The organism is Maribacter sp. PR1, from assembly GCF_028464145.1.
Classification (GTDB): Bacteria; Bacteroidota; Bacteroidia; order Flavobacteriales; family Flavobacteriaceae; genus Maribacter.
In genome coordinates this window covers 1-57,671 of the sequence record NZ_JAQPCG010000012.1, presented here as the reverse complement: position 1 = coordinate 57,671, position 57,671 = coordinate 1, and the positions used below count along the sequence as shown (strand labels likewise).

43 protein-coding genes and 1 tRNA gene (1 of these 44 running past the window's edge) are annotated in these 57,671 nt (G+C 37.4%); 26 read left to right on the top strand and 18 right to left on the bottom strand.

Translation table 11 applies throughout. The features are described 5' to 3' along the window. The 9 genes from PP182_RS20020 to mobB all read left to right on the top strand — a co-directional run. Nucleotides 1-6, top strand: the end of a protein-coding gene (locus tag PP182_RS20020; RefSeq protein ID WP_272653027.1) for an energy transducer TonB. The gene continues 924 nt to the left of window position 1, outside the view; only the last 6 of its 930 coding nucleotides appear in the window; its start codon lies off the left edge, out of view; its stop codon occupies nt 4-6. Further along, nucleotides 3-1,214, top strand: coding sequence for a bifunctional folylpolyglutamate synthase/dihydrofolate synthase (locus tag PP182_RS20015; protein WP_272653026.1), 1,212 nt, complete (start codon nt 3-5; stop codon nt 1,212-1,214). The genes PP182_RS20020 and PP182_RS20015 overlap by 4 nt, the downstream gene beginning before the upstream one ends. Before the next feature lie 58 nt (nt 1,215-1,272). Next, nucleotides 1,273-1,347: transfer RNA gene (locus tag PP182_RS20010), tRNA-Val, on the top strand. A gap of 189 nt (nt 1,348-1,536) precedes the next feature. Beyond that, on the top strand, nt 1,537-2,229 hold the full coding sequence (locus PP182_RS20005) for a hypothetical protein (protein ID WP_272653025.1): 693 nt from the start codon (nt 1,537-1,539) through the stop codon (nt 2,227-2,229). Nucleotides 2,230-2,365: 136 nt separating this feature from the next. Further along, the gene (locus tag PP182_RS20000) at nt 2,366-2,674 is read left to right on the top strand and encodes a DNA-binding protein (protein WP_272653024.1); all 309 of its coding nucleotides are present in this window, start codon (nt 2,366-2,368) and stop codon (nt 2,672-2,674) included. Between the two features lie 6 nt (nt 2,675-2,680). Next, nucleotides 2,681-3,133 (top strand): helix-turn-helix domain-containing protein, encoded by a 453-nt coding sequence (locus tag PP182_RS19995; protein ID WP_272653023.1) that lies wholly within the window; start codon nt 2,681-2,683, stop codon nt 3,131-3,133. 5 nt (nt 3,134-3,138) lie between these two features. Next, complete coding sequence (locus PP182_RS19990) at nt 3,139-3,801, top strand: hypothetical protein (protein WP_272653022.1); 663 nt, start codon at nt 3,139-3,141, stop codon at nt 3,799-3,801. A 318-nt stretch (nt 3,802-4,119) separates the two neighbouring features. Then, nucleotides 4,120-4,704 carry a BfmA/BtgA family mobilization protein gene (locus PP182_RS19985; RefSeq protein WP_272653021.1) on the top strand — a complete coding sequence of 195 codons (585 nt, stop codon included), beginning with the start codon at nt 4,120-4,122 and terminating at the stop codon, nt 4,702-4,704. A 5-nt stretch (nt 4,705-4,709) separates the two neighbouring features. Then, complete coding sequence (gene mobB, locus PP182_RS19980) at nt 4,710-5,732, top strand: MobB family relaxase (protein ID WP_272653020.1); 1,023 nt, start codon at nt 4,710-4,712, stop codon at nt 5,730-5,732. A 13-nt stretch (nt 5,733-5,745) separates the two neighbouring features. Here mobB and PP182_RS19975 read toward each other — a convergent pair whose 3' ends face one another. The 3 genes from PP182_RS19975 to PP182_RS19965 all read right to left on the bottom strand — a co-directional run bounded on the left by PP182_RS19975 (nt 5,746) and on the right by PP182_RS19965 (nt 10,140). After that, nucleotides 5,746-8,400, bottom strand: a complete 2,655-nt coding sequence (locus tag PP182_RS19975) for a UvrD-helicase domain-containing protein (RefSeq protein ID WP_272653019.1) — start codon at nt 8,398-8,400, stop codon at nt 5,746-5,748. A gap of 407 nt (nt 8,401-8,807) precedes the next feature. After that, nucleotides 8,808-9,704, bottom strand: a complete 897-nt coding sequence (locus PP182_RS19970) for an AbiU2 domain-containing protein (RefSeq protein ID WP_272653018.1) — start codon at nt 9,702-9,704, stop codon at nt 8,808-8,810. 172 nt (nt 9,705-9,876) lie between these two features. Beyond that, a complete protein-coding gene (locus tag PP182_RS19965) occupies nt 9,877-10,140 on the bottom strand; it encodes a hypothetical protein (RefSeq protein ID WP_090294722.1) in 264 nt (87 codons plus the stop codon). 133 nt (nt 10,141-10,273) lie between these two features. On the opposite strand from PP182_RS19965, the gene PP182_RS19960 reads away from it, so the two are divergent. From PP182_RS19960 to PP182_RS19940, 5 genes are all read left to right on the top strand, one after another. After that, complete coding sequence (locus PP182_RS19960) at nt 10,274-11,065, top strand: RNA polymerase sigma factor (RefSeq protein WP_272653017.1); 792 nt, start codon at nt 10,274-10,276, stop codon at nt 11,063-11,065. A gap of 1 nt (nt 11,066) precedes the next feature. Next, a complete protein-coding gene (locus tag PP182_RS19955; protein WP_272653016.1) occupies nt 11,067-12,164 on the top strand; it encodes a hypothetical protein in 1,098 nt (365 codons plus the stop codon). Between the two features lie 407 nt (nt 12,165-12,571). Continuing rightward, nucleotides 12,572-13,762: an SIR2 family protein gene (locus tag PP182_RS19950; RefSeq protein WP_272653015.1), complete on the top strand. Its 1,191-nt coding sequence runs from the start codon at nt 12,572-12,574 to the stop codon at nt 13,760-13,762. Next, the gene (locus tag PP182_RS19945; protein WP_272653014.1) at nt 13,752-15,701 is read left to right on the top strand and encodes an ATP-binding protein; all 1,950 of its coding nucleotides are present in this window, start codon (nt 13,752-13,754) and stop codon (nt 15,699-15,701) included. Before PP182_RS19950 ends, PP182_RS19945 begins: the two co-directional genes overlap by 11 nt. 95 nt (nt 15,702-15,796) lie before the next feature. Then, a complete protein-coding gene (locus tag PP182_RS19940; RefSeq protein ID WP_272653013.1) occupies nt 15,797-16,645 on the top strand; it encodes an SIR2 family protein in 849 nt (282 codons plus the stop codon). Nucleotides 16,646-16,761: 116 nt separating this feature from the next. Here PP182_RS19940 and PP182_RS19935 read toward each other — a convergent pair whose 3' ends face one another. The 7 genes from PP182_RS19935 to PP182_RS19905 all read right to left on the bottom strand — a co-directional run bounded on the left by PP182_RS19935 (nt 16,762) and on the right by PP182_RS19905 (nt 22,628). Continuing rightward, the gene (locus PP182_RS19935) at nt 16,762-17,343 is read right to left on the bottom strand and encodes a hypothetical protein (protein WP_272653012.1); all 582 of its coding nucleotides are present in this window, start codon (nt 17,341-17,343) and stop codon (nt 16,762-16,764) included. 213 nt (nt 17,344-17,556) lie between these two features. Beyond that, complete coding sequence (locus PP182_RS19930) at nt 17,557-18,093, bottom strand: hypothetical protein (RefSeq protein WP_272653011.1); 537 nt, start codon at nt 18,091-18,093, stop codon at nt 17,557-17,559. Between the two features lie 125 nt (nt 18,094-18,218). Continuing rightward, nucleotides 18,219-18,428: a hypothetical protein gene (locus PP182_RS19925; protein ID WP_272653010.1), complete on the bottom strand. Its 210-nt coding sequence runs from the start codon at nt 18,426-18,428 to the stop codon at nt 18,219-18,221. 26 nt (nt 18,429-18,454) lie between these two features. Next, nucleotides 18,455-18,979, bottom strand: a complete 525-nt coding sequence (locus PP182_RS19920) for an MltR family transcriptional regulator (protein ID WP_272653009.1) — start codon at nt 18,977-18,979, stop codon at nt 18,455-18,457. 149 nt (nt 18,980-19,128) lie between these two features. Next, nucleotides 19,129-20,376 carry a hypothetical protein gene (locus PP182_RS19915; RefSeq protein WP_272653008.1) on the bottom strand — a complete coding sequence of 416 codons (1,248 nt, stop codon included), beginning with the start codon at nt 20,374-20,376 and terminating at the stop codon, nt 19,129-19,131. Between the two features lie 82 nt (nt 20,377-20,458). Next, a complete protein-coding gene (locus tag PP182_RS19910; RefSeq protein ID WP_272653007.1) occupies nt 20,459-21,397 on the bottom strand; it encodes an FRG domain-containing protein in 939 nt (312 codons plus the stop codon). Between the two features lie 289 nt (nt 21,398-21,686). After that, nucleotides 21,687-22,628 carry a hypothetical protein gene (locus tag PP182_RS19905; RefSeq protein ID WP_272653006.1) on the bottom strand — a complete coding sequence of 314 codons (942 nt, stop codon included), beginning with the start codon at nt 22,626-22,628 and terminating at the stop codon, nt 21,687-21,689. A gap of 526 nt (nt 22,629-23,154) precedes the next feature. On the opposite strand from PP182_RS19905, the gene PP182_RS19900 reads away from it, so the two are divergent. Next, nucleotides 23,155-27,396 carry an NACHT domain-containing protein gene (locus PP182_RS19900; RefSeq protein ID WP_272653005.1) on the top strand — a complete coding sequence of 1,414 codons (4,242 nt, stop codon included), beginning with the start codon at nt 23,155-23,157 and terminating at the stop codon, nt 27,394-27,396. Nucleotides 27,397-27,604: 208 nt separating this feature from the next. Here PP182_RS19900 and PP182_RS19895 read toward each other — a convergent pair whose 3' ends face one another. The 8 genes from PP182_RS19895 to PP182_RS19860 form a co-directional block, all read right to left on the bottom strand. After that, entirely contained in the window at nt 27,605-27,739 is a 135-nt protein-coding gene (locus PP182_RS19895) for a hypothetical protein (RefSeq protein ID WP_272653004.1), read from the bottom strand. Nucleotides 27,740-28,147: 408 nt separating this feature from the next. Then, on the bottom strand, nt 28,148-28,660 hold the full coding sequence (locus tag PP182_RS19890; protein ID WP_272653003.1) for a hypothetical protein: 513 nt from the start codon (nt 28,658-28,660) through the stop codon (nt 28,148-28,150). Then, nucleotides 28,647-29,843 carry a PilN domain-containing protein gene (locus PP182_RS19885; protein WP_272653002.1) on the bottom strand — a complete coding sequence of 399 codons (1,197 nt, stop codon included), beginning with the start codon at nt 29,841-29,843 and terminating at the stop codon, nt 28,647-28,649. Before PP182_RS19885 ends, PP182_RS19890 begins: the two co-directional genes overlap by 14 nt. An 11-nt stretch (nt 29,844-29,854) precedes the next feature. Then, a complete protein-coding gene (locus PP182_RS19880; RefSeq protein WP_272653001.1) occupies nt 29,855-32,047 on the bottom strand; it encodes a type II secretion system protein GspD in 2,193 nt (730 codons plus the stop codon). A gap of 3 nt (nt 32,048-32,050) precedes the next feature. Further along, entirely contained in the window at nt 32,051-33,460 is a 1,410-nt protein-coding gene (locus tag PP182_RS19875) for a GspE/PulE family protein (protein WP_272653000.1), read from the bottom strand. A 4-nt stretch (nt 33,461-33,464) separates the two neighbouring features. Continuing rightward, nucleotides 33,465-33,950, bottom strand: a complete 486-nt coding sequence (locus PP182_RS19870) for a general secretion pathway protein (RefSeq protein WP_272652999.1) — start codon at nt 33,948-33,950, stop codon at nt 33,465-33,467. Beyond that, nucleotides 33,947-34,360, bottom strand: coding sequence for a general secretion pathway protein GspG (locus PP182_RS19865; RefSeq protein ID WP_272652998.1), 414 nt, complete (start codon nt 34,358-34,360; stop codon nt 33,947-33,949). Before PP182_RS19865 ends, PP182_RS19870 begins: the two co-directional genes overlap by 4 nt. A 91-nt stretch (nt 34,361-34,451) precedes the next feature. Continuing rightward, complete coding sequence (locus PP182_RS19860; protein ID WP_272652997.1) at nt 34,452-35,114, bottom strand: response regulator; 663 nt, start codon at nt 35,112-35,114, stop codon at nt 34,452-34,454. 409 nt (nt 35,115-35,523) lie between these two features. Between PP182_RS19860 and PP182_RS19855 the strand changes: the two genes are divergently transcribed. The 11 genes from PP182_RS19855 to PP182_RS19805 all read left to right on the top strand — a co-directional run. Further along, nucleotides 35,524-36,699, top strand: coding sequence for a LamG domain-containing protein (locus PP182_RS19855; RefSeq protein WP_272652996.1), 1,176 nt, complete (start codon nt 35,524-35,526; stop codon nt 36,697-36,699). Next, nucleotides 36,692-37,657 carry a malectin gene (locus PP182_RS19850; protein WP_272652995.1) on the top strand — a complete coding sequence of 322 codons (966 nt, stop codon included), beginning with the start codon at nt 36,692-36,694 and terminating at the stop codon, nt 37,655-37,657. Before PP182_RS19855 ends, PP182_RS19850 begins: the two co-directional genes overlap by 8 nt. A gap of 41 nt (nt 37,658-37,698) precedes the next feature. Continuing rightward, the gene (locus tag PP182_RS19845; protein ID WP_272652994.1) at nt 37,699-38,880 is read left to right on the top strand and encodes a LamG-like jellyroll fold domain-containing protein; all 1,182 of its coding nucleotides are present in this window, start codon (nt 37,699-37,701) and stop codon (nt 38,878-38,880) included. A gap of 15 nt (nt 38,881-38,895) precedes the next feature. Next, nucleotides 38,896-39,963, top strand: coding sequence for a hypothetical protein (locus PP182_RS19840; RefSeq protein WP_272652993.1), 1,068 nt, complete (start codon nt 38,896-38,898; stop codon nt 39,961-39,963). 175 nt (nt 39,964-40,138) lie between these two features. Further along, entirely contained in the window at nt 40,139-40,675 is a 537-nt protein-coding gene (locus tag PP182_RS19835; protein WP_272652992.1) for an OmpH family outer membrane protein, read from the top strand. Continuing rightward, nucleotides 40,659-41,300 (top strand): hypothetical protein, encoded by a 642-nt coding sequence (locus PP182_RS19830; protein ID WP_272652991.1) that lies wholly within the window; start codon nt 40,659-40,661, stop codon nt 41,298-41,300. The genes PP182_RS19835 and PP182_RS19830 overlap by 17 nt, the downstream gene beginning before the upstream one ends. Nucleotides 41,301-41,344: 44 nt before the next feature. Next, nucleotides 41,345-46,675, top strand: a complete 5,331-nt coding sequence (locus tag PP182_RS19825; protein WP_272652990.1) for a hypothetical protein — start codon at nt 41,345-41,347, stop codon at nt 46,673-46,675. Nucleotides 46,676-46,680: 5 nt separating this feature from the next. Further along, nucleotides 46,681-53,211 (top strand): RHS repeat domain-containing protein, encoded by a 6,531-nt coding sequence (locus tag PP182_RS19820; RefSeq protein ID WP_272652989.1) that lies wholly within the window; start codon nt 46,681-46,683, stop codon nt 53,209-53,211. Beyond that, the gene (locus PP182_RS19815) at nt 53,208-53,741 is read left to right on the top strand and encodes a hypothetical protein (RefSeq protein ID WP_272652988.1); all 534 of its coding nucleotides are present in this window, start codon (nt 53,208-53,210) and stop codon (nt 53,739-53,741) included. The genes PP182_RS19820 and PP182_RS19815 overlap by 4 nt, the downstream gene beginning before the upstream one ends. A 206-nt stretch (nt 53,742-53,947) precedes the next feature. Then, on the top strand, nt 53,948-54,520 hold the full coding sequence (locus tag PP182_RS19810) for an outer membrane beta-barrel protein (protein WP_272652987.1): 573 nt from the start codon (nt 53,948-53,950) through the stop codon (nt 54,518-54,520). A gap of 43 nt (nt 54,521-54,563) precedes the next feature. Further along, a partial coding sequence (locus PP182_RS19805) for a PKD domain-containing protein (protein ID WP_272652986.1) occupies nt 54,564-57,671 on the top strand: 3,108 nt, incomplete at its 3' end.

The following is a 57,671-nucleotide window of genomic DNA, read 5'->3' as shown; positions in this document are numbered from 1 at the left end:
GAGTGACTTACCAACAGACCTTGGATTGGATGTTTGCCCAACTTCCAATGTATCAACAAAAAGGTAAAGAAGCGTTTAATCATAAGCTCAATGGAATTCTTGAGTTCGCGGAATATTTAGGAAACCCCCAGAATAATTTCAAAAGTATTCACGTTGCAGGAACCAATGGAAAAGGTTCTAGTAGTCATATGCTCGCTTCCATACTTCAAGAAGCTGGATACAAAGTGGGACTTTATACCTCTCCACACCTAAAGGATTTTAGGGAGCGAATTAGAATTGATGGGGTTCCGGTTTCTAAAACCTTTGTAATCAACTTTATTGAAAATAATAAAAAATTCCTTGAGCAAAAGAAACTTTCCTTTTTTGAGATGACGGTTGGCATGGCCTTTCAATATTTCTCCGAAAATGAAATAGACATTGCAATTATCGAAGTAGGGTTGGGGGGTAGGTTGGACTCCACCAATATAATATTGCCTGAGGTATCACTTATCACGAATATTGGCTATGACCATATTGATATGCTAGGGGATACATTGGAAAAAATCGCATCAGAAAAGGCAGGTGTAATTAAAAAACAGACACCAGTTGTTATAAGCGAATATCAAAATGAAACAGCAGATGTGTTTCGTAAGGTTGCAAAAGAAAAGCAATCCAAATTAATTTTTGCTGATAAAGAAAATTTTAAAAAATACACAACATCCCTTAAAGGTTTTTACCAAGAAAAAAACATCAAGGGTGTATTAGCGGTTTGTAAAGAGTTAACAGGGTTTTCCATAAGTTCGGATCACATTAAAGAAGGCTTGTTAAATGTTGTGGAAAATACAGGATTGTTGGGTAGGTGGCAACAATTGGGGGAAAACCCTAAAGTAATCTGTGACACGGCCCATAATAAAGAAGGGTTGGTCTTAGTTTTAGAACAGTTGAAGCAAGAGTCCTATGATTCCTTGCATATGGTTTTGGGCTTCGTAAAAGATAAGGATTTGGCTTTTATCTTACCTTTATTTCCGGTAAACGCCAGGTATTATTTTTGTAGACCTAATATGCCTAGGGGGCTATCTGCTACCGAACTTAGTGAAAAGGCATTAAATCATAATCTGAACGGTGTTGTTTTCGAGGATGTAAATAGTGCCTATATGGCTGCAAAACAAGCGGCTACAGCTTCTGATTTTATTTTTATTGGAGGGAGTAATTTTGTAGTGGCCGAAGTTCTATAATTTTTTTATTTTTTTCTTTTGGAGTAAACAAAACTATTCTATATTTGCACTCCTTTTAGGGCTCTTAGCTCAGTTGGTTCAGAGCACCTGCCTTACAAGCAGGGGGTCACTGGTTCGAATCCAGTAGGGCCCACTTAATAAAGACAAGGCTTCGCAGTAATGCGGGGCCTTTCTTTTTTGGCAGGGGTGAAACATAGGTGAAACAAATATTCTTTGCATATATCTTCTTATCTTCATAAACGGCTCTCATGCGGTTATGAATTCGTCCCTTAAAAATACGATAATTTGGCTTTTCCGGCGCATCGACAAAGCGATTTTCGATATGAATCGAACGGGCAGGGCATGGAAAACAGCGAAAGTTCCCCATTGGATCGTCCTGGTCCTGGGACTGGGATCGTACGTTCTTGTACTTTGGCAGCTGTGGCCGTTCCTGTCCGAGCAGGAAATGCCATACCTAAAATATTTCGGTTTTTTCCTGGTGTTGGTTTTAACCGTTCTGTTTTTGGTATTGTCAAAAATCTACGTTTCCCAGCTCCTGGATTATAGGACTCCCTATCCTATTCAAAAAGAAAAGACCACTGTAAAGGTCGGGGATAGCAATTTTAGGATTCCTTTCCGTTTCGCTAAGCAAGTAAAGAAGATAGATTATAATAATTCAAACCTTTTCCGGGATTACTTAAAAACAAGTCAGGAGGACTTCTTAAAACTGTTGTCGGGAAAACAAGTTCCCGAGAAAATAATCTGGCTACCGCTTACGGATAGAAAACTTCCCAACTTTCGGCTTTTTTTCGAGTTTCTCAACCATATCTCGGAAGAGAACCTGGAAGGGTACTATGGCGAAAATCTATTAAGCCTATGCAGGTATATCACCAAAAATTTTAAATCGAACGATAGCGAATGGTCCGTAAAACAACTCCAAAAGGCACACTCGGGTTGGAAAAACTGTAATCCCAAACGGCGTATGGACCTGAAAATCGATATCGAGAACCATCTTGTATTTCTTGGTCGACCATAAAATGAAAAGGAAAGTAAAGAAAAACGGCGGAAGCCATTCCTTTACTTGATTCCATTGGCAATCCTACTCAAATTGCTTTCAAATAGTTCCATGGGCTAGTCATGGAAAAAGAGTGAAAACTTAATTTGAAAGCATTATGAACAAACAAAATTCTTCCCTGGTACAATTACTCCTTGAAAAGATCGACCATCTCGATGAAGCCGCACTGGTCAAAAAAAAGGTCTTTAACGTTACAAATTTGCAAATGTATACGGGTTGGAGCCTTTCCAAAATCTATAAGCTCACATCGGCGAGGTTGATTCCCTTTTCAAAACCTACAAATGGGTCCCTGTTTTTCGAGCGTGAGAAAATAGAGGAATGGCTACTTCAAAATCCTTCCTATGCCGAAGCGGAACTCGAAGAAAAGGTAAACACCCATTTGAAAAAACACCATCGGGGCAATTAATGCACTATGAAAGCCACCGATAGAAATTTTCAGGGCATATGGATTCCCAAACAGATCTATTTGAATACCGAGGTCAATTGGTATGCCAAGATCCTGTTTCTGGAAATCCACAGCTTTACGGAGCATGGCAAAGAGTGTTATATGTCGAACAAATACATTTCCTCGTTCCTGAAAATCTCCGAAAGACAGGTCTCCCGATATATATCGGAACTAAAGGCATTGAGTTGGATTGAGGAAGCATCCTTTGATGGGAGAAAGAGATACCTAAGAAGTATGCTCCAATTCAGTTTCCATGCTGTCGATTCAGACTTGACAATTCTGTCCAGGCAGCATCGACAGTTTTATCCTAACAGCATTGACAAAAATGACCACCATAATAAACCAATTACAAAACAAGCTAAAAAATCAATTACTTCTTTAAAAGAAAACATTGAAAATAGAAGTCCAATATTGGAATAGGAATCATGAAAAAGGAACTATCAGGGCTGTTGAAAAAAGAAAAGGAAATAAAAGGGCCGCTATGCGAGCCTTATGTTTTCAAAAAGCTATTTTTCAAAATGGCCCAAGAAATTTATACCAGTACCGATCTGGATTTTGAAGTGGATGGTTCCAACAAAAGTTTCTTGCAACACTTCTGCAAATATTGGAACCGGGACAAGGCCTTTGAACTTTTGGAAAACATCTCCTTGAGAAAAGGATTATTGGTGTTTGGTTCGTACGGGACCGGGAAGACCTCAAGTTTTCACATCATCCAAAATATGGCCAAACACTATCAGGTGCCTGAATTATGGTTCCCTGCCATTTCGACCCAAGAAGTGGTAGCCAAGTTCAATCTGGAAAAGAACAAAGAGGATGTCATCCAATATTATTCCCGAGGGATTTTTCTATTTGATGATCTGGGAGCTGAAATGAAAGGAAATAACATTTTTCAATATGGGAAGGAAGAAGTGTTTGAACGTATTCTACTGAACCGTTATCGCAATTTTGAAAGTCTAGGTACCAAGACCCATATTACCACGAATCTAAGTTTAGGCCAAATTGAAGAACGGTACGGCAAGCAGCTGGCCGACCGGTTCATTAAAATGTTCAACTTGCTACGATTGGATGGACCGAGCAGGAGGAAATGATATTGGAAGGGAATACGGGATTCACTTCGGATTTCAGCCTTTTCTTATAGAATGGAACAAAAGGTATTCCTGATCGAAGTAGAACGAAGAAAAGGAATAGCAAGAGGGTGATGCGCAAATTGCGCCATCACGGTTGTTTTCGGGTCTTCAATAAGTTGAAAACCAGATGATTGAACACTTTTTGGAATACTGTGCAAAAACAGGGGCTACAGTAGACTTTTCCGAAATCTACAGTAAACCCTTTGGGAAGCCCTGTAAACACTGGAAATTTTTGACGAAAAAATTGACGCAATTTCACTAAAAAACAAAATCGCACCTATGGAAAAGCAAAAAATAAATGACAGAACAAAGAAAGGAAAAGGTGGTTATTCCAATATTACCGTAAAGAAGGAAACGACCACACGGTTTCGCAGCTATTCCAAAAGGTTCAACAAATCCCATAGCGAGGTGTTGGATGGAATGGTACAATACTTCAAGGAGAACGACCTTGACCCTTTTGGGGAGGGAACAAAGATCATCCTTGACAGTATCAAAAAGATGGAGCGTCAGATGATGAAAAAGTTCGATAGGCTCATCGCCATAATCAAGAACATGGAAAAGACCAGTATCCGGCCCACCTATGAAATGATGCTCATTCTTTATGAGGCCTATGTAAAGGATGGGAGGAAACCGAGACGGGACCCTGTCCAGATACAGAAAGAGCGAATGGATTTTTTGGAGCCTAGAAACACCGTCCCGAAAACAGAGCATGATAGAATGCTGCAAGAATTCAAAGAATATAAAAAGCATTGCCTTGAAATCATCAACAATGTGGAGAAAGTGGAGCCGATGATGGGAAAGCCATATCTAAAGATCAATATGGGCATCGGGGATTTTGAAAGCCTGAAACATCGATTAAAATAACGCTCATGTACCTTACCATCTCAGCACAGAAAATGGGCAGTACCTACAACTCCAGTGTAGGGAACTATGTGGACTATCTGGAAAAGGAAAACGAGGACAGATTGCCCGAACAGAGGGAGGAATTCTTTGACCAAGAGAACGACAGCGTAAGCCCTCAAACGGTCATCGATGAGATAGATGCCAATACCGCTAAACTGAGACAGAAGGATCCTAAATTCTATTCCATAGTGGTAAGTCCCAACCAAAGGGAACTAAAAGCGATTGGCAATGACCCCAACATGCTAAGGGAATACACAAGGAAGCTCATGGAGGACTACGCCAAGAGTTTCCATCGCAACCAAGAGGTCAAGGTGGAGAACCTAAAGTATTATGCCAAGATCGAGCATGAACGTACCTATAGGGGCTTTGACAAACAGGTTCAAGAGAATGCACCCTACCGGGGAGAAATAGCAAGGCTCAGGAACGAGATACGGAAAGTGGAACGGGGCGAATCCCTCGGAAATGTCAAGGAGCTTGAAAAGAGAATCAAAGAGCAAGAAAGGTTGGCCCCACACAAACAGAACGGGCAATTGGTGGCCGCAGGGATGCAAAAGGAGGGGCCACAGACCCATATACATATCATTGTCAGTAGAAGGGACGTGACAAACACCTATACACTTTCCCCGATGGCAAAACATAAGGCATCCGAGGTGGAACTGAACGGAAAGACGGTCAAGAGAGGGTTTGATAGGGACAGTTTTTACCAAGCAGCGGAGAAGACTTTTGACAGGACAACGGGGTTTAAAAGGAACTATGTGGAATCCTATGTTGGGAGAAAGGCCCATGCCAAAGAGCCGGGGAAGTTCTTTGCCAAGGTGATGGGACTGCCCACCAAGGAAAAGGACATGGCCTTTCAACTTCTTAAGACCATGGGGGTCAAAGCTCCAAGTATCCCGACCAATAAAGTACAGATGGCGGCCAAGATCATCAAAGCACTTGGGAGGGTTATCGATAAGGCTAGGGGCACGGGTGAGGACATGGGTTACTGAAATCCAATAAGCGTCATAATTTTATTGTACTTCTGCACTTGGGATAATTTGTACACCCTAAAAAGTTCCCATATGGCCCTGTTCTCTTTGTCATAAAACCACTTTTGCAATCGGGACAAAGGAATTTGTCCTCTAAAATCTCTATATCGCTAAACGTCTGGCTACAGCTAGGATAATGAGAACACCCTAAAAATTGATTACCGTTTCTCTGATTTTGTCTGATAACTAATTTTCCTGTTTTGCAATAAGGGCAATTTGTAGTATTTAATGTTCCTTCTGAATTGGATAATAAATAATTGTTATACATCATTAATTCTTCTACAAATAAGGAAGCCTCGGACGGAATTAATAATATAACCTCATTTTTAGTTCTTGTCAATGCAACATAGAATAATCTACGTTCTTCCGCAAATCTATATCCTTCATCCTCACTGAGCAAAAGCGATAAAATAGGGTCATCCGTCATTTTGTTGGGAAAACCGAGCAAATGATTTCTAAGGTTCAACACTATAACATTCTCTGCTTCCGTACCTTTTGATTTGTGTACGGTAAGGTACTTAATGTCAACATCCTCAAAGCCCTTTACTTCTAGTTTTCCAGATCTTGCAAAGTATTTTACTTTGCTGTTTGGAGTTAGTTTTATCAAGTCATTGATGTCAAAACCGTGTCTGCCCAAGACCAAGATCGATTTATTGCCATATCTGTTTACCAGTAATTGTATTTGGTCAATGAAAGCGTGCTCAATTTCTTCTGGTTTGTAATGAACAAATTTAATTGGGTCATCCAAAGCTTCCTTCCGGGACTTAGGTTTTTTGGAAATCTGTTTGGTGTTTTTCTGTATGTATTTTGAAGTGATATCAATAAGCGATTGTGAATTTCTATAGGTCTGTTCGATTACCAATTTCTCATACTTCCCGACATACTTCCCGAAATTGCTGAACAAGGACACATCGCTTCCTGCAAAACGGTAAATCGATTGCCAATCGTCTCCTACACAAACCAATTTTGCCCCTGATAAATCCCGAATTTCTCTGATCAAATTAAAACGTGAAAATGAAATATCCTGATATTCGTCAATGATAATGTACCGATACGCATATTGAGGTTTGTTACTTGTTATAACATCAGTAGCTTTATTTATCATATCGTTGAAATCAATCTCATTTCTTTCTCTTAGGACATTATCATATTTTTCAAGAATTGGAATCACGAATTTTAAGAACATGTCCTGCCGTTCAAGCATAAAATCACTTTTGATTTTAGTTTTATGAGAAAATAAATTCATCAGCGAATGCTGGTTCAATTGCCTTGATTTGCTCAGGTTTATAAAGCTTTCAATTAGCTTGTTTATTTCTTCGCCGAATTTTTTGCCATTATCAGATACTTTTTCATAAATGTCTTTAGCATCCCTTGGCTTTAAGGTAATGTTCTCCATTTCCAACATTTCCCTAAGCTTTTCCAACAAAATGTTGTCTCTATTGTAATAGGAATACGTTTCTAATAATTTGGTGTTATGTGCTATGTGGGTTTCCCTTTTTAAATGCATTTCCTCTACATACTTTTGCTCATTAAAAGAGGTAAGCCATTTTGCCCGATTATGCTCGTCCACACCGAAATGCTCTAAATATATATCATGGTCAATTAGGTAAAAGTCTGGACGGTACATTGTTTGTCCATGGGGATACGGTTTTTCATATACATACTCGATACCGTTGAGGTACAAAAAATTGGCTATGGTGAGTTCCTCCACACTTTTCACCCTTTCACCTTGTAGCGTATCCAGTGTGGGGTTTTCAACTATATTCAATGGTTCACATTTTGACTTCAGTGTATGGAAATCAATTCCTTTTTCTGTGTCTAATTTTTCACCGAATGAATCGAATGCGTCATGCTCTTCTGGAATGTTCATATAGCAGGCAACATATTGGATATATGATTGCAATGCTTCTGGATCATTAAAAATGTCCGATAGTAAGTACGTTCTGATTATTTCACTTAGAGTGTTTTCATTTGTTACAGCAGGAGTTTCAGGATGATATTTTCTGATTATGTCGTAACCCAATTTATGAAAGGTGGTTGCCTCAACTTTAAGTTCTATTTCTTTTAGTCTTTCATTTAATTCTTCAACTGTTTTTTTGGTAAATGACAGCAATAAGATGTCTTTGGGGTCAACCTTTTTCTTTTCAATAAGGTATTGGACTTTTCCAAGGATTGTCAGCGTTTTTCCAGAACCTGCACCTGCAATTATTAAATTTGAATATTCATCTGTAATCAATGCGTTGCGTTGTTGGTCATCCAACTTTTTTCCTTCAATATTGTCGAAATACTTTTTTAGTTTTTCTTTTTGTGTTGCGACATAGTTTCGGTTGTAGGTGGCTATGTAGTTATCAAAATTGCCAAAAACTTGATTAAAGCGTTTAACGGTTTCTTCTTTTTTGTAGAAGTTGGTTTTGTTTTCAAAGAACTGTCCTACGGCTGAATACTCTGATTTTATTTGGTCACGTTGTACCCAAGTTACGTAGTCGTTCAATGTTTGAATGTGGGCAAGAAATTTAGTGGCCAGCTGTAGATTTCTTAAATATTCATTGTCTTGGTATTTTTTCTTTTCTAACCATTGATGAAAAAATAACAACAGTCCTACAATCAAAATGATACTGGCTATCAACATCGTATTCACTGTTTAGGTCTTGGAATATTTAATGTGGACTAAAATATTATGTGCTTTAAAAAAACCTCTCCTGCTCTTAAATATAATTACTTTATTCTTTCAAGTGAAAAACAATATTATCAAGACACTTGGAAGGGGAGTGGAAACGGTCAGGGGAATTGTTAAGGGTATGGATAGTGCAATCCAAAAAGTAGGTTGCGCCCTTTCGGGTTTTTGCTTTTCGTTTATCTACCTGAACACTACAAAAACCCGACAGGATCCATGCGCAAAAGTTGGGGTAAGAATTTGGGACGCTTGCAGCACTTCACTGCGTTTCGTTCGCTTTTTATTTAGAAGAAGCAGTGTTATTGAGATTAACTTCTTTATATTAACCGAATTAGGGGTGGTTGGTTTTAAACACTTCCAAATTAGTAATGATCAAATATATCAAGTCTTATATCGTTCTTTGGCTCAGGTGGACAGACTTTTTGATATTGCTCAATACACAATTTACTTAGTATAGAGTGTGTCAGTTCTAGCAACGGCAAAAGATTATTAAAAATTTGTCTTGAAATAAGATGATTATTGGAATCATCATGTGCTACCACTTTATCTCTGATCGTTTTAATTTTCTCAATGATATCTTTATTGGTAAACAAAGACCTTTCAATTTCACTTAATGTTTCTGCTGAGATATTAATATTTCCAACAAATCTCTTTTTCTTCAACCTAACTACTAAGTTCCAAAAACTATAATGGTTATTTCGCCCTTTTGTTAGTAATTTGGATAACTCTAAAATACATGTTCTGGCACATACTACTCTCAGAAATTTTAAAGACTTCGAATTGGATATAATTCTCTTCTCTTCTTCACTCGCTTTAAGAAATAAGTAATCTGCATGATGGTAAGCATTCAATGCAAGTTCGTAGATTCGCCAGGAGAGTTCCAACTCATGTTCCAAAATACCATGTTCATCAAGAATTGATATCTTCTTAATCTGATGTCTCGCTAATTCCTTTTTTTCATAGTCTTCAATCTGAAGCAGATGCAATAGAGACCATACAGGGCTAGTAATATGAGTAATACCATAATCCCTCAATGCGGATGGACCCTGATTATATAATTCGGGTTTTAATTGAAATGCTTCTATTCCATCGATGATTTTTTCAAACGCGATAGGAGCTTCTTTTCCATTTTCCCGTTTTACATAAACAGTACTTCTGGTTTCATGTATATATTCAAATCCTTTATACCCATTGACCTTTGAAATCCCATTACCATAAAATCTCTCCAAAATCCTTCCTAATAGAATATAAGGGTTCATCTTTTTTAAATTTAATTTATAGTTAAATTATATAAGTGGGTTAGAGCTTTCAAGCCTCACAATTTTAGTAAGCTGGGTATTGATGATAGTGAGACATTTTATTGAGCTTTTGAAAATAACCTCTATAGAAATAGTCAGGAAAAAAATGGTACTCCGCAGCTAGTTTCAAATTTTACTTCAATTCAGCATATATGACCTTGGTTATCATATCAGGTTCAATATCGAGTAAGTCTGCAAGCCTTACAATTTCCCCCATAGTGAACTTATCAGGATGGTTCAACTTGACCATGTACCTGCCATAATTTATACCAAGTGATTTCGCTATTCTGGTCGGATATAATTCTGCAAGTGTGTACATCTTTCGAATTTTTCCCGTCTCGAACATTGAACCTATGGAAACCAGTGCAGGGTCTTTATGATCATCTTTTTTTGTCATGGGCGTATTTGTTAACCCTAAAATGACAAGTAATTCATTTATAGTACTGTAAAATATACTTATAATAAGTTAATAATTACGATTAATAAATAAATGATTACATTTGGTAAGTAGTTATTATAATTTATTCCTCATGATTTCAAATATCAACAACAGGCATCTTGAATTATTGAAGAAAGGTTGCTCTTCAACTTTTGCGGAAATCTATATCAAATATTACAAACCGATTTTCTGGTTGGGCAAGAGCTTTCTCGATGATGGTTTTGTTGTGGAAACATTGGTTCAGGATGTCTTCTTGAAGCTGTGGGTGAATAGAGATACATTGGAATCACCCAAGCACATTTATTTTTTCCTGCGGTTTGTGATGAAAAGGGAGTGCATTACATACTATACACGCCCAAGGAACAAGTTTTTCAGGAAAGTCCACTCGTTGGAGAGTTTTGAGAATTACCAAGACTATATGGTCGGGTATGACCCCGCTGAAGACAATAACAATTTTAAACTTCAGGAAGGGGAACAAGAGAAGTTTGAAAGTATCAAACGCGTCCTGCCCTTATTGGATGACAGCAAAAGGCATGTGATCAATCTTTGTTTGAAATATGGCTTTCAGTATAAGGTCATTTCCAAAGCAATGGGAAAAGGTATCAATGAAACCTGTAGAGAGATCAAGGAAGCCATTGAAGATATTAAAACCATTCTCCATCAAGGAAATAAGCTTGATTCCAGTAACAACAAGACAGATGAGATAAAGTTTACTGGTGAGATGACCGAAGAGCAAGCAAGGGTGCTTAAAATGCGTTGCGAGCTAAGTTATTCCTTTTCCGAAATAGCCAACGAACTTAATCTCTCCCAAAAGGAGGTGCATCAGGAATTCATGATAGCCTATAGGCTAATGGAAGCAAAACATCAATTGCAATCAGCCTAACATGGAAAAGTCAACGCTAAAACTCACTCGAAAGATCCAACTACTGATAGACCTCCCTACCAAAGAAGAAAAAAAAGAGGCCTTGGATAAACTGTATCAATGGCAGAACAGATGCTTTAGGGCTGCCAACCTTATAGTGACCCACCTTTATGTTCAGGAAATGATAAGGGAATTCTTCTATCTCTCAGAAGGGATAAAATATAAATTGGCAGATGAAAAGAAGGATGAGAAAGGAATCCTTAACCGTTCTAGGATCAATACCACCTATCGAGTGGTATCAGATCGTTTTAAAGGAGAAATCCCCACAAACATATTGTCCAATTTGAACCAGGCATTGATTTCATCATTTAAAAAGAACAGGCCAGAGTATTGGAACGGTGAACGATCTTTGAAAAACTTTAGGAGAGATATGGCCTTCCCTTTTGATTTGGAAGGTATGAGTGGATTACACTACAATGAAGAGAAAAAAGCCATTTGCTTTCGTTTGTTCAGGATTCCCTTTCACACCTACTTAGGCAAGGATTTTACAGATAAACGAAAATTGTTGGAACGGGTAGTCGAGGGAGAGACTAAACTGTGCACATCACACATCAAGCTACAAGATGGCAAGATTTTTTTGTTGGCAGTATTCGAGATTGAAAAAGAAAGCCATGACCTAAGGCCAGAGACTATTGCAGAGGCTTCTTTATCCCTTGAATATCCCATTGTTGTTAAGGTTGGTAAAACAAGGCTTACTATTGGCACAAAGGAAGAATTTTTATACAGAAGACTGGCGATACAATCGGCACTTAGACGGGCAAAGATCGGGGCGACCTATTCCAAATCGGGTAAAGGCATTAAAAGAAAACTAAAGGCAGTTGACAGACTTGGTCAAACGGAACGTAAATATGTCCATAACCGTTTGCATGTCTATAGCAGGAGGTTGATTGATTTTTGTGTTAAACATAGAGCAGGAACCCTCATACTTTTGAATCAGGAGGAAAAATCTGAGATTGCTAAGGGAGAGGGATTTGTATTAAGAAATTGGAGCTACAATGATTTGATGACCAAAATAAAATATAAGGCCAACAAAGCTGGTCTCGAAGTTATAATTGATTAACAAAACCGATTGAGGGTGCTTGTACACCCGTAAGGTGAGGTCATAGGCACTCACTAAATGTAAACAGCATGTACAACGCGTGGGCTCTCTTATTTCTTACAATAAACTAGAACTTAGGATAGGATTGTGCAAATTCAGAATTTTTACAATAGGAAGATAATATTATACAATCATTTAAATTACTTGTTTCTTACCTAGCTAGTAAGCTATTCCGTAAGTTGTAAACAAAAAAATCCCTATATTCGGAATCCTCTTACGAGGAACTCCCCCCACAATTATTGGTATCCAAAAGAATTGAAATTAGTTATTAAAAACAATCGCTGTATGAATTATGCAACACAGTGCCGGGAAAAATAAACATTGCTGGCAAATTCATGTAATTCAATAGTAACAATAAATAACCATAAATGAGGTATGAAGATATAAGGAAAGTAATTGAGAGTTGCCATTTAAATTTTTTGATTGGTTCCGGTGCTTCAAAAAACTTTTTAGAAACTCTTAAAGGAGTTGAAGTTGCTCTAGATGGATTGGATAAAAGAACAGATCTGTTAGGTACTCAAAAGGACGAAAATGTTCTAAAACTCATAGAGGTTTCAATAAAGTATTTTTACTTTAAAAAGTGTATTGAGAAAAATGTTGATTTACTCTCGATTACCGACGACTCCAACCAGACCTTAAATAACTACACGAATTTATTGGATTCTCTTAATACAATTTTAGTTAAGCGTTCATCAAATTTAGTTTCGAAACAGGTAAATCTATTTACAACGAACATGGATGTATTCCTTGATCTTGCCTTAGAAAAGTGTGGATATTCATATAATGATGGCTTTTCAGGAAGAATGAACACAAAGTTTGGTACCGAAAACTTCCATAATATCATTAATAAAGTCTCATCCTATTACGAATATCAATCTGCAATCCCTTTGTTCAATTTATTCAAACTACATGGAAGTTTGAATTGGAAATACAATAAGAAAAATGATGAAATTCAATATGATAATAAACTTTCAACCACTAAGGGATTATCAAAAATACAATTTACAGATAAAGAATTAATTGAATGTTTTGACGGTAATGGAAATTTTTTAAAGCTTTCAGGTATCTATAAGAAAGCTGAAACAAAGGATCTTTCAAAAATTCAAGATAGGATTGATAATTTTTTAAAGGAATATGATAATTTAATAATGGTAAATCCAAACAAGGAAAAGTTTGGCGAAACAACATTAAAACTATCTTATTATGAATTGTTAAGAATGTATTCAAATAACATCGAAAAGGAAAATTCAGTTCTGTTTGTAATAGGGTTTTCTTTTGCTGATGAACACATCAAAACAATGACACTTCGAGTAGCAAAATCAAATCCAACCTTGCTAATAATTATTTTTGCTTTTGATGACAAGGCAGAAAAGGAGATTCGCCATAATTTAGGAGATACTCAATACTCAAATATTATATTTCTTCCTAGAGATAATAAAAACTATTCTCTAAATGAGGTCAATAAATCTATTTTTGGTATGGTTGTGAAAGAGTTTTTTGTATCTCCAGCTAAGGAAGAAGGACCTAGTGAAATTGATAAAGATTCTAATGCTAAATGATGCCGTCTTACATATTGGTAATATTGAATCAGTACGAGGGAGGGTTGTAGAAGTCCGTGTTAATAAGTCAAAGAACTCGTCACACCTCTTATACGATGGTCAAATTGTCAAGGGAATTTCGGTCGGAAGTTATGTTAAAATACTTAAAGGATTCGAAGAACTAATCGGTAAAGTTGATGAGGAATTTATCACTGAAGATAAATTAGTATCTCAAAAGGATTACAAGCAAGAAAAAGCGCGAATTAAAAGGATTTTACGCCTAAGTCTGATTGGGTATTTTGAAAATAGAGTTTTTAAACAAGGTGTAAAGGAACTTCCACTAATTGAGAATGAAGCCTTTCTTTTAACCGCAGAAGAATTTAGTCGGGTACATAATTTCATTAAAACCATAAATGGAAAACCAGATGAGAGGTTGCAAATTGGTGTATTGAGCAATGAAACGGGAACACCAATAGGAGTTGGTGTAAACAGTCTTTTTGCAAGCCATATTGGGATATTCGGGAATACAGGAAGCGGCAAATCGTATACACTTGCTAGTTTATACCATAAACTATTTAAGTGCTATGGATGTAAACTTGGATTCAAGAGAAACACAAAATTTCTCTTGATTGATTTTAATGGAGAATACTCCAAAGGAAATGCAATTACAGGCCATAAAAAAGTATTTACCTTAAATACTAGATTAGAACTGCATAAAATAAAACCCGAAGATAAATTACCATTAGGGAAAGAAGTATTGTTCAATGTAGAGTTTTTATCAATTCTAGCTGATGCAACCGAAAAGACTCAAAAACCTTTCTTAAAACGTACGGTAGAACTCTTCAATAAAGTACATAAAAAGGGAGACTCTGTTGGTTATTTTCGAGGGATTTTAAAAAATCAGGTTGAGAGTCTACTTCTAATGTCCGACAAAGAAAAATCATATCAAATTATCGATTATTTTGAGCAGGTTATTGACAACGAAGGTACTGTTGAATTAAAAAGAAAGTTCTTTGAAGATTTGGACTGGCAGAACACAAACCACCATTTTTACAAAAGAAAAATCAATCCAACACGTCAATTGTCCGTTGCTCAAATAAGGGAGACAAATATATTTAAAGAAGCAGAAAATTATCACTTCCCAACAAATGACATTGATATAATTATTCATTTTCTTTATGTTCAATTAATCAATGATTTAATAATCAATAAAGCCAAGAATGACCATATAATTCCGGCAATCAATAAACTTAAGAGCAAAACCAAAGATTTACAGAAAGTTATAAATTTCGATAGTGAAGATTCTTTATTCAATGATTCAAACTTTGTTGTTTTAGATCTGAACAATTCCAATTTGATCATCAAAAAAACCATACCTATGCTTATTGCAAGTGTGGAATACTTGCATCAAAAAGAAAGATATGGGAATTCTCAGAAATCATTTTTCAATTTAATAATTGATGAAGCTCATAACATTCTGTCATATACTTCAAATAGAGAGAGCGAAACATGGAAAGATTACAGATTAGAAACTTTTGAGGAAATAATTAAGGAAGGTCGAAAATTTGGGGTTTTCTTGACTATTGCAAGTCAAAGACCTTCGGACATTTCTGATACTATTATTTCTCAATTGCATAATTATTTTTTACATAGGCTCATCAACAATAGAGATATTCAAGCTGTAGAAAGGACTATTTCTTATTTGGACAAGGTTTCTTTCGATGCCTTACCAATTTTGCCAACTGGTTCTTGTGTATTGGCTGGATTGAGTGCACAGGTACCTGTGATTATTAATATTGAAGAAATACCTAAAAAATATGAACCATACAATAAAACAATAAGACCGACCGACTTTTGGGTAGAGGACGATGAGGATTTAGATGCTGATACAATGCCTAATGAGGAAACAGCTTTTTCAACTAACGAAGAATCAGATGATGAAGATGATTTACCGTTTTAAAATTTGAATGAATATCTGGAATTAACCGTACAGAATATAAAGCTGAACTTACCAAGGAACTAAAAATTATTAAATGAAGTTGTGGGGATAATTATATGGATGCAGTTAGACAAATATTGAATAAGCATGAGAAGGTTGCAATGCTAATAGGCAATGGCCCAAATCTAGCATCTGATATTATGCCGACTTGGAAACAACTTTTAAAATCTGTTTCAAATCCACCTATAAGCTTTGATGTTATTGGGTTATCAAATACCGAAGTTTATGATTTGGTAGAGCTACATTCACATGAAAATCATGATGTTAAAAAACAAGTAATATATAAATTGAGATTGCTTCCTGAGCGGGATTTATCCTTGCATTCTAGATTAATGAACCTTGCTAGAACATACGATTCTCCCGTTTTGACCACAAATTTTGATGAAGCTTTTGAAAAATCAATTGGTGCCAAATTACATAGGCTTGGTACTACGGGATTTACTCGATTTTATCCTTGGAGGTCGTATTATGGTTTTACACAATATGAATTACCCACGGATGGATTTGGAATTTGGAAAATACATGGAGATGTAAGGTATAAAGATAGCATTAGGCTAGGACTTACAGATTATATGGGTTCCGTAGAAAGAGCTAGGCGTTATATCCATAAAGGTGAAGATCGGCTTTTTAAAGGAAAAAGACAGGCTTATTGGAAAGGTCATCAATCATGGATGCACATTTGGTTTAATTTACCTATAGTCATTTTTGGCATTAGATATGGCATTGATGAGGTTTTTTTGCGATGGTTACTAATAGAAAGAAGACGATATTTGAATATTTACCATGATGCAATGGAAGTATATTACTTATCCAAAGGAATACCAGAACCAACCACCCAAAACTTAATGCAGAATTTAGGGGTTACGATTATAGTTGTAAATGATTATTCTGAGATATACGGCTAATGGCAGAACATGGTAAGCCCACTAACGTTTATATGTTTTGATTACCAATCTTTAAGGTAGAACCGATTTTTAATGCTAAAACGTTCATTTGGTAGATAATACTTAAAAAAATCGTTTTAATATCTATTTTTAAACTCATTCATATGTTTCATGGATTTTTTTATTGTTCTATGAGACCATTCATGAAACGTTACAGCTCTTCTCAAAAAAAGAATTGAAAAAATTGAAAAAACAAGTAACAATACTATTCTTTGATGCGACCAAAAGCAAAATTCAATACTTCTAAAAATAAGGATCATTTCCAAAAACAAAAGGGCGAAAAACATACCATAGCACATTGCCCTTAATGCAAACCATTTTTGCAGACTTACAAAGTTATTTGGACTAAAGTGTCGTATTTGAGAAATTCTACTCTCTAGTTTACTGAAACTAGTTTCTTTTTCCATTCTTTTCGGCCAAATCCATTTGCTTAACGGTTTAAATATTTCATATGCAACAAATTGGCTTTTAAAACCTAGGATGTAACATATTACCAGAAATAGGATGGATTTTGGAATATTCATGTCATTTGCCTTATCAACAACAAACACTATTAAATCATTCTGATTTTCAATTATAAGTGAAATTCCTATCAAGACGAAAAAACCAGGGATTATATATGTGAAGATTTCAAAAAAACCAAGTTTAATATTTTCCATTCATTTTTTTTCAAATTGGGCAAAAAGATCTCTTATGGTTTCGTTGTAGCTGGTGAGCGATGGTATTGGCTGGTACGATTTTCCAGCAAGCTAATGCCGCAGGACGAAATCATTCCTTTTGTTTTATTAAAAGTAGGGAATTTAGTTTAGGATAGGAGGAAACAATGAATTATTAGCCAAGGTTGTTAGAGGGTTTTTTGTGTTTAATTAATGTTATTCCCACTTTAAGCTATGCATATTCTCAATATCAATTTTCATAATGTATTCGTTTTCTCCAATATAATCACTTAATATTCTTTCAGAAAATCCAGAACCTCCAGAATTTTTCGCTTTTATTAAAACACTAAAAAGCGGGTAAAACGTGTGAGCATAACTGCCAGCTTTATAAAACTCTTCTTCAAATTTCAGAGTTTCTTTTGTGTCACATATTATTAGAGTTCCTTTTCCCCCACTGAATCTTTTAGCACATTCCAATCTTCCTGTAAAACTTGCTATTTTATTTTTTTTGCTGACCCTTTGACACGACCTAAACAAAATTGGTCTTTTCGATGGTAAATAATTCTTTAAGACTATATCCCAGACGTCAAAAAAAGCTTTTCGTTTTTCTTCAGAAGTGGTTAAAATCCAATTAGAAATGAATATTCTGGTCTGGTCATTTATTTTGGCATCTTTTTGCAAAATATTAATGAGATTTTGAGCTATTTCATTCTTTTGACTTTTAGTTAATCTATATTGAAATTTATCATTCATATTCTGAAAGTGAAGCCTTCAACAAATAATTTATAATCTCTGTCCTTTGGTAAGTACGGGTTTTTTTAACTTGCCCACAACGTTCCGTTAGGAAGTGCAGGAATGGGTTGGTTGGGTAGGTCTACTTAATTCTTACAAGCTGTATATTGACCAATTCGATAGTGCATTATTGAATTTGGTTCAGTTTCTTCGAATCCAGTTACTTCTTTATAATAGTTGAGTTTTGTTTTGAAACTCTTTTCTATGGTCATGCCAAAATCCCTTCTTTGAATTGCTTCTCCATAAAGTTTATATGCATAAGAATAATCTTCTAAATCTAAAATTGGGGTTTCCATTTTACTACTCCAGCACCGAAGTTTATTCATTCTTTAGTCATCCAAGTTATACCTTTCCAATTAGGTCTCTCTAGTTTCCTTTTGCTAACATACTCTTCACGATATAACCAATTCAGATATAACATTGTAACTCCGTTTACAAAAAGCAGTCTTGGTTTATCCTTAAATGTTTCCTTGTCTCTTGGAGTCGGAGCATTTAGATTCCAACATAAACTTTTTATTTTTTGGTCCTCAAATGAAAAATCCATTTCAAATTTGTGAGCAAATTCATTCCTGATTTTCCTTATTGTATTACAATCTTGAAATTCATGCTCAGAAATTAATCCGAGAGAAAATGCCAGATTTAATCTTGAACTAAATGTTCCAATTGGAGCACCATAACCGTCAATTAAATCTTTGGTTTGTTTGCAGTCGATAAGAAAATCATATAAAATCGTCTTGAGTTTCTCATCCAATATACTTCCTGCCATAATAGACGCTCCTCTATCTGTTTCATCTTGAAACTCTTTTAAAAACTTTGAGAATATGTCAACCTTTGGATTATCATTCATCTTATATTTCGCGTAATGGTCTCCTTTATGAATAGTTGTCTGGTTTTATGATTACTTTAGAAAGTATCCATCAAACTGAAAATCCGCGAGGATTTTCAGAAGTAGGCCAATTTTGGCAACTATTTTTAGCCATTCTTTGTTGTCAATAGCTATTTTATTATTTCTAATTTCAAATGGCTTGGTTGTCTCGTATACCATCTAATTGTTTGTGAACTCGCCTCTTTCATAAACTCATTTAATTCATCATATTCCATAGGTTGAATTTCATCTCCAGTTAGGTTGAAATTTGATTTAGCGTGGACAACCTTATTCCTTGTCTTATAAATAATTTTGCCCGCAATATTACAAGCTGTCGTTATTTTTTGCTTATCAGTCGAATAATCTAAATCTTTCACTTGAATGCTAGATTTGATTTTCTTTTTCAATGAAGCTGGAAGTGTTGGAAACAGGCCTACAAAATCGAAACAAGTATTGAATGAAGCTTTAATTAAATCCTCATCGTTGTATCTGTCGCGCATTGAATTGGCTAGTGTAAATATTGAACGAATATAATCACCATCTTCAAATGAACTTTTAGGTGCATCTAATTTTTTTCTCATCAATTCGTTAGCTTCAATATTGACTGCAATTGGCGAGAAATGTTCTAAGACTTTGTAAAAGTTGAGAAATTTAAGCTCTGGGTCTTTAATTTGTATAGCTGAGACAAAGAATTCCATTCCAATATTGTAAGGCTCTAGTTCTCTCAAACTCTCATAATCTCCTTCTGCAATATCTCCAGTCAGATTGATTAAATCATAAGTTGGATTTCTTATTTCAGAAAATGTAAGTGCTATGTTCATTGTGTCAGCAACTTCGAATATATATGAGTTAATTAAATTTTCCTCATCTTTTTTATTCAAAATATCATTTTCAGTTTCATATTCAATTTCAATTGATATATATGGTGTGATAGCTCCCCAATTGTCATTTTCATATTCCTCTAATTTTGTTGCTGCCAAACCAACGATTATAGATTCATCAATTAAGTTTATTTGATATCCCTTTCCTTTTGTATGTAATGAATGAAAAGATAAAATATGCTCATCTGTAAAGTCATTTGCGCTTACTATGTAATGCCTAGACAGTTTGGTTTTAATGTAGCTACTATCAGTTATTTCAATAGTTTTGATTTCATCAATTAAATCAATAAAATCATCAGGCTCGATAAATGTATAATCGTGTTCTCCGGGAAACCAAATTTCTAAGCCTTCGATATCTTCCTCTTCTTCAATAATTTCTTCAATTCTTTCATCTGAAAAAATTAATTCATCATTATTGTCTTTCATAATTGGGCAAAAATCGAAAATGACATTAATTCCTTCGTTGATTTTTTCTAATTGTTGTTTATTAAGTTTCATTTTCCAGTTTTGGCTAAGGTTTCGTTACGGAATGGTATGCGAGTATCATTCGGCCGTAATGAACTATAGCTGTCTTTGTTAGCTACAGTTTTTTCATTTCGTTGTTTATTCCGTCAATGAATTCATTCACATCATCGTTTTGAGACAGAATTAATCTTTCTTTATCTATTCCACGAGCCTTTAGTTCTTCATATATCGTTTTTTTTGCTCCAGCTTTAACTCTGACTCGAACTATCATATTTTTCCAAAAATCTTTTTTGTTTAAAGGTATATCTATGTCCGAGTTGCTTGAAGCAAAAAGTCGGCCGTGTTGTCTAAACAACCTAAATTGATATGTTCTTTGGTCAATGTCATCGATATAAGTCGGCACATTGCATACAAAAGACGAATCTAATTCATAAGGATTGAAATTAGGGTAAAGTGATTTTTCGAAATCGGACGTTTCATTGAGGATAAAGTCGTGAGGTACAAGCAAACCCCAAAACTGACCATCTGAATTTTCGTGCTTATCCGAAGGCTCTGATAGAAAATAAGCAGAACTTAAACTTGAAGTTGATAAATCAATTAAATTGGTTTTAATTCCTGCGTGTTGAGCCTGAAATAGTAAGTCCCAATCTTTTCCATAAGGCTCTTTGCTATGTTTGAATAGTTGATTTTCTCCATATTTTTCAATTACTCTTTTCTTAAAAATTTCAGCTCCGTTTTTTTCAACTTCACGAGCCTTACTTAAATCAATTTCTTTTGAGAACGGAGGTCTAAGTATTCCTGGTAATATATCCCAGCCATAATTTTGTTCTCCTCTGTAATGTGGCATTACAGGAAATCCACCTTTTGTAATTAATTCCACATTTATTTTTATCAATTCATCGTGGAAGGTGTGAAAGTCAGCTAAATTATTTAACTCGAAATTTTCTAAGGGTTTGAGATATTTCTTGTTTATGTATTCCGAAATTTGATAATAGTTCATTGATTGGTTCAAAATTGTAGCTAACTTGATTATATTCTGAACTTTGTTTGGCATATAATTTCGAAATGGTTGGCTGTGCCCAAGCTCTGTAATGCATTGTTCAGAATAGTTTCCATTTTTATTTGCTTACTCCCTATGCAATATAAAAATATAATCATACCTCATCAAATGGGTTGTTGATACTATTCTCGGATATATGGGTATGGGTTATGGTGGTTTTTGAATTATTATTTACTAAAAGCTCTTGGATATAAAGGATATTGGTTTCAATTTTCAATAAAAGTGCTACAGTTTTAGGCTAGCATCAGCAATTTTTATACCGTGTTGGCAATAGCACTTTTCTTTATCTCGCCCACGACAGCATTTCTTTTCTTTCAGTTTCATTGTGTAGAAAATATCTTTCATAATGATAATAATCTGCCTTTACTTTTTCACTAAATAATTTACTGAAAATACTTGTCGTAGATAATTCAAATCCTACTGAATTAAAATCTAACTTGTAAAGTTCATTGTATTTTGTATGTGTTTTTGATGGAAAGTCTAAATACTCTTTGTTGTATTCGGATGTCCCAAAATATGTTATCAATGATGCTTCTAAAATGGTTATTTGTTGGTCAAATGGAATGGGATTGGTTTCGATTTTATATTGTTGGTTTAAATCCTCTTGCATTTGTGATTTGTCGTAAAAAGATCTAGGGTCAAAAACTGTCATTAATGTAGGTTCAAAAGTCAAACTTAAAAACCATATTTCTTCATCGGGAAATTTGTCTTGCGTATCAAAGTAAACTCTTTGAGCTTTTTCGTGTTTTTTTAGCCTATCTATAGTTATCCGTTCCCCATTTTTCCCAAATGCTTGTCCTACGTATAGAACCTCAAGGTTTGATTCTTCATAATAAGTTTCGTTTTGAGCAGTTAAATATTTAAAGAGTAAATTCGTTTTTCCTTCTGAATGAAATGATTTATTAGATCCAAATGCCTTGAATTTATTGAAAGGGTAATTACATTCCAATTTTTCTATTAATTGGCCAGGCCTGTTTATTGTTTTAACAATTATATCCTTTCTAATTCCATTTATATTAGTGTAAAAATTCAGTGTTATTGTTTTTTTATCTATTAGAGAGTTGTTTCTATCCAATAAAATTCTTGACGATTTACAAATCAAATAAATATGAATTGGAAGTTTTCTCAATTCCGCAACTAATTCTTTGTCAGAAAAAGCATCTTCTTGTTTCAGTACCAGAAACCTTGAATTAAGACTTATTAAATTCTCTAAATTTCTATTCATTCTAGTGTTGCGTGTGCAAGCAACTAACTTACTAAAAAAGGAACGCACCAGAGGAAAATCCACAGGATTTTTCAAGTAGGCTAGAACCAAGCAATTATTTTTACACAGCGTTAGGCAACGTTTTAATTTTTTAGATAGTTTTTTAGTTGAGTAAGAAAGACATTACTATGATGTAAGTAGTTGTCTGTAATTGCTTTTCTTAGATTAATAGTCTTATCCTTTTTTACTCTTCTTTCAGTAGACTTGTTGATTTTGTAATATAAAGATAATCATACGTCATGAAATGGGTTGTTGATACTATTCTTGATTACATAGTTATAGATTATGGTGATCTGAGGATTGTTATGTCTCAAAAGTTCTTGGATATAATGGATATTGGTCCCACTTTTCAATAAAAGTGTTACAAAGCATTGAACTATAGATTGATGGATTAAAAGTCATTACTGAATTCAAGCATTTTAAAAATTATTAAATTTCATTATTAAAGTTATTTAAGTTGGTTTTCAAAACCGGATAAAAGAGTTGAATGTTCGAGACAAAAACAATAAAGATATTGGTTTCATGCCCTGGTGATGTTGACCCGGAAAAGGAAAAAATTAAAAGATTGTGCAGTGATTTCACTGTTGCTAATCATGGAAAATCAAATATTGCATTCCATGTGATTGATTGGAAGGATTATGTTGGTCATTATGGTGATAGGGGACAGGAACAGTTAAACAATTATTTTGGCACTTATGATGTTTATATTGGAATTCTCTGGAAACGATTTGGCACCCCACCTGGATCGATTAATGAAGAAGGGAAAGCGAATCAATCAGGAACAGAAGAAGAATTTCGTCTTGCAATGAATTTTTGGGATAGGTTTAGAAAACCCAAAATTCAATTCTTTGTGAAAGACTACGATAAGCAAGTCAACAATTCATTACAATCTGAACAGATTAAGAAGGTATTTGAATTTTTAGAAGAACTGAAAAGACAGAACAGCAGTTTCTTGAATTATTTTGACAGTGAAGATTCCTTTAATTCAAAAATGATTCAGGTATTATTAGATCTTCAACACGAAAAGTACAAGGAATATCTTCAAATAGAGAACGAAAATATAAATAAGGATGCTTTAGGATTAAAGATATCCAAATTGAAGAACCTTGGTTTTGAGGTGCCCATTGGATATATTTCAAGAAAAGCCGCTCATTTTCAATCCATAAAGGAGCGTAAATCAAATCCTTTCCAGAAAATTAATAAACTTTCTCTTGAGGATTTACTAAAGACCAATAAACGAATCATACTTCTTGGTGATGCCGGGTCAGGAAAATCTACGGAATTAAGAAATCTGCAAATTAAACTGAGTGAAGATTCATCACCATATATCCCAATATATCAGAATTTAAACATGTATACTCCCGAAAAAGGATTTGAAGGTTTTTTGCCAGATTTTTGGAGGGAATTACCTGAAGAATTATTGGTGATTATTTGGGATGGTTTAGACGAGATTCCGGCACAAGATTTCAATAAGGCGATAAGGCAAATTGAAAATTTTTCCTCTATGCATGAGGATGTCAATATTGTATTATCAAGCCGTACAAATTTTTATGAATTGCCTTTAAATGATACTCATGGAACTTTGAGGGGGTTTGAACCTTATATGCTCACTGATTTGGGGATAAGCGATGCTACTCAATATTATTCTAAAAAATACTCGGAAACCAAAGCGACTGATTTTATCAATCAAGTATTTGAGGCTAACCTAGCAGATTTGATTGCAAAGCCCTTTTTTCTGATGCTATTGGCGTCCCTTCATCATGAAAAGGGAAGTATTACTATTAATCGGAGAGAGCTTTATGACATGTTTTTGCACACCAGAATTGATCTGGATGCCAAGCATTTCAAGACAACTTATGATATAAGAAGCAAAAGAAATGAAATCGATTTGTTGTTGCAAAGAGTTGCTTTGGCGATGGAGATGTTATGTAAAAATCATATCTACGAAGCAGAAATTTTAACTTTAATCACAAGTGAAGAATTTAAGTCATTAAAATACTGCACTGCATTCAAAAAGAAAGATGGAGAGGAGAATATTTGGCAATTTGAACATAATAATATTCAAGAATTTCTCGCAGCAAAATTTTTATCCAAACTTGATTTCAAAAAAGTAATCAATTTGGTTACAGTTTCACCAGATGTGAATAAGGTTATTCCAAGTTGGGTCAATACATTATCATTTTTGTTTAGCACCCTTGACAAAGAAGATCCTTTATTCCAAAGTTTACTTGATTGGTTCTTAGAAAATGAAAAGGAAGTTTTGGTGAAATTTGAGCCAGACAAAATCGATGAAGATTTGAGGATTAAGATTTTTCAAGGAATATTCAATTATTCCAAAGAACATGATTTATGGGTCAGCTCAAATAAATTCAATGATAGGGAATTGAGTAGGTTTGGAAAATCAGAGGAGAATATTCATTTTCTTCTCAATGAGTTGGCTGATTCTGATAACAAAAGAATTGTGAAAGTCAATGCAATAAGATTAATTGGCTACAATCAGATTGAAAATGGTGAACTAAGGACTTTGATAAAAGAACGTCTATTGGAAATTATTGACCAGTACAGTAATGATCCGGATGTTATTTACAATACCATTTATGCGCTAAATAGAGGCGGACATTCTGATTCCATGGTTATTGAACATTTAATGAAACGAGTTGGAAAGAATTCAAATCAATATATAAGGGCGTCGATGTACTCCATATTGTTTTCATCAGAATTATTTAATGAGTTTGTAGATTATATTATTGAAGGATATGAAATTTTAAATCAAGGTGCTGTAGACAGCGAACGGGATGACGTTTCTTTGGCTGACGAAAGATGGTATCTGCAAGGTTGCGTGAAAAAAATAAGTAAACCGGGTGCAATCAAAAAACTTACAAAATTGGTATCCAATAATGATAAGTTTATCTATGGCTACGATTCTGCAGAGGTTTTTGAGGCTATTATAAATAATGCCGCTATCGCATTTAGTAAAGATGATTCAGTTTTTGACACAATATTGTCGTGGTATCTTCAGGATGTAAATAAATTTCGAACCGAAAAAAGTAAAATTGTTGTGCAATTTTTCATTCTGACTGGAACAAGAGGCAGGGCATTCAAAAAAATTTGGGAGAAAATGAAAAATGGCTTTAATGAAGGCAATGTTTCCTTGGCCGCAGTGTCGCTAATGACTAATGAAACGATAGCTTTTATATTGGAGGAGCACTCTAAAAAGGAGATTGATGATGATAAACTAAAGAGTATTTATTTTGAATTAGGTTGGGTGAATAGGGATATTCAGGAGGATTATAGGCGGCAAATTGAAAAAGAAACAAGAATTGCAATAGAAATCCCCAAGATTCCTGACTATGAAGGATTTAGAATAAAAAGACTAATATCTGATTTTAACCTATTGTTCGATAAAGGGGCATTTCTGAATGCCGTAATTGAGATTTTTGAAGGCGAGCAAAAGGAAGTTTTGACACATGACGATTTGTTTAACCTAAAAAAGAGCAATTTCAAATTAATAGAACTTGACGACACTTATTCTAATGTCGCTCTATGGTTGTTAAGGGACTCGGTCAAAGGGAATGGTTCTATTACCAAAGAACGAATATTATCTTGGTTCGAAGAGCAAGAAAATCTTGATTGGTATAGAATTTCTAAAATGTATGAACATATTAAGAATAATGAGCAATTAGAACCTAATCCCCAACAAATCGAATGGATTGTAAATTGGTGTGTCAACATTACCCCAAAAATTGATTTTGTGAATGCAATAACAGTTGAGGGTAATAGGACTTCTTTTAACCAAATGGCATTTATGACATTCTATTTCACTAAAAAATTTGACATTTTACACACAAAAAAAATACTCCTTGACATGATGTCTTTTGATTATTTCGAAGATGAAGCAAAATCTGGAATATTCTTCTTGACCTCGAAACTGGAAAAAGAGGAGGTTGTCGAAAGAATGATTTTAAATTTAAATAACGGAATAAATTATAGTGGTGTACTTAAAAATCATATAACGTACCTAACACAACATAAAGTTGTAAAAAGCTACCCTTTAATTTTGAAAGAGTTGTTAAACCCCAAAATGTCTGAGTTTACAAGGGTTGAATTTTTGAATATTTATTTTAATAATACAAATGACATTATTGGGCTTAAGTCGATAATTCATGAGGCAGATGCTAATGTAAGATGGGAAATTATTCAAATATTGATTGATAAGGGTCAAAAATCATACGTTATAAATTACCTACATAAGTTCCTTACTAAAAACACGAATGAGGAAGAAACGGGAAAGGCCTTGGAATTTTTGGTGTGGTTAAATGATTTGAACGGATTGAAATCCTATGTGGATTGGATAAAAAGATATGATAAAAAAGAAATTGAGACATCAAGAGCTATTAGTTTAAAAAATCTAAGAACGATAGATACACTACCTTATCTAATGGAACTTCTTGAGTTTTCATATAAAAATGATATTGTTGTTGATAAATTTCAAACATTGAATTCTTTTTTATTGGATTCGTTGCAGAATATAGCCTTAATTTCAAATTCGAATTTCAAAGCGGTAAAAGAATCTTTGATTATATTCAAAGAACAAAATATGCACATTAGTGAAAAGGTTAAGTATTTAATTCCATTTGTTGAGAGAATGGAAGAACAATTCTACAGGAATATTACAGAATCACTAACTGTCGAACAAGTAGAAAAGAAACTAAATCAATTATTGGTTTGAAAGGAGAATTCTTTAAAGACGAATGTTAAATGATGAGTTCCCGTCTATAAGTTTCTTACCGATATCATAATTTGTCAAAAATGTCTAAATTAGTGGTGTAAAACTCCCATAAGTTTTGCCTCTGGATATGCCGATTTGAACACGGTTCAGGGTTCGGTTAACTGGTCTTAGTTAACGGTGTAAAGTATTAAAAAACAACTATTTACGTTTATAGGGATGGGCCTGCCACCCCGACCAAAAAAGACAAACAGGCGATGGCCTGTATTGGAGATTCTTGAGCACCACTCCCTAAAGGTTCACTGTAGGTAATTCTGGCACTCCGACTGAAATCATATAATACCATGATAATCAGTATTTTATATTTTTTAAAATATGCTTTAATCACTTCAAATTCCGCTGTCAGCGGGACCTATTGGGATACCTATTATATCTCTTACTTTGTCAATCCCTCTGCTTTGCTGAAGTTACTGTTCCATGATTATCATGGGACACGGATCTGAACCTTAAGGAAATAAATTCAAACTCGAACATAAAAGTTTTATTGGCTACGCTTATTAGGTTTGTTTAAAATTGATTTTAGCGTAAAAAAATTTGAAAAATTTAAAGGGTTGGTCTCCTTTAACTTATGTATTTTTAGTACAAGTTTTAAAATCGTAATTTCTCATCTTAAATAATAAATCACTCTTATATAGGCGTATTCGTTTTGTCCAACATATTAAACTTCCTAAGGAGTTTAATATTAGTTCAGATTTTATTTTACACTTAGCATAAATACCTTTGCCTCTAAATACTCCTTTTGTGATCGATAGTCCTTTTTCTTTTCAAAGTTCACATGGACCAATTCCCCATAATTCCCTTTACGTTCCAGAGTATATAGCACTTTTAATATATGGCTAAAAGAACCCCGTAGTGCAAATTGATAGGTCTCGTATTGGGTATCCCCCTCCAAATAGGTATGGGGCCGATTGAAGTCCATGACCTTGACCTCTAATTTTTCGGCTTCTTGGTTCAATGCCTTCAACAATGTGTTCTGGAAAGAGGTATCCTTAATGTCCATGGAAGTCAATATGGAATCGTAATAGACCTCTTGCTGTTCCAGCATTCCCAGTTTTTGGGGCAGATTGGAAAACTGACCGACCTCTTGGCTCAAATCTATGTATTGCCTTCGTACAGCAAAAGTTTTGTCAATGGCCAAATAATAACTGGCCACCAATAAGAGCAAAATGCCTCCCAACAATAACTTATTTCGTTTATCTAGAAACATGGATGTCAATTTTAATGGTGAACTGGGAAGCGTTCGAGGATGAATAATCGAAATCCAAGGTCTCGACTTGAGCTACCCATTTCTTTTCCTCCAAAGTCTCCAACCAGTCAGAATATATTTTGCTGTCCTTGGATATTCCCGATACTGTCATACTGGAAGCTTCCAAAAGTATGGGCTTATCTTTTTGAATGGTTTTTTCAAGGGGTTGATACGTCATACCTTCCAATAGCACACTATTAGGAAGAGAGGCGGCCAATGCATCCAGATAGGCCGTAGCCGTGGAACTGGAAGACTTTTGTAACATTTCTACCCGCTCTCTTTTTGCTTGTACCGATTCGGTCAATTCCAATAAGGCACTCTTATGGGAACCATTGGCCTCCAAACTGGTGTTTAATTCCCCAACCTTTCCAAAGTAGTGCTGGTATACCAAGAAGTTGCCCAATAATAAAACCACGAAAAAAACGAGGGCGAATCGAATTCCCTTTTGAAATATACGTTGGTTCTGGAACTTTGACCTTATCGATTGTAATAATCCATCGAAATTATTTGCGGCAACATTCTGCCCCAAGTGTCCCACTATATGGGAAAAGGATAGCACATCATTTTTGGTTAGGGACAAACCGTTCACGTTATAGGAATATGAACGACTGGTTGTTTCTTGACTAAAACGGTGCAGTTGACCCTCCTGTATATCCAATTGCCATTTGGCCGTTTGAATTTGGGGTTCATTTAAATAAGGCAGTAATGATCTAATGGTGGAAAGCCCCAAGGCAATTGAAAAAGCTTGTAATCCCTGTTCCTTGAGCCTTTTTAAAAGGGTGTCCACGGTTTCTTTACGGGCAATAGTAACCACCGAGGTATCTCGCTGTTCCAAAATTTGATAGTAAAAATTACTATGGTCCAGATTGGGGAAGGCTTGGTTGACCAGTGCCGCTGGGGAACCCTCCCCCGATTTTTCCAGACGTTTGGTCAGAACCGCTGCCGTGTTGATGCACACAAAAACGGGAGCTTGTTTGTCAATAGCTTTGGTCAAGGCATCCAAGTCTTCTACTCGTTGCCTATTTTCAATAATGAGATTGTCTTTCTGCTTGACTACCTCAAGCGTTAAATAGACCTCGTGTCCCTCGTCTTCAAGAATTTCAAGACCGGTATAGGAATAACCCTCCTTCAGATATGTCAGCAACTTTTGAATCACTAGTAGATAACCGTGGGTTTAATTAAAATGGTCAGTTTCTGTTTGGTATCCTCACGTCTTCGTTGACTGAATAACCATTTGATGACGGGAACTCTTGCCAGAAAGGGGACCCCATTACCTGAATCGTTTTTTACTTTCTCTTCCAATCCACCCAATATGGCCAAATCTTGGTTCTGCATTCGGATGATGGAACTAAACTCCCTAGAGGTCAATCCAGGAGGGGCATCCTCCTCGATACGCTCCCCACTAAAATCGGATTGGATGACATTGATATCCAAGGTCACCTGCCCGTCTCCCGATACCAGGGGCTTGATTCCTATGGCGAGTTCCGCATCTATAGGGACATAATTTCGGATTTCGGATGTGGTGGGTATTTGCGAACCGAAGAAACTTTGGTTGGTCACCACGTAATAGGTGGTTTCCCCAATGGAAAGATTGGCGCGATGCCCGTTCAAGGTGGATAATTTAGGGGAAGAACGGATTTTTAAGTTCCCATTTTCCTCCATGGCCTTGATATTGGCAAAAAATTCGGGAATGACTTTTCCCATGTTAAACGAACCGAAACCATCAAATCCGCCTATAATTTTATTCACCGTATTGGCTCCCATGGTGACATCCGCACTGGGGAACAATTTCCCTTGGGTCTGGACCGGTCCATCTCCAATGCCCCAGCTGATACCTGTCTCTACGGTAGCCGATTTTCGTACTTCCAAGATCATAACCTCGATTAATACGACCGGAACGGGCTTATCAATTTCCTTAATAAAGGATTTAAAACGGTTGATGTTCGAGGCAGGACCACTAATAAAGAAACTGTTAAGTTCATAATCGACCCGTATATCCAAATCGACCTTGATTTCATCCGGGATAATGCTTACAATGGCCTCGGCACCGTCCTGGTAATTACCAAAGCTGTTGTCGTTTCTGGTATTGATATTTCGTTGATTGCCTACTCCACCGCCTTGAATGCCTCCCGAAGTACTGCCCGGCGAACCGATGAAATTGATATTACCATTCTGAGTCCTTCCCGAAGTTCTTGAACTGCGTACTTGCGAAGGGTTGCCCAAAAGCTCTACGGAACGGTGCATCATCTGGACTACCTCCACCCTTCGTAGGCTTAATTGGTCCGAGGTACCGAAAAAATAGATACCGTCCATTTTTTTATAGGTAAAATGTACATTGCCCCCATCGTTTGATGGTGGTGTGGTATTGTTTCGAATATTTCGGGTAGGGCCGTTCTGATTTTGAATTGGTGCTTCAGGCGGGGCCGAGGTCTGACCGGTGAAAATATGGTCGAACAAATCAACGAGATGAATATCCCTGGCATTAAAAGTGACCGACCCCGCCTGCTCTAAGGGAGTGGCCGTATAGATATTCAAGCTCAAATCCTGTTTTAGGCCTTCCAAAATTTGGGCGATCGAGGTGTTTTTAAAATCGACATTCAAACGTTGACGCACCGTATCCAATACCTGATATCCTAAATTGTTCGTAACCAAACGTTTTTTTGAAGATGGGCCTTGACCCGTAGATTCAAATGTATCGAATAGATAGAACCCGTCCCTGGATTTGCTATAGTCCAACTGGTTGGTGGAAGCTAGTTTTTCCATGGCCAAATCAAAGGGGACATTGGAGAGGTAAAGCGTTAAATTCGTATTTTCCATACCCGTCGCGAACAACAGATTCTTGCCGGATACATCCATAATTTTACGGAATACCTTGTCTAACGGGTCGTTCTGTAAATCCAATGTTAAGAGGTCGTTGTTCGTGTTATAGTTGGCCAAAATTTCCTTTTCCAAAAGAGTTTCCACAGGTGGCACATAGCGTTTGATGGCCATGATGTTTCCCGTAAATTCAATATCCAACTGATATTCCTTGCATAGGTAGACCAATAGGTCGCCAACAGTCACGTTGGAAAAATTATTGACAATATTTATATTGGAAATATCCGGAGCAATGGAAAGATTGAGGCCATGCACCTTGGAAACCGCCAAAAGAAAATTGGGCAAGGTCACATTGCTCACATTGAATTCCAGTTTTAGGTTTTCCTTGAGTTCTGTATTATCGATGGCAAGTACCTCCAGTTGGTTTTTAATCTGCTCGATACGCGGTGATTCCTGCGCAGCAACGCGAAGACAGATCAAGAATAAAAATATATAGCATAGGTGTTTCATGGTGGTGGTTCTGTCCTGCATATATCAGGTGGTTAGCAAAGGAAAGGCTTCGTCCACGGAGGTGATACCCTTTCTGATCAAGGTAAGGGCATTATCGCTTAAGGTGGACCATTCCATGGTTTTTAATAAATCATCGATCTCCAGTTGGTTTTCACGAATGCTGCCCTGCAAGGTTTTGGTAATGGGCAATAGTTCGTAGACCGCTTCCCGACCATGATAGCCCGTATGGTGGCATGCATTACAACCTTTGGCTACGAAATGTTCTTTAAGATTTTTTGGAATATCAAAACCCGTTGGGAATTGGGCCGTATCAATAGCTTGTTTTTCTTTACAGGTGTTACAAAGCCTACGTACCAAACGTTGGGCAAGGCTCATGTTCAACGTACTGGAAATCAAAAAGGAGGGCACTCCCATATCGATCAATCTAGAAATGGTACCCCAGGCCGAATTCGTATGGATAGTGGACAATACCAAATGTCCCGTTTGGGCGGCACGAATCGCAATATTGGCGGTCTCCGCATCCCGTATCTCCCCGACCATAATTATATTGGGGTCTTGCCTCAAAAATGTCTTTAAGGTTCGGACAAAGTCCAAACCGATGTTTTCCTTGAGCTGCACCTGATTGATACCGTCCAAGGTATATTCAATAGGATCTTCCAAGGTGAGAATGTTGTCCTCTGTCTTGTTCAATTCCTTTAAGGTGGCATATAGGGTGGTGGTTTTCCCGGATCCAGTAGGTCCGGAAATCAATATAATACCGCTGGGCCGTTTCAGTCCTTCCCGGTATAGACGCAGTTCCTGTTCAGAAAACCCTAGACGTTCCAAATCAATAATGGTAGTATCCTTACTTAGGATACGCAATACCAATTTCTCCCCATGGAGCACGGGTAGGGTAGAAACCCGAATATCAAACTCGCTCCCTTTGGTTTGTATGGAAATACGGCCATCCTGGGGCAGCCGTTTCTCGGAAATATCCAAGTCTGCCTTGATCTTTATTTTATTTACCATGGTTGGGTACTTGTCCAAGGGAATGGTAAACTGTTCGATTAGCTTACCATCCAATCGAAAACGGACGCGACATCGGTTTTCGTAGGGCTCAAAATGAATATCACTACTACCCATATGCTTGGCGTCCAATAAAATTTTCTCCAAAAAATCCTCTGAATAATGCAATACTCCGGAGGAGGTAGGTTGGGATTTGCGATAGTTGGAGGTCAATAAACGCTGCAACTCTTCGGTCTGGCATTGTTCCAATTGTACTGAGGTACCTAATATGATGTTCAATTCGGAGAGTAGTTCCTCCAATTGAGAACTGTCCGTTTTCAGAACTAATCCCTCATTCGTACTCCGATGGGGCACAATACGGTAGTGAAAGGCCTGTTCGGCTGTAATCTGCTGCAATAATTGCACGGATATTTGGGAACTTTCTTGCATTATATCAAAACGTAAATAGGGCGGGAGAATAGGTAAAAAGACTTAAGGTATACACCAATATCAAAAAGCTGCTCATCAATCCTGCCAAGGGTATGGTTTTTTTCGAGTTCTTTTTTAAATAGATCAAGGACCATGTTAGGGAAACCAAAATGGAAGCTACGAACAATACGATAAAGGTAACCGTAGGAAACCCCAATGCGAAGGCATAGAAAAACAACAAATCTCCCAAACCAAAACTGACATTTAGGAATCGACTTTTTGTTATAAATCGGGTGTAGCCCCATAGTATCAGCAGAATTGCCGTAATCAATACCAAGTTCATCAGGATATGGGAATAGGTCATTACCATATAAGTGGACATTACATGGATACCACCCATAAGGAGGCCTACGGTCGGAAAAAGAAACCACCATACTTCCCTATCCTTAAGGTCTTGAAGGAATATAAGGGTCAGCCCCACTAGTAGCGCTATTTTTAGAAAAAAAATCAATCTTTTACGATTTGTTTTGGATTACCTTCCTGGTCGATTTCCCAAACATTGAGGATACCGTCCCCGTCAAAATCGGTGACCGCTTCCGCTCGGGCACGGAAGGTACTGTTATCGGCTTCCAGAATTTCATAACGATAGTTGGCCGTGCCATTTTCACGAACGGTCTTTGGAGCAATAAAATCAATTTCGTTTAGATCGGCGGAATATTTACTATACATGTAATTATGGGTCGTCTGAGCATTGTATATAGCCTTTAATTGGGTCTGGGCCTCGATGCTCTTGGCCTTGGTAATCAAAGGCATAAGGTTGGGAAGGGCCAATAATAATAGGATACCAATAATGGCAAGAACAATTAAGGTCTCCTGTAGATTGAGAGCGGGTACTTTACGTCTTATGAGTAGGTTGTTCATATATGATTTGGTTTTCAAGATGTAACTATAACTTTTTTATCAGATTAGTATTGTAAAAAATGTAGTATAAATCTTATTTTGTATCTTTTGGTTAAATAAAACCTTTAGTTCTAGCGGCCTTTAGTAATTGATGATTGCCACCTTCAGGTACTCCCAGTAAGGATTTTAAGTCCTTTTTTCTACGTTCAATACTAGGTAACGATAATGGAATGTGATAGGGCAAATCCTTCATTTTATAACCGAGGGAAAGATGGTACAAAATTTGCCTATTTAAGGCGTCTATATGTACTTCTTCAAAATCCTGATTACTTAATAAATGTCGTACACTTGAACTATAATAATTTTTGTTTTGCAACACTGTGGAGACGGCGTTGATTAGTACTTCTTCATCTATGTCCGATTTTGTCAAAAAGCCCTCTGGTTTAATGGAATGGAAGACATTTGTTATAATACTGATATCATTAAGTCCTGTTTGAACAATGATCTTTGTCTCGGGGAATTTGGAGCGTATTCGAATACCTAAGTCCTCGCCTCCCGTGGCAGTTCGACATCTAGAAGCTGGGATCGAAATATCCAAAAGAATCAAGGAATAGAAATCGTCACTTGTTTTCTCCAATTTAAATAGTACATCATCGCAGTTGTTAGCTTCATCAAATTTTAATTGTAATTCATCTTGGAGGCTTGCTAATGTGTAGCAATAACCCTTGACAACCATTGGATGGTCATCAATAATTAATACGTTAATGGAACTCATTTGATTAGTGTCTATTAGTGTTGCAAAAACGTTATGGATTGAAAAATATTTTGATATAGGGTATATTTTTTGAGTAATATTTAACGGAAACGTTTAATGAAGGACATATTCATAAAATATAGTTATAATGACACAATAATATAAAGTAAGAAAAAACTTACAAAACAAAGGTTTTCCCATCATTCCAAATTGTATGGAAGACTTTCATTACTTGTAATAATAAAGACCTTATATCGGAAAAATCGTACAGTTTATCTGATGATTTTAGAGAATCTCAACATTTCCAAGGCTGTTCATCGAAAATCAGTTGCGGGCATAATCCAAAATACTTCAATTGGATAAAGAAATGATAATTCACAATAATTTGATTCTAATTTTTTTGTAGTACGAATTACAAAATCAATTAAATATGAAAGTATTGAACTTAGTTTTAGGAATTTCACTTTTAGTATTGCATTTAGGTGTCAAAGGACAAACAACTGATCATTCTAATTTTTTGAATGGTTTAGTCTCTGCATACTCACTTGAGAGTTCCACTTCCTTAGATGATGAGCTCAATACCAATAATGGTACTATTACTGGGGCAACCACGGTCTCAGGTAATATTGGAAATGCGCTAAATTTTACAGGCTCTCAAGCAACTATGGCAACCATTCCAACCTCTACAAGCCTTGATATTGATGGTACAGAGATTACAATGATGGTTGATATTTACCCTACTGCTAATGGACAGTCCGGTAAAAGCGTAATAGTACAAAAAGGATGGGGAAGTACCGGAGATAATGTTTATTCTATCTCATATACCAATACAAATACAATAAGGTACAGAAATTACATTGATGGTGTGAGAAGGGATTTTATGGGGACAACGACTGCTCCTTTAAATACTTGGTCTCGGATTATTTGTGTTTGGAAATCGGGAGAACCCAGAACAATAAGAATCAATACGGCGACGGATGTAGAGGGGATTAGCTTTACAGGTACACATACCGTAAATTCTGGACGTGATGTTACGATAGGGTCCTATGATGTTGCTTCACCGGCCGGCACCCGAAGTTTTACAGGTAATATTGATAATGTTATGATTTGGAATCGGGCCTTGACTACGGCCGAACAGAATACGTTAATCAACAATAATTTAGGTTTTTCTGATTTTTCCAGTTCAGGTTCTGGGACTGGGTCAGGTACTACTATCTGGTCAGAAGATAATTCCGTAGCATCATATTCTGGAAAAGTTGGAATTGGGACTACGATACCAGGCAGTTATGAACTAGCCGTCAATGGTGAGATTAGAGCAAAAGAAATTAAGGTTGAAACAGCCAATTGGCCGGATTATGTTTTTGATAAAGAATATCCCTTACAAAGCTTATCTCAACTACAGGAGTTCATAAAGGAAAATGGGCATTTGCCCAACATACCTTCCGCCAAAATAATAGAGACTGATGGTCAGAATTTAGGCGAGATGAACAGATTGTTACTTGAAAAAATAGAAGAACTCACAATCTACATTTTACAGCTAAAAAATCAATATGACGAGCAACAGGTGCAAATAAACTCGCTAAAAAACAAATCTAAGTATGAATAAGAGAAAACTAATATTGATACTTATTATTCTTTTGACAAGTCATTTAGGCTTTTCACAAACCGTAATAAGAATAAATGCGGGTGGCGATTCTTTAACCTATCAAGGTAAAAACTTTGAAGAAGATTTTTACTTTTCTACACCATCGCAAATAGGTGATTACACGAAACAGATTCCTGAAATCTATAAGACAGAGCGTTATGGAGACACTGATGAATTAAGTTACGATTTTCCAGTAACCAATGGAAACTATTCTGTAGCCCTTCATTTTATGGAATCGTATTTCGGCTCCATTGAACCAGGAGGCACGGGTAGTAGGGTCTTTGATGTAAGTATTGAGGGAACCAAGGTATTGGACAACTTCGATATTTACGATGAAGTAGGTGCTGACGTTGCATCAATCAAGCAATTTAATACGTCGGTCAATGATGGTATTCTTAATATTTATTTCTCCTCGCTGTCCGCCGATGGTGGAGCAGACTATGCTAAAATATCCGCAATTGAGGTAGTAGAAACCCTTTCGGGGGGGACTTCCTTATGGTACGCGGATAATAGTAACCTTTATTATAATCAAGGAAATATCGGTATCGGAATTACTAATCCAGGAACGGATAAACTAGCGGTCAACGGAAATATTAGGGCTAAAGAGGTAAAAGTTGAAACAGCCAATTGGCCAGATTACGTTTTTGAAAAGGATTATCCTCTTTTAAGTCTTATAGAAATTCAAAAATTTATTGAGCAGCATGGTCACTTACCTAATGTACCGAGTGCAAAGGAAATCGAATCTAATGGACAAAACTTGGGAGAAGTCAATCGTCTGTTATTGGAGAAAGTAGAAGAGTTGACTCTTTATTCTATAAAATTACAGAAGGAATTATACAATCAATCCAAGGTTAACCAATCGCAGCAAGAACGGTTGGTACGGTTAGAAAGATTAATTATTAGTATATCTAAAAACTAACTCCGAGAAAAGTGTTAAGAGTTATAAAATAGCGGTAAACCATGAAAAAGAATTATACTTTTTGGATAATGCTATTGTTGTTCACAATAGTGAAATTTTCCTTTGCGCAAACCAACTTAGTACCTGTAAGTGCTAGAATACCTGAGCTAAAACTTTGGGTAGATGCGGAAGAACAGACTGGCGCAGACGGCTCATCGGTTACAACGGTAAACGATCAGGCCGGAGTTGTATCAGGTATATCTGTACAAGGGTTAGTTACCCTAAATATTACTCCTGACGGAAAAAAGGAGTTTAGTTTCGCTGGATTGGATAACTATATTAACCTGGGACAGCCAGCAGCCTTGGATTTTACCCCTGGAACGGATGAATTTACAATTATGGGTTTAATCGGGTCCGATATTCCCGGTGATGGAACTTTGATAAGTAGAGGAGGCACTAGTGGTGTTCAATATCATATTGAGATAAGTAACAATAAATTTTGGGTCCGTGTTGGTGGTAATCCTTCCTCGAATAGATTCGATCTTAGTAATGGACTGATAGACCAGAATATAAATTTTGCACTTGCTGTCAGTCAAAATGAATCAAAGTTATATATCAATGGTCAACTGATTGAAACTAAGGGTACTGAAGGCATAGGGACAGCGACTTATGATGAGGATATTTTAATCGGTGAAACTACCACATGGGATTGGGAATATTCCGATCACATAAGAAGCGTCGGGATGTTTTCAAAAGCACTTTCTTCTTCTGAAATACAGGCTATTTACAGCGACATCATAAACCCACCTGCTGAGCCAGAAACGGGAACAGCGGGTTTATGGAACCAGAATGGAAGTAATATCCATTTTAATATGGGTAACGTTGCCATTGGCACTACAGACGCGGGTAATGATATGCTAGCAGTCAACGGAAATATTAGGGCTAAAGAGGTTAAAGTTGAATCTGCAAATTGGCCGGATTATGTTTTTACCGAAAAGCACAAGTTACTTACGATCGAAGAAATCCAAAAATACATCCAAGAAAAAGGTCACTTGCCAAATATCCCTTCTGCAAATGAAGTGAGGGCAAATGGTATAAAACTAGGTGAGATGGACCGATTATTACTGGAGAAAATTGAGGAGTTAACGCTTTACATAATAAAACAGGAAAAAAAGCAAATAGAATTGGAAAATAAATTGGAATTACTCAAAAGTAAGTTGGATAAAAAAAGCATAGAACACTAACCAAACTATTATAAAATGAAATCATTAATACCATTTTTTACATTATTATTTTTTGTCAACGGTTTTTCCCAGACCAATCTAATTGACGCTTCAACGTGGTCCGCAGGAAACGGTAATGTCCCTGGATTCTTTAAACACGGTACAGACGCTAAAAATTTACGCGAAACCGATGTCGATCCTTTTGGTCAATCGAACATTGTTTGGAAAGGGTTGGCAGATGGCAGTACCATTCAGGATGGGGGGTTTAATACCCAATACTATGTCGTTGATCCTTCGAAGGATTTTAGGTTTACCGTTTGGATCAAAAAAATAAATTCCAATGATGGAAATACGCTTTTTGGTTTTCACGCATTGAACACCAGTGAAACGGCAACCAGTCAACAGCTTGACGGTACTCCGCAGGCTAGTCCCTATTTCTATTGGGGAGACCTTCCTCAATTGGATGAATGGTACCTTCTAGTAGGATACGCCTATGGTCATGGACATACCGACTTGAACCATCAAGGAGGTATTTATGATACTAGTGGGGTAAAAGTAGCTACTCTGACAGATTTTAAGTTATCCACCACGTCCCATTGGTTGGTGCATAGAGCTTATCTGTACAACGACCCCAATGCATCCGATCAGCAATTTTTCTATGGACCGACCCTTTATGAAATAAATGGTCAGGAACCTACCATACAGGAATTGATAAATTCTGGTTCAAGTGGCTCGACTTTATGGGCCGAAAATAATGGGAATATTCATTTTGACAGTGGAAATGTTGGTATTGGTATCTCAGATCCAGGAACGGATAAACTTGCCGTAAACGGAAACATCAGGGCCAAGGAGGTTAAAGTGGAAATTACCAACTGGCCGGACTACGTATTTGAAAAAGATTATAAGCTTCCAACACTATACGAGGTAGAGCAACATATTAAAAAGAAGGGTCATCTAATCAATATTCCCTCGGCTTCGGAAATTAACATCGGTGGAGTGGATTTGGGTGAAATGAACAAACTCCTTTTAGAAAAAATTGAGGAGTTGACACTGTATATCATCCAGCAGGAAAAAAGAATACAAAAATTAGAATCCAAAAAATAAGCAAACCATTAAATAATTACCATGAAATGAGCCATAACAAGTCTTGATACTCACCAAGATGTCCCGATAGCTATCGGGATGGCGAAATCGAAGATTCATGAACACCTCTGAAAAACAAAAAGAAATGATGTGAATAATTACATCTAACCTATTAAAAACAATAAAAAATAAACAGATGAAAAAACTAATCATCCCCATTTTAAGTATTATAACCGTTGTGTTGATCAGCTCCTTTGTAGCCAATAGCTCCAAAAATGACTTGGTCTATGTAGATGTTAACAAATTGATTGAAGGTTATAAAAGAACCAAAGTAGAACGTAAAGCCTTTACCAAAAAAACGGAAATCATAAAGTCCAATGTGGACAGTTTGGTTACAAGCTGGCAAACCGAATTAAAAGCCTACGAAAAGGAAAGGGCAAGTATGACCAAAAAGGAAACTGAACTCAAACAGGAATTACTAGCTAATAAACAGCAACAAATCAACAACTATCAACAAGCGGTACAAAAACAAGTTCAAGAAGAGGACCAAAAAATGACGCAAACCCTCATAAATGATATTAATGATTATGTGCAAGAGTACGGTAAAAAACATGGTTACCCCATGATTTTTGGGGCAGGAGGAAATGGAAATATTATGTATGCGGAAGAATCCACCGATTTAACAGATAAAGTTCTACAAGGTTTAAACAAACGATATGAAGGGATTAAATAGAAAAAAGTATTCAGTTCAATTCTTTATTGTTGCGTTGTTGGGCTTTGTCTGCTTTTCTTGCAACCAACAAGAATTTCATAGAAGTGAGGATTTAATCACCCACATTTTGGACCCGGAGAGTGGGTACACAAAAAGTACCAATGTCAACGGGGTTAATTACGTGATTACTTATAAACCTACTGATATGATGGTAGCACAGGAAATCTTTGACAATACAACGCCCGCTGGTATTGACAGCCTAAGAATTAAATACAAGGATTTCATGTATTTCAATATTTCCATTCATAAGAATGGAAAAGAGGTTCTAAATAGTATGGGTCAAAGCAGAGAGCAATTTGGTGCCATGGTCAATCAGTTGGCATTTGGTATGGGGAAAGCCGTGAATTTAGTAACACAGAAAAAAGACACCATTGAGCATTTGGATTATATATATCCAAGAGTATACGGGATGGGGGGAACAACAGATATTTTATTTATCTATCCACGTGATCCCAAATTATTAAGTAATGAAAAATTTAAATTAACTATAGAGGATTTTGGATTAAAAACGGGCGAAGTTGCCTTTCATTTCGATACAAAATCCATACTAAAAGAACCATTATTAGACTTCTCGGAATTTAACTAGTAGTAGAAGAAAGCTCCAATATTTCTTAATTCAATAATTATTTTATGAAGAAGACAAAATTCTCTCATAGGGCGATAGCCTTGACTTTATTTTTAGTATTCCTACCTAGTTTATTACCAATAAACTATGTGTTGGCTTCCAACAATGGACCCAACGCACCGGAAGCCGCTTCCTTTGAACCTGTGGATGCCACAGACATGGTAAACCTGGTTAGTGGTGATGTCAGTTATGTACTACCACTTTTGGATATGGATGGGTTTCCACTTACCCTATCTTACCATGCAGGTGTTCCACTGGATATGGAATCAAGTTGGACAGGTCTGGGTTGGAATGTGAATGCTGGTGCCATTAGCAGAAGTATAAGTGGAACTCCTGATGATTGGTTAAATGGCAAATCATTGGATTTTATTTACTTCCAAGATTCGGAAGAGTTCTACAATATAAATGTTGGGGTTGGTCTTTCACAAACTGCTGAGGTCGGAGTTGGTATTTCTTGGGGATCTAATAAAAGTTTATCAGGCTCTGTATATGGTAGTTTTGCCGGAGCTGGCGCAAGTATAGCTACGGATGGTGGTTATTCTTTGGGTTATGGTATTGGAGCTGGTAAAGGCAGTTATGGAGGTTCTCTTTCTGTTGGAATTTCAGGTAATGTTAATGGTGGAGGTACTAATGTAGGAATTGGAGTTGGAGGTGGAAAAGTTGGCGGAGCTTATGGTAGTCTAGGATACAGTCTTACCGATAACTCTGTTTCGCTTTCTGGCGGATTTAGCAATAAAACATCCTACGATAAAGGACAAGCTGGTGGGGGTGGTCTTTCCATGGGGAATTATTCTGCTGGTGATTATGATATTAGCAGTAAAGGATTTTTTGTCCCTATTCAAATTTGGATTTTTAACCTCTCTTTTGGATATAGGAAAGTTACCTATCAGTTGGATAAAGGTTATCCAAAATCAGGTTATGGGTCTTTATATAGCGGGTTGGCTGGTAAGAACCCAATAGTCAATAATGATCCAAATAATCAAATTACTGATAATTTTGTCGATTTTCAAGATAGATATCAATATACGGACTTATATGAACAGCAAATTCCGTCAACAGCTGAGGAATTCATTACGGATTATCAAACAGAAAGGGAAAAAGTAAATTTTGGTTTTGCTAGTTATGATTCCTATTCTGTAAATGCCACTGGAATATCAGGGGAGATTCAGCCCAAAATATTTGAAAATGCCTCACTTTATGGCTTGGGATATTCTGGTCCCGATACCGATGAATCCAATAAAAACATGAGGGTCTATTATCACAATGGGGGCAGTACCTCAAGGTCATTTGGTACATCAACGCAAAATAATTCGACAGACATAAAATTCTACTTTAATGGCCAGTTTACTGAGAATGTAACTGTTCCCAATAGAGAATTGAATTCCTTATCTGGAAATACATTCCAAAACTATTTAAATAGTGGGGCCAATAGCAACATGCGCCAAAGATCTGGAAATTTTGTGGAAGTATTTACCAATCAACAAATGGCTACAGGGAATACCACTAAAATTATGTATCCAGATAATACCGATTATGCCAATTGGCCTCAAGATGGGATAGGTGCTTACAAAATTACGGCTCCGGATGGTAAAACATACCATTACTCATTACCAGTATATCACTTTGAACAAGTAGAGCGCAATCTTATAAAGGACAACTCTCAAAATCATGTTAACGAAAAAAGACAGTACTCCCCATATGCCACGCATTGGCTGCTTACCGCAATAACTGGGCCTGATTATGTGGATGTCAATAATGATAATAAACCGGATAAGGACGATTATGGTTACTGGGTAAGCATGGATTATGGTAAATGGTCCGATGGTTTTGTTTGGCGTTCACCCTACAAGGGGAAAAAGTACAATACGAATCTTGCAGGGGATATTGAGGAAAAGGATTTTGGCAATTATCAGTACGGAAGAAAACAACTCTATTACTTGGACAAAATTGTTACTAGGGAGCACACAGCTTATTTCGTAAAAGATTTACGATATGATAGTACAGGAGCCCATGGTAACAATGAATTCAGTAATGCAAATACAACCACTTACCAATACAGTTTTGATGGTAATACAACAGTTGAAAATGGGGTAATTGATAATGGTTCAACGTCTATTGTTGTTCAGGAAAGTATTAACTATAAAAGAGAATACCAACTATTACTGGATAAAATAATTGTCACAAAGAATGAAGGCAGTTTCGAAAGTACTAATAAGAATCCCACTCTTTCCTTGGATAATACTAATTGCTTTCCTGGATATGATGATGACTTATTCTGGGGGTCTCAGAGCTTAAATTTCAATCCAAACGGAGGTTTCAAAGATGAGTATGGCCTAGGATACGGATATGGGGTGCATCAAGAGCAAAATGTATATGACGTAACCGATTTTACAGATTTCGATTACTCAAAAGCTTTGAAGGTAATTGATCTAACCTACAGCTATGCCTTGGCAAGAAATTCCCCAAGTTCCATATTCTGTAACGGCTATGGTGGCGGTCGTTTGACCTTGACCGGGGTTTACTTCAATGGTAAGGAGAACAAAGGCTATATGCCTCCTTATAGATTTGCATACAAGAATGAAATGGACTATCCAGAGGGCTTATATTTTAACAAATATTACCCAACGGACTATTTACCGGGACAGGCCAAAGATGGATGGGGCTTCATTGATGAAGTGCAAGTGGCTGAGGAAATATATAACTCCTCGGATTATGAAAAATATGGACCGGATAATTGGAGTTTAAAAGAAATTAAAACACCTACAGGTGGAAAGATAAAACTAGAATATGAGGAAGACGATTACGAACAGGAGGCTTTTTCAAGAAAATTATGGCAGGATAACTTACAGATTACTGTTAGAGCAATAAGCGGACTTCCAGATGCAAAAGTTGAGATTTATATTCAAAACATTCCGGGATTAAGACCTGAACAGGTTACAGATTTTAGCAAGTATTTTGAAAATGGCAAAGAAGTTTTTTTGGATTTATGGATTCAAAGAACAATTGATAACGGTCTTTTTAGTGCCGATGCAGGTGGGGCATTTGATTTAAGACCAGAATTTGATTTTGATGTAGTTGTTAAAGAGGTGAAAAGTGACAATACATTGGTACTTGAAGTTGCAACAAATAGTTTTCCTGAATCATATTCGAACGATTATCCTTGGCTTACAGGGCCGCCTCCTAATGTTGATATTCAACAGTATTTTCAAGCTGTCACGGTTGTTCCAACTCCTCAAAACCCTGATGTTACCTTATATTTTGCCAAAAGTGACATTATTGGCTCAGGTCAGTATCAGTCATTTCCTAGAGGACACTGGATAGGTGAAATAGGAAATGGCGATAGTAGTCACAATATGAGCTACCGACTTTTAGCGAATAAAGTGCCTAAGGATGTTCAAGGAGGGGGATTAAGAGCCAAAAGTATCATCGTTTCAGATGATTTAGGAAGAGAATATAAAACAAACTATTACTATAATAAACCGGGTACGCCCAGAGAAAAAGATAATCCTAATTATAAGTCCTCGGGTATTACCTCTTTTGCCCCAGAGAATGGTATAAAGTTTATTCCGTATCAATCGGAATTGCCAAGTCCTGGTGTGATGTATGAATATGTGACTATGGTGCCAGTTTCCGGTAACGGAAATGAACTACAGAGCACGAGATACCGTTTTCACACCTTAAATCCAGTTTTCAATTTGTTCGATCCAAATCTTAAAATGGAGTATGAATCTGAAAAGATAGATGAAAATACCGGGCAACCTGTGCAAGATACTATTACCATATTTGAATCTAAGGTGGCCGATGCTGGAAGCGGGGGGTATTTTGATGCCAATAACAAGACTTATGGTAAAACGGTCGATTTGAAGTTGAACACTTCTTTGGTAGGTCAATTTAGAAGTATTGAAAGCTTTAATAACGAAGGGCATCTCATGTCCAAGACTCAAAAATATTATGATAATGCATATCAAGGAATAGGTCAACCTGACAACGTAATTCTAGGTAGAGGTTCTGTCCAGGAATCTTTCCAGAATATGAAATCGGTTTTCCAAACCAACAATAATGATGATCCTAATTCTATGGTACTCAAGGACCGATATATTTCCATATCGTCCAAAGAGGAGTTTTCCACTGTATTAAACGAGGTAAGAACTACAACGGGTGGATTCACAACTTCTGAGAAATATTTGGATGCAGATTTGCAAACAGGCGCCTTTGCAACCACGGAAACTACCAAAGCAGATGGAACTTTAATTCGTACAAGGAATATACCGGCCTATACCCAATATTCGGGTATGGGCAGTAAAGTGGACGATATTAATAATAAGCACATGATTACCCAAAGGGCCATGGCCATTAGCGATATTTATCTTAATGGCACATGGAAGACCAATGCAGCCTCAATAAATACTTGGAGGAATAAGAGCATTTATGATGACGGCGATCTGTTATCCACAACTAATGATGGTATTTGGCGAAAACATAGCAACTTTATTTGGAAAGATGATGTGGATGCTGATGGCACTTTTGGAGTACAATTATCCAGTTCCGATTTCAATTGGGGAGAAAATGCTACACAAACCAATAGTCAATGGCAAAAAATATCGGAGACAACAAGATATAACCACTGGTCCTCACCTTTGGAGGTAAAGGATATCAATGACAACTTCTTGGCGACGAAAATGGGAGACTTAAACAAAAAAGTCTATGCCACGGGCAACGCCTCCTATAATGAAATCTTTTATTCGGGAGCGGAGGATTGGGATGCCATCAATAGCACCTTTGGCGGCCAAGTAGGTATTGGTGATGCCACGGAAGAACCAGGTACTTCCAATATCCATACAGGTAAAAAATCCCTCAAACTGGAAAGTGGACAAACTGGTTTCACGGTAAATGTAAATCAGGGAAAAAGAGATGAATACAAGGTTTCTATTTGGACCAAACACGGTAGCCATCAAAACCTCAAAATTAAGGTGGGTACATCTACACCTTATATTTCCCATAATACTGAGGAAGAGGTTAGAGCAGGGGAATGGATACAACTCAATTATTATTTCCAGGTCATTGGTGAACAAACGATAGCTGTGATTAACGAAAGTGGAACGGCATATATCGACGATTTTAGGTTACATCCCGTTGCTTCCTCTATGACTTCTTATGTGTACAATGAATTTGATGAACTCACCCATATTTTGGGAGCCAATAATATGGCCACAGAGTATAAATATGATGAAGGAGGAAGACTCTATCAAACATGGACAGAGGTAGAGGATTTCAACGGACCTGGCACCGGAGGCTTTAAAAAGATCAATGAAAACAAGTACACCTATAAATACTAAGTACTATGAAAAATATTCAAATATATTCTACCATAGCCCTATTTATTCTTGGTTTCCTACTTCTGGGAACTAACAATCTTAACGCCCAATATTCATCATGTTACGGAGCAACTGCTTCAGAAATGAAATTTACCTCTAGTGGCGGAAGTCTTTCAAGGGCAATACAAATTCCATCAGGTTGCCCTGGTGGCACATGGGCGATTATTGGGTCTCCTAGTTGGTTGAGCTCGGTTTCGATTTCAGGAACTACCGTTTATGCCACTTCGCCCGCCTATTCAGGTGCTGAACGGTCCGGTAGTATTTACCTTTCGATAAATGGAAATTCGGTTGGAGGTATTCCCGTTGTTCAAAATGAAGGATATACCCCACCTCCACCTCCTTGTACTATTACAGGCTTTTCCGGTAGTAATTTTGCCGGTGCGGGTCAGACAAAAAACTATACGCTTTCGTATTCGAATTGCCCCTCCAATATCTATTTTACATTTAAGCAGGTAGTCAATGGTGTCGAACAGAATTTACCTTCTTGGGTAACCGTTTCGCAACCATCCAGCACTCAAATTAGTGTAACATTTGCACAAAATAGTGGTACAGGAAGTAGAAATATAATTCTTATAGGAAAGCGACAAGACGGTGGTAGCCCTGGAATTGGAGGTACTTTTACACAAGATTGTTTACAAAAGGCTTGGTATGCAGATAGTGACAATGATGGTTTTAGAAATCCAGGAAGTACGGCCCAAATGGATTGCGCTAATAGGGGAACGGGATGGACGCTAAATACGACCGTGGATGTTTGCCCCACTGAATATAGCACGACCAATGTATTAAAAACATGGTATCCAGACAGTGACAATGATGGATTTAGAAACCCAACGGGCAGTTCTGTTCAACAGTGTAATAAGCCTAGCGGAAATTGGACCCAAAATGCTACTATAGATCAATGTCCTGATCAATATTCAACAACAAATAATGGCTGTGACCCGGACTGTCTTTCCGGATACATTAGAGTCGATGGATCTAGTACACCACCATCAGGTGATCCATATCATTCTACTGAATTCAGTTTTAACGAAAATGGAGGAACAGCTTATGCTGAAATTGTATTTCCTAATGGTGCGTGTGCTTCGCCATATGAATTGGTTTTTTTGGATAATATAGATAGTTGGGCTACAATAACAATTGAACCAAATAACAAAATAAAAATAGTCAGCAGTGCTTACAGTACCAATGGTGGTACCCGAAGTACGGGTACAAGGGTTCAAATTCAAGGAACCACCCAAATTGGAATAATTGGCTTAAACCAAGATGGCCCACCACTTCCTTGTACCGTTTCTGGAAATTTAACAAGTACATTTAATGAGAATGGGGAATCGAAAACATTTCCTCTAAGCTACAGTAATTGCTCTACAACAACGAATTACAATTTTACCCTTACCGATGGAAGCCCGCTGCCCAGTTGGTTGTCTGTTACCAAAAATGGACCTGATGAAATTATTTTAACTACTGGAAGAAACGACGGGCAATCCCAAGAAATAGCAACTATTGTGGGTACAGCCACCAATGGATCTGGTTTATCTATTGGTGGTCAGATTACTTTATCCTGTAATTTACAAACTTGGTATAAGGATAAGGATAATGATGGATATGCTGATTCTTCGGTTACTCAATGTAGTCAGCCTAATTCTTGGTACAAGTTATCAGTAACCGGCACTGGTGATTGTGATGACGATGATCCCAATATAAATCCTTTAACCGTTTGGTATGAGGACACTGATGGCGACAATTATCCTGATCCCAATGGTGCTACACAAACCAGCTGCACAATGCCGACCGGAAATTGGACTAGGACACCGGAAAGTGTAGATGACCAATGTCCCAATCAGGCAGCGCCAGGACCAGGCACTAATGGTTGTGATGCCGATTGTGCTCAAGGATATCTAAGGGAGGTAAGTACTGGTAATCAACCAGTTGATATTACTAACCCATATAGTCCTTTAGAGTTTGAATATGGTGAGCAGGGAGGGTCTACCACCGTAGAAATTGCCTTTCCTTCAGGAGTTTCCTGTGCACCTGGTTTTGAACTCGTTATCGAAGGACCGGTAGCAGAATGGGCAACATTCACAATCAATCCTAATAATACTATAAGTGTTTCGGTGGGTCAATTTGTTTCCATAAATGGGTCTAGTCAAAATCAAACAGGATCACGAATATTTTTGAATGGAACGCATATAGGAATACTTGGAGTAAAGCAAACAGGACCACCGGTAACTCCTACATGCGACCTTTCCGTAACCGTTGATGGGACTACGCTTCCAGGCACACAAATAGATTATGGTGTCAATGCAGATATTAAAACCATTCAAATAGTATCCGACCCTATAGGATGCCATGGAGAGGTTGTATTTGGTGATTACTCGAACGGTGGTGCACCCATAGATGCTGCTTATCTCCAAATTGGACAAAACCAAGGTAATAACACCTTTAATTTTTCAACAACTGATAATAATAGGGGTTTTTCCGTTACCACCTATGTAGGTATCTACAGTTATAGTACCGGTGAATTTCTAGGATTGTTTAGGGTAGTACAAAGTTCTTGTGTAGATCAGGAATGGTACCCAGATCAGGACAATGATGGTTCTGGAGACGTTACTGCGGTTCCTAGATATGGCTGTACCGCACCAACGGATCAACCCTATACCTATGTGAGTAACAACCGCGATCTTTGTCCAGATGTGCCTGGAACGGCTCAAAATCAAGGCTGTCCTCCAGGTTCTAGTCCCGAAAATCGAAATACCATAACCACTTGGTCCTATGATTTAAATACACAGGTAAAGGCGTCCAGTAAATCTTATTTTGATGATTTGGGCAAATTAGAACAGACACAATCTTGGGATGTAAAGTCAGATTCCATTTGGGCATCGGCCTTGTTATACGATGAGTTCGGGAGGCCTACCTTACAGACGTTGTCGTCTCCGATTCGCGAAGGATTGACCTACCAGTTCAAGGAAGGGTTTATAAAGAAATCGGATGATGTAACTGATTATGATGTTACCGACTATGACGGTACAAATTCTGAAACTCCTGCAGCCGTGGGTGATGCCCCCGAAACCTTGGGCTATTATTATAGTGACAATAATACCCGTGAACCCTATCAGGACGTAACCTCTTATCCCTTTTCCAAAACGGTTTATAGTGAGCTGAACCCAGGAAAGCCCCTTCGAAATTTGGGAGGTAACAAGGTAAATGGCGAATGGCCTCAATCCTATACCTTTTCAATGAAGGCTTCGGGAGAGTTGAGTCAAACCCCGGCCTTTGGTGAATCCGGCTATAATACCCTAGAAACCACAAAAACGGTGTCCAGGGATGTCCATGGTGTTGAAAATGTGGTATTCATGGATACCGATGGCAAAGTATTGGCCGCGGCAAGATCGGGATCGGAAGGGACAACTTCACCTTCCATGACCGTTACAATTCCGGAACAAGGTTTTGTGGATATTCACATCGCCGAAGGTATCACAGGTTTTACAGTAAGCAATTCAAGTGCCGTAACGGTGTATGATCTCATAACGGAAGCACCGATCAGTGGTAGTACCAGTACCCTAGGGAATGGCTTTTACAGGGTAGCCGTGAATAATTTGGATACGTATGTTCCCGAAAGTATCGGGGTAACCTATACGGTCAATTACTATGATTATAGCTTAAACGAGTACGATGAGGCCAATCGTTTGGTAACATCCTACCAGCCATTGGGTGCAACGAAGGCGACAAAACTTTTCTCCACCTATGAATATAATACATTGGGGCAGTTACAACGGACCACTAGCCCGGATGAAGGAACGGCGGAATTTAAATACCGTGAGGATGGCCAAATTCGTTTTTCCCAGAATAGCAAGCAAAAAGATCCTAATGAGGACGGCAATTTTGCGGATGGAGAATTCTCTTACACCAACTATGACGAATACGGTCGTCCAGTAGAAAGTGGCGTGTTCAAAGAGGGTACTATTACTTTTGCCAATGCCGATAGTCTTTTGGAAAATATATTGGAAGATATCAATGAGGATGATGACGGACTACTTAATGATGATTGTTCAGAACAGACTTTCACGTTGTACGACGAACAGGAGACAACTGGTCTGCATGCGGCCTTAGCGGCGTCCAATATACCAACGACCGACTATTCGGAACAAAAGTTCCTATCCGGTAACGTGAGTAAGACCTTTACCGCTGATACACAAATGGCAACCACATCTTGGTACAGCTATGATGTGTACGGGCGGGTGGACTGGATGGTACAGAACATACAAAATTTGGGCACCAAAACCATTGATTACAAATATGATCCCATTACCGGTTTGGTATTGGAAGTGGATTATCAAAAGGATACGACCTCTGAAAGGTTTGTACACAGATACACGTATAATAGCGGCGACCAATTGACCATGGTAGAGACCTCTGCGGATGGTAGTAACTTTGAGACCAATGCCACCTATAGCTACTATGAAACGGGTGCTATGAAACGTATGGAGTTGGCGGTGGATGCACAGGGAAATCCTGTGCAGGGTGTTGACTATGTGTATAATCTACAGGGACAATTAAAAAGTTTAAACCATCCAAGTCTGGACGGTGCCAATGACCCAGGGCAGGATACCAATGACCTCTTTGGGATGCAACTGGATTATTATGGCAATGATTATTCAAGGACCCAAAGGACTAATATTACCTCGCCAACGTATGGAACAGATCAATTGAATGGCAATATAAAAGGTATACGTTGGAAAAACGATGCGGTTCCCGGTAGCACCAATGAACTATCCTATGCATACGATTATGACCGTAATAATTGGTTGCAAAGTGCTGACTTTAATGGGGATGGAACCATTGGAGGTAACGAGCCACCTTTGGAATCTACAAGTGTTATAGAAAATGGGGGAACCTTATTATTGGAAAACCCCACCAGTATTACCCTAAAAGATGGCTTCCATGCAAAGGAAGGAAGTGATGTTATTGCAAGGATTGTGGCTGGCACGGGTAGTAGTGCCATTGCAGATGGGGATTATGATGTGTCCAATATTAGCTATGATGCCAATGGTAATATATTAAGTCTTAAAAGAAACAAGCAAACGGTGAGCAGCAGCAATGCCATGGACGATTTATCCTATAATTACGAAACAGGTACCAATAAACTGTTACAGGTTATCGATGCCGATGGCGATGCTGCCAACGCCGATGATATTGATTCACAACCAGATGCTGATAATTACGTATATAATGCCATAGGCCAATTAATTGAGAACAAGGCGGAAGGCATTACGTATACCTATACGACCAATGGTCTGGTTTCCACGATTCGTAAAAATGGACTATCTTTAGTTACGTTCTTTTACAATGATAGAAACCATAGGGTTCGGAAGGATACCTACAACGGTACTGGTAGTGCATTAGTACAATCTACGTATTATGTACGGGATGCAGCAGGCAGTGTTATGGCCATTTATGATAGCAATACGTTGGTAGAGCAACCTATTTATGGTAGTGGACGTGTAGCGGTTCATAATAGATTGGACAATAGCAGTACCTACGAGCTAACAGATCATTTGGGCAATGTACGTGCTGCTTTTGCAGTAGCTAATGGCAGTTCCAATACCATAAACGCAACGGATTACTACCCCTATGGTATGCCAATGCCCGGAAGGAACATGCTAGGAGATTATAGGTATGCTTTTCAGGGGCAGGAAAAGGATACGGAAACTGGCAAAGAGGCATTTGAACTACGATTATGGGATGCTAGGATAGGAAGATGGTTGACTACTGATCCTTATGGACAGTTTGAATCCCCATATTTAGGTATGGGTAATGACCCCATTAATTATTACGATTATGATGGAGGATATGTTTATTTTTATGGCAAGAGAATAACTAACCAAGATTTCATAGCCCTACTTGGAACAGCGATAGGAATTGAAGCAATTGAGAGATATGTTAATGACGCTAACAGACATATTCACGTAGGTTTTATCCCGGATAAGCAGGAATCAGGTAAACAAGGGGAGCGATTAGCTATTGGAGGTCTCGCTGTGAAAAGACAAATGTTTTTAACGAAACAACTTTTAAGAAGTGTAAGTAAAAAAATTTCCAATCAACAAATAAATACTTTTGGAGATCAATTTACTCTCGAACCTGGAAAGAATGATTTAACAGTAATATATTTGGACAATCTTATGAAGGGAAATTCTGCTAGTGATGTAATATTCCATGAAATATACGCCCATATATATCAAAGAGATCATAAAGGTGTAAATAGTGTTGTAGATCAACATTTTGAATTCGCCGGATCACCTACGGGAGGACTTGATACTAGGTTAGAGGGATTTAGTTCGGATGGTACATCAGAAACTTATAATTATCCATTGGATAGATATAATTCTCAGAAAAATAAAATTGATATTTTTAATGATATTAATGCTCTGTTCAACAGAATATTTTTTACAGAACAGAAAAAATTAAACAGAACCAAAGTAAATTGTGATTGTAAAAGATGAAAGGTAAATTATTATTCATATTGTTTTTAGTTTTAGGTTCCTGCCAAAATCAAGCACAGGAAAAGTTATTTCCAAATTATAAGAAGATAATTGAGTTGAGTGAATTTTCCGGAAGCGGAGATACTATTCCGTTTGAATTAATTATTAGTGAAGACGTAGCATTTAATCACCAAGGAATGGATTTTTATCAAGTTAACATTCCTTATTATGATAATTTTTTTCTAGCTAAAAAAAATGGAATACTTTATTCTATTTTAGGCGATGTTAATAACATTTATAGTGAAGATATTTTATTATCTCTATCAGAAGATAATCAGGTGTTGGGTAATCCTTTCAAAGGCAACAAATGTTATTTTGATAAAAAAATAGATTCAACATATTATTACGATTGTTCGGATAACTATTCAATTGACAAAGATCATATTAAATTCGAAATTAAAATGTTGGCTATAAGCGAGGATAGGGGCATAGAGCAAATGGTTGTGAGGGATAAAATTTCTGAAAGATATTATGTAACAAGAGCAAAATAGTTTAACACTTTCTGACCGCCGTGTGAAGTTTGGAACTTCATAATGTATGCATAAGTGAAGAGGGAAAAAGAATGAAACCCAAGTATCACGGGTCTTCAAAATGCAAAACTTTATAGCAAATAAATGCTTTTTACCTATAATTCTTACAAAACTATAGAGAATTTACAGCTAAATCTTATATTTGGAAATAACCTAACCTTATAAATATGAAATATTGTATATCTGTACTACTAATAGCATTTACTTCTTTCAGTGCTTTTTCGCAGGGAACTGGTCTTAGTGCAACAATTTCCTACCCAATAACCGTTGGTGACAATTTTTTAAATGAATATACGGGCTTTGTAGATGTCGGCGTCCAATACCGTTTTTGGGACTTAAATGTTGTTAATCTAGGCATTTCCATAAATGCCAGTTTTGTGGGTATTCCAAACCCAGAAAATGAAGGGGAAGAATTTAGAGGCATGTTGATACACCCTACTTTGTTTGGGGAGTTTCCATTAGGTAGAAATGGGGAATTTAAGCCCATTGCCGGTATTGGGTATGGTGCCAATAGGTTTGTCTCTACCAGAAACGACGACGGTTTTGGGGATGTTACTTTTAAAAGCACATGGGAAGGTATCGTTTTGACAGCGGGTGCATCCTATGATATTTCCCAACGTTTTTTTGTAGTCGCATTATTTGATTGGGCGGAGATAAACCGCAGTACCATCACCGTAAGTGATGATGCTTTTGACAACAGGGGCAACATCATAAAAATTGGATTAGGATATAGGTTCTAAAAGGTTATAGTAGTTTTTTGATAAAGGTCCCAAAATTATTTATTTGAAAAAACTTACCTACATAGTATTAGTACTCTCTGTTTTCTTTAAAGTACACGCGCAAAAAGAAGCGGCTATTTGGTACTTTGGCGAGAATGCTGGCCTGGATTTCAATAGCGGTGCTCCTGTGGCATTACTAGATGGGCAGATTCGTACCCAAGAGGGTTGCTCCGTAATTTCAGACTTTAACGGTAATTTGCTTTTCTATACGGATGGGGTGACCGTATGGGACCGTACCCACACTCCTATGCCCAATGGAACGGGGCTTAACGGGCATCCCTCCAGTACCCAGTCCGGTATAATCGTACCTTCTCCCGGTAATCCAGATATTTATTATGTATTTACCGTAGATGAATTGGCCGATACGGAAGGGCTGCAATACAGCATTGTAGACTTGACCCTAAATGGCGGTCTCGGTGATATTACTACCAAAAACGTCTTACTGGAAACCCCGGTATTGGAAAAACTGACCGCCGTTGTCCATGCCAACGGTACCGATATTTGGGTCGTTGCCCATAGAGATCAGGGTAATGAATTTATAGCCTATTTGGTTACGAATGCGGGGGTAAGTGCTACACCAGTGGTTTCGGCCATAGGTTTTGATGCTACGGAAATGGCTCATGTAGGAGGCTATTTAAAATTTTCCCCGGATGGTCGTTTTTTGGCCTCTGCCGCTTATGAAGGCAATTATTTGCAACTCTTTCGGTTTGACAACGCAACAGGTGTTATTAGCGATTTTCTGGAATTTGAGTCCTTTTATCAGGCTATTGCGGGTACTAGGATTATGGGGAATTATGGCTTGGAGTTTTCTTCGGACAGCAGTAAGCTCTACGTACAGAGCACCATTTATTTTAGATATCCCGATCGGGAAAGTAGGATATATCAATTCGATCTCACAAATTATGATGCGGCCGCCATAGAGGCCTCCGCTACCTTGATTGTAAATCAACCTTTGGAAATTGGTGCTTTACAACTTGCGATAGACGGTAGAATATACGCTGCGCAATTTGAGGCAACGTATTTGGGAGTAATCCCTAATCCTAATGTGGCAGGGGTAGGAGCAGGGTATATACAGAACGGGGCCAGTTTGGGAATACGTAGGTCACGGTTGGGACTACCACCCTTTATACAAACGTATTTTATTGTAGGTTTAAAAGCTTCCAATTTTTGTTTGGGAGATGCCACAGAATTTAGTTTGGAAACAAGTGAACCCGTGACCACCATATTGTGGGATTTTGGGGATGGAAATACCTCGGCCTTGGAAAACCCAACCCATGTATATACGGCCCCGGGTACCTATACGGTAAGTGTAACGGCTAGTACGGCCTCGGAAACCAAGACGGAAACCAAGGACATTACTATTTACGGAACCCCAGTGGCCAATACGCCTACGGATTTGATAGGATGCACCTCCTACGGAAGTTATAATTTGGACATGCCTTCTTTTGATAGGACGGTTTTGGGTACCCAAGACCCAAACGATTTTAGCGTAGCCTATTTTTTGACCCAGGCCGATGCGGACAGCAATGTCAATGCCTTGGAACCCATTCATTCCTTTGATTATGGAACAACACCTGTTTTTATACGTGTATCAAATAGAAGTAACGGACAGTGCTATGACACCACCCAGTTCAACATTATTGCCCGGGAAGCACCTAACGTACCCGCGATTACCGATTGGACGGTCTGCGATGACGATACGGACGGCCTTTTCACTTTTGACCTTTCTCAAAAGAATGCGGAGATTTTCAATGGTCAGGACGCAACAAAATTCGAAATCCTGTATTTCGCCTCACAGGCGGACGCCGATACCGGAACGAACCCATTGCCTCTGAACTATACGAATACCACCGCAACGGAAGAAATATTCATTCGATTCCAGAACAGCACGTATACGGACTGTTTCCGAACCGGAAGCTTTATGATTGAAGTGATTCCCGGCGTAACGGCCAACACTCCCGATGACCTGTCCCTTTGTGATGACAATAATGACGGACAGGCATTTTTCGACCTGAGCCAAACGGAACCGGAAATCATAGGCACACAAAATCCCAATAGTTTGAACATCAGCTACCATGTATCTCAAAACGATGCGGATACAGGAACGAACGCCTTGAACGCCAATGCCTACTTGAGCACAGCTTATCAAAACACCATATACGTTCGGGTGGAGAATGCCTCCGATATCAGTTGTTATGACACCACCTCCTTCGATTTGATAATTTACGATACGCCCGTCGTACCCGAGGTTACCGATTGGCAGGTGTGTGACGATAACAATGACGGATTCTTTTTATTAGATTTACCCGATAAGGAAAATGAGATTTTGAACGGAGCTTCGGGTGTCAGTGTTTCATTTTATGTTTCCCAAACAGATGCCGAAACATCGCAAAACCCAATTACTGTGAATTATCAAAATACGAGTAATCCGCAGACCATCCATTTCCGATTGGAAAATACCAATAATTCACAGTGCTACAACGTGGGTTCCTTTCAGGTACAGGTGTTCGATACACCCACGGCCTCTAAAGCATCGGATATCATCATCTGTGATACCGATGAAACAGGACGCTACATTTTCGACCTCTCCCAAAAAGACGACGAGGTATTGAACGGTCAGGACCCATTATATTATGATGTCAGTTATCATGGTTCAGAAACTGACGCGTTGAACAATGTGTCGCCCCTTTCAAAGGCCGATTATCAAAATACAAACTTGAACGAAACGATTTGGGCGCGTGTACAGCATACCGATTTGGAAAGTTGTTTCGATATTTCCAGTTTCAACTTGATTGTGAACCCATTGCCGCAAATGAACATGCAAGAACGCTATGTCATCTGTCCCGACAGTCCGGACTTGGTCATTGACGGAGGTGTTTTTGAAAGTTATAGTTGGCGGGATGCAAGCGACAATGAAATCGGTAACCAACCAACATTGGATATAACCGCCCTTGGGGATTATTCCTTGACGGTCAGCCAGATAACTAATGGAGTTGCCTGTGAGCACACGGCCTATTTCGAAGTTGTATCGTCGGGAGCCCCGGAGACCTTTGAAGTGGACCTTAATGGCTTTTCTGACGAGATTGAACTGGAACTTTTGGCAAACGGAATC

Bases quoted from the DNA above. Each gene is read 5' to 3' on its own strand.
- PP182_RS19845 (WP_272652994.1), top strand. From the start codon at position 37,699: ATGAAAAAGAATTATACTTTTTGGATAATGCTATTGTTGTTCACAATA.
- PP182_RS19880 (WP_272653001.1), bottom strand. From the start codon at position 32,047: ATGCAGGACAGAACCACCACCATGAAACACCTATGCTATATATTTTTA.
- PP182_RS19935 (WP_272653012.1), bottom strand. From the start codon at position 17,343: ATGGAAAATATTAAACTTGGTTTTTTTGAAATCTTCACATATATAATC.
- PP182_RS19990 (WP_272653022.1), top strand. From the start codon at position 3,139: ATGAAAAAGGAACTATCAGGGCTGTTGAAAAAAGAAAAGGAAATAAAA.
- PP182_RS19860 (WP_272652997.1), bottom strand. From the start codon at position 35,114: ATGAGTTCCATTAACGTATTAATTATTGATGACCATCCAATGGTTGTC.
- PP182_RS19905 (WP_272653006.1), bottom strand. From the start codon at position 22,628: ATGAATAGAAATTTAGAGAATTTAATAAGTCTTAATTCAAGGTTTCTG.
- PP182_RS19925 (WP_272653010.1), bottom strand. From the start codon at position 18,428: ATGGAAACCCCAATTTTAGATTTAGAAGATTATTCTTATGCATATAAA.
- PP182_RS19865 (WP_272652998.1), bottom strand. From the start codon at position 34,360: ATGAACAACCTACTCATAAGACGTAAAGTACCCGCTCTCAATCTACAG.
- mobB (WP_272653020.1), top strand. From the start codon at position 4,710: ATGTACCTTACCATCTCAGCACAGAAAATGGGCAGTACCTACAACTCC.
- PP182_RS19910 (WP_272653007.1), bottom strand. From the start codon at position 21,397: ATGCCAAACAAAGTTCAGAATATAATCAAGTTAGCTACAATTTTGAAC.
- PP182_RS19960 (WP_272653017.1), top strand. From the start codon at position 10,274: ATGATTTCAAATATCAACAACAGGCATCTTGAATTATTGAAGAAAGGT.
- PP182_RS19940 (WP_272653013.1), top strand. From the start codon at position 15,797: ATGGATGCAGTTAGACAAATATTGAATAAGCATGAGAAGGTTGCAATG.
- PP182_RS19945 (WP_272653014.1), top strand. From the start codon at position 13,752: ATGCTAAATGATGCCGTCTTACATATTGGTAATATTGAATCAGTACGA.
- PP182_RS19930 (WP_272653011.1), bottom strand. From the start codon at position 18,093: ATGAATGATAAATTTCAATATAGATTAACTAAAAGTCAAAAGAATGAA.
- PP182_RS19815 (WP_272652988.1), top strand. From the start codon at position 53,208: ATGAAAGGTAAATTATTATTCATATTGTTTTTAGTTTTAGGTTCCTGC.
- PP182_RS19875 (WP_272653000.1), bottom strand. From the start codon at position 33,460: ATGCAAGAAAGTTCCCAAATATCCGTGCAATTATTGCAGCAGATTACA.
- PP182_RS19850 (WP_272652995.1), top strand. From the start codon at position 36,692: ATGAATAAGAGAAAACTAATATTGATACTTATTATTCTTTTGACAAGT.
- PP182_RS19970 (WP_272653018.1), bottom strand. From the start codon at position 9,704: ATGAACCCTTATATTCTATTAGGAAGGATTTTGGAGAGATTTTATGGT.
- PP182_RS19810 (WP_272652987.1), top strand. From the start codon at position 53,948: ATGAAATATTGTATATCTGTACTACTAATAGCATTTACTTCTTTCAGT.
- PP182_RS19975 (WP_272653019.1), bottom strand. From the start codon at position 8,400: ATGTTGATAGCCAGTATCATTTTGATTGTAGGACTGTTGTTATTTTTT.
- PP182_RS19835 (WP_272652992.1), top strand. From the start codon at position 40,139: ATGAAAAAACTAATCATCCCCATTTTAAGTATTATAACCGTTGTGTTG.
- PP182_RS19920 (WP_272653009.1), bottom strand. From the start codon at position 18,979: ATGAATGATAATCCAAAGGTTGACATATTCTCAAAGTTTTTAAAAGAG.
- PP182_RS19890 (WP_272653003.1), bottom strand. From the start codon at position 28,660: ATGTTTCTAGATAAACGAAATAAGTTATTGTTGGGAGGCATTTTGCTC.
- PP182_RS19985 (WP_272653021.1), top strand. From the start codon at position 4,120: ATGGAAAAGCAAAAAATAAATGACAGAACAAAGAAAGGAAAAGGTGGT.
- PP182_RS19965 (WP_090294722.1), bottom strand. From the start codon at position 10,140: ATGACAAAAAAAGATGATCATAAAGACCCTGCACTGGTTTCCATAGGT.
- PP182_RS19995 (WP_272653023.1), top strand. From the start codon at position 2,681: ATGAAAGCCACCGATAGAAATTTTCAGGGCATATGGATTCCCAAACAG.
- PP182_RS19855 (WP_272652996.1), top strand. From the start codon at position 35,524: ATGAAAGTATTGAACTTAGTTTTAGGAATTTCACTTTTAGTATTGCAT.
- PP182_RS19895 (WP_272653004.1), bottom strand. From the start codon at position 27,739: ATGGTATTATATGATTTCAGTCGGAGTGCCAGAATTACCTACAGTGAA.
- PP182_RS20000 (WP_272653024.1), top strand. From the start codon at position 2,366: ATGAACAAACAAAATTCTTCCCTGGTACAATTACTCCTTGAAAAGATC.
- PP182_RS19915 (WP_272653008.1), bottom strand. From the start codon at position 20,376: ATGAAACTTAATAAACAACAATTAGAAAAAATCAACGAAGGAATTAAT.
- PP182_RS19820 (WP_272652989.1), top strand. From the start codon at position 46,681: ATGAAAAATATTCAAATATATTCTACCATAGCCCTATTTATTCTTGGT.
- PP182_RS19955 (WP_272653016.1), top strand. From the start codon at position 11,067: ATGGAAAAGTCAACGCTAAAACTCACTCGAAAGATCCAACTACTGATA.
- PP182_RS19900 (WP_272653005.1), top strand. From the start codon at position 23,155: ATGTTCGAGACAAAAACAATAAAGATATTGGTTTCATGCCCTGGTGAT.
- PP182_RS20005 (WP_272653025.1), top strand. From the start codon at position 1,537: ATGAATCGAACGGGCAGGGCATGGAAAACAGCGAAAGTTCCCCATTGG.
- PP182_RS19830 (WP_272652991.1), top strand. From the start codon at position 40,659: ATGAAGGGATTAAATAGAAAAAAGTATTCAGTTCAATTCTTTATTGTT.
- PP182_RS19825 (WP_272652990.1), top strand. From the start codon at position 41,345: ATGAAGAAGACAAAATTCTCTCATAGGGCGATAGCCTTGACTTTATTT.
- PP182_RS19950 (WP_272653015.1), top strand. From the start codon at position 12,572: ATGAGGTATGAAGATATAAGGAAAGTAATTGAGAGTTGCCATTTAAAT.
- PP182_RS19840 (WP_272652993.1), top strand. From the start codon at position 38,896: ATGAAATCATTAATACCATTTTTTACATTATTATTTTTTGTCAACGGT.